The 54,979-nt window shown below is 70.3% G+C and carries 57 protein-coding genes, 2 tRNA genes and 2 pseudogenes (1 of these 61 cut by a window edge); 38 read left to right on the top strand and 23 right to left on the bottom strand.

The window, feature by feature from the left end; genetic code table 11:
* The 11 genes from OIE40_RS13235 to OIE40_RS13185 all read left to right on the top strand — a co-directional run.
* Positions 1-888: the 3' portion of an alpha-ketoacid dehydrogenase subunit beta gene (locus OIE40_RS13235; RefSeq protein ID WP_264702964.1), read on the top strand. Its footprint begins 105 nt before the window's first position; only the last 888 of its 993 coding nucleotides appear in the window; the start codon falls outside the window, past its left edge; the stop codon is at positions 886-888.
* A 3-nt stretch (positions 889-891) separates the two neighbouring features.
* Positions 892-2,205 (top strand): dihydrolipoamide acetyltransferase family protein, encoded by a 1,314-nt coding sequence (locus OIE40_RS13230; protein WP_264702963.1) that lies wholly within the window; start codon positions 892-894, stop codon positions 2,203-2,205.
* A gap of 84 nt (positions 2,206-2,289) precedes the next feature.
* Positions 2,290-2,877, top strand: coding sequence for a PTS glucitol/sorbitol transporter subunit IIC (gene srlA / locus OIE40_RS13225; RefSeq protein ID WP_264702962.1), 588 nt, complete (start codon positions 2,290-2,292; stop codon positions 2,875-2,877).
* The gene (gene srlE / locus OIE40_RS13220; RefSeq protein WP_264702961.1) at positions 2,874-3,884 is read left to right on the top strand and encodes a PTS glucitol/sorbitol transporter subunit IIB; all 1,011 of its coding nucleotides are present in this window, start codon (positions 2,874-2,876) and stop codon (positions 3,882-3,884) included. The genes srlA and srlE overlap by 4 nt, the downstream gene beginning before the upstream one ends.
* Positions 3,885-4,034: 150 nt before the next feature.
* Positions 4,035-4,406: a PTS glucitol/sorbitol transporter subunit IIA gene (locus OIE40_RS13215; protein WP_264702960.1), complete on the top strand. Its 372-nt coding sequence runs from the start codon at positions 4,035-4,037 to the stop codon at positions 4,404-4,406.
* A gap of 3 nt (positions 4,407-4,409) precedes the next feature.
* A complete protein-coding gene (locus OIE40_RS13210) occupies positions 4,410-4,850 on the top strand; it encodes a transcriptional regulator GutM (RefSeq protein WP_264702959.1) in 441 nt (146 codons plus the stop codon).
* Positions 4,847-6,154 (top strand): NAD(P)H-dependent oxidoreductase, encoded by a 1,308-nt coding sequence (locus OIE40_RS13205; protein ID WP_264702958.1) that lies wholly within the window; start codon positions 4,847-4,849, stop codon positions 6,152-6,154. Before OIE40_RS13210 ends, OIE40_RS13205 begins: the two co-directional genes overlap by 4 nt.
* Before the next feature lie 25 nt (positions 6,155-6,179).
* Positions 6,180-7,136 carry a sugar-binding transcriptional regulator gene (locus OIE40_RS13200; protein ID WP_264702957.1) on the top strand — a complete coding sequence of 319 codons (957 nt, stop codon included), beginning with the start codon at positions 6,180-6,182 and terminating at the stop codon, positions 7,134-7,136.
* A 21-nt stretch (positions 7,137-7,157) separates the two neighbouring features.
* Positions 7,158-7,958 carry a 2-C-methyl-D-erythritol 4-phosphate cytidylyltransferase gene (ispD, locus tag OIE40_RS13195; RefSeq protein WP_264702956.1) on the top strand — a complete coding sequence of 267 codons (801 nt, stop codon included), beginning with the start codon at positions 7,158-7,160 and terminating at the stop codon, positions 7,956-7,958.
* A complete protein-coding gene (ispF, locus tag OIE40_RS13190; RefSeq protein ID WP_264702955.1) occupies positions 7,955-8,431 on the top strand; it encodes a 2-C-methyl-D-erythritol 2,4-cyclodiphosphate synthase in 477 nt (158 codons plus the stop codon). Before ispD ends, ispF begins: the two co-directional genes overlap by 4 nt.
* A complete protein-coding gene (locus tag OIE40_RS13185) occupies positions 8,428-9,129 on the top strand; it encodes a GNAT family N-acetyltransferase (protein ID WP_264702954.1) in 702 nt (233 codons plus the stop codon). The genes ispF and OIE40_RS13185 overlap by 4 nt, the downstream gene beginning before the upstream one ends.
* An 18-nt stretch (positions 9,130-9,147) precedes the next feature.
* Here the strand turns inward: OIE40_RS13185 and OIE40_RS13180 are convergent, their stop codons facing one another.
* Positions 9,148-10,299 carry a neutral zinc metallopeptidase gene (locus OIE40_RS13180; protein ID WP_264702953.1) on the bottom strand — a complete coding sequence of 384 codons (1,152 nt, stop codon included), beginning with the start codon at positions 10,297-10,299 and terminating at the stop codon, positions 9,148-9,150.
* A gap of 146 nt (positions 10,300-10,445) precedes the next feature.
* On the opposite strand from OIE40_RS13180, the gene OIE40_RS13175 reads away from it, so the two are divergent.
* A complete protein-coding gene (locus OIE40_RS13175; protein ID WP_264702952.1) occupies positions 10,446-12,143 on the top strand; it encodes a DUF2207 domain-containing protein in 1,698 nt (565 codons plus the stop codon).
* 78 nt (positions 12,144-12,221) lie between these two features.
* Here the strand turns inward: OIE40_RS13175 and OIE40_RS13170 are convergent, their stop codons facing one another.
* The gene (locus OIE40_RS13170) at positions 12,222-13,661 is read right to left on the bottom strand and encodes a glycine hydroxymethyltransferase (RefSeq protein ID WP_264702951.1); all 1,440 of its coding nucleotides are present in this window, start codon (positions 13,659-13,661) and stop codon (positions 12,222-12,224) included.
* Positions 13,662-13,797: 136 nt separating this feature from the next.
* Between OIE40_RS13170 and OIE40_RS13165 the strand changes: the two genes are divergently transcribed.
* The gene (locus OIE40_RS13165) at positions 13,798-14,334 is read left to right on the top strand and encodes an AAA family ATPase (RefSeq protein WP_264702950.1); all 537 of its coding nucleotides are present in this window, start codon (positions 13,798-13,800) and stop codon (positions 14,332-14,334) included.
* 20 nt (positions 14,335-14,354) lie between these two features.
* On the opposite strand, the gene OIE40_RS13160 is transcribed toward OIE40_RS13165, so the two are convergent.
* Entirely contained in the window at positions 14,355-15,113 is a 759-nt protein-coding gene (locus OIE40_RS13160) for a DedA family protein (RefSeq protein WP_264702949.1), read from the bottom strand.
* A gap of 205 nt (positions 15,114-15,318) precedes the next feature.
* On the opposite strand from OIE40_RS13160, the gene OIE40_RS13155 reads away from it, so the two are divergent.
* Positions 15,319-16,413 (top strand): ABC transporter ATP-binding protein, encoded by a 1,095-nt coding sequence (locus OIE40_RS13155; protein ID WP_264702948.1) that lies wholly within the window; start codon positions 15,319-15,321, stop codon positions 16,411-16,413.
* Positions 16,414-16,488: 75 nt separating this feature from the next.
* Here the strand turns inward: OIE40_RS13155 and OIE40_RS13150 are convergent, their stop codons facing one another.
* Positions 16,489-16,950 (bottom strand): MarR family winged helix-turn-helix transcriptional regulator, encoded by a 462-nt coding sequence (locus tag OIE40_RS13150; protein WP_264702947.1) that lies wholly within the window; start codon positions 16,948-16,950, stop codon positions 16,489-16,491.
* A 92-nt stretch (positions 16,951-17,042) separates the two neighbouring features.
* Between OIE40_RS13150 and OIE40_RS13145 the strand changes: the two genes are divergently transcribed.
* The 4 genes from OIE40_RS13145 to rlmB all read left to right on the top strand — a co-directional run bounded on the left by OIE40_RS13145 (position 17,043) and on the right by rlmB (position 21,531).
* Positions 17,043-17,603, top strand: coding sequence for an NAD(P)H-dependent oxidoreductase (locus OIE40_RS13145; RefSeq protein WP_264702946.1), 561 nt, complete (start codon positions 17,043-17,045; stop codon positions 17,601-17,603).
* 54 nt (positions 17,604-17,657) lie between these two features.
* A complete protein-coding gene (locus OIE40_RS13140; RefSeq protein WP_264702945.1) occupies positions 17,658-19,025 on the top strand; it encodes a DUF4032 domain-containing protein in 1,368 nt (455 codons plus the stop codon).
* 89 nt (positions 19,026-19,114) lie between these two features.
* Positions 19,115-20,551 (top strand): cysteine--tRNA ligase, encoded by a 1,437-nt coding sequence (cysS, locus tag OIE40_RS13135; RefSeq protein WP_264702944.1) that lies wholly within the window; start codon positions 19,115-19,117, stop codon positions 20,549-20,551.
* Positions 20,551-21,531: a 23S rRNA (guanosine(2251)-2'-O)-methyltransferase RlmB gene (gene rlmB, locus OIE40_RS13130; protein WP_264702943.1), complete on the top strand. Its 981-nt coding sequence runs from the start codon at positions 20,551-20,553 to the stop codon at positions 21,529-21,531. The genes cysS and rlmB overlap by 1 nt, the downstream gene beginning before the upstream one ends.
* Before the next feature lie 14 nt (positions 21,532-21,545).
* Here rlmB and OIE40_RS13125 read toward each other — a convergent pair whose 3' ends face one another.
* The 4 genes from OIE40_RS13125 to manA all read right to left on the bottom strand — a co-directional run bounded on the left by OIE40_RS13125 (position 21,546) and on the right by manA (position 24,902).
* Complete coding sequence (locus OIE40_RS13125; RefSeq protein WP_264702942.1) at positions 21,546-22,796, bottom strand: S49 family peptidase; 1,251 nt, start codon at positions 22,794-22,796, stop codon at positions 21,546-21,548.
* Positions 22,797-22,869: 73 nt separating this feature from the next.
* Positions 22,870-23,475: a class I SAM-dependent methyltransferase gene (locus tag OIE40_RS13120; protein ID WP_264702941.1), complete on the bottom strand. Its 606-nt coding sequence runs from the start codon at positions 23,473-23,475 to the stop codon at positions 22,870-22,872.
* A gap of 1 nt (position 23,476) precedes the next feature.
* A tRNA-Thr gene (locus OIE40_RS13115) sits at positions 23,477-23,549 on the bottom strand.
* A gap of 162 nt (positions 23,550-23,711) precedes the next feature.
* A complete protein-coding gene (manA, locus tag OIE40_RS13110) occupies positions 23,712-24,902 on the bottom strand; it encodes a mannose-6-phosphate isomerase, class I (RefSeq protein WP_264702940.1) in 1,191 nt (396 codons plus the stop codon).
* A 182-nt stretch (positions 24,903-25,084) separates the two neighbouring features.
* On the opposite strand from manA, the gene OIE40_RS13105 reads away from it, so the two are divergent.
* Positions 25,085-25,369, top strand: a complete 285-nt coding sequence (locus tag OIE40_RS13105; protein WP_264702939.1) for a DUF3263 domain-containing protein — start codon at positions 25,085-25,087, stop codon at positions 25,367-25,369.
* Here OIE40_RS13105 and OIE40_RS13100 read toward each other — a convergent pair.
* Together OIE40_RS13100 and OIE40_RS13095 are read right to left on the bottom strand one after the other, a co-directional pair.
* Positions 25,321-25,839: a hypothetical protein gene (locus OIE40_RS13100; protein ID WP_264702938.1), complete on the bottom strand. Its 519-nt coding sequence runs from the start codon at positions 25,837-25,839 to the stop codon at positions 25,321-25,323. The two genes, OIE40_RS13105 and OIE40_RS13100, sit on opposite strands and share 49 nt — an antisense overlap.
* Positions 25,840-25,858: 19 nt before the next feature.
* The gene (locus OIE40_RS13095) at positions 25,859-27,823 is read right to left on the bottom strand and encodes a DUF2207 domain-containing protein (protein WP_264702937.1); all 1,965 of its coding nucleotides are present in this window, start codon (positions 27,821-27,823) and stop codon (positions 25,859-25,861) included.
* A 223-nt stretch (positions 27,824-28,046) separates the two neighbouring features.
* On the opposite strand from OIE40_RS13095, the gene groL reads away from it, so the two are divergent.
* From groL to OIE40_RS13080, 3 genes are all read left to right on the top strand, one after another.
* A complete protein-coding gene (gene groL / locus OIE40_RS13090; protein ID WP_264702936.1) occupies positions 28,047-29,672 on the top strand; it encodes a chaperonin GroEL in 1,626 nt (541 codons plus the stop codon).
* A 130-nt stretch (positions 29,673-29,802) separates the two neighbouring features.
* Entirely contained in the window at positions 29,803-31,254 is a 1,452-nt protein-coding gene (locus OIE40_RS13085) for an MFS transporter (protein ID WP_264702934.1), read from the top strand.
* Between the two features lie 62 nt (positions 31,255-31,316).
* Positions 31,317-32,018 (top strand): copper homeostasis protein CutC, encoded by a 702-nt coding sequence (locus OIE40_RS13080; RefSeq protein WP_264702932.1) that lies wholly within the window; start codon positions 31,317-31,319, stop codon positions 32,016-32,018.
* Here the strand turns inward: OIE40_RS13080 and OIE40_RS13075 are convergent.
* Genes OIE40_RS13075 through OIE40_RS13060 form a run of 4 tightly spaced genes read right to left on the bottom strand, consistent with a single transcriptional unit; the run spans position 32,015 to position 35,539 of the window.
* Positions 32,015-32,941: a cation diffusion facilitator family transporter gene (locus OIE40_RS13075; RefSeq protein WP_264702931.1), complete on the bottom strand. Its 927-nt coding sequence runs from the start codon at positions 32,939-32,941 to the stop codon at positions 32,015-32,017. The two genes, OIE40_RS13080 and OIE40_RS13075, sit on opposite strands and share 4 nt — an antisense overlap.
* Positions 32,942-32,958: 17 nt before the next feature.
* Positions 32,959-33,573 carry an NUDIX hydrolase gene (locus OIE40_RS13070; protein ID WP_264702929.1) on the bottom strand — a complete coding sequence of 205 codons (615 nt, stop codon included), beginning with the start codon at positions 33,571-33,573 and terminating at the stop codon, positions 32,959-32,961.
* Complete coding sequence (locus OIE40_RS13065; protein WP_264702927.1) at positions 33,573-34,583, bottom strand: DUF4352 domain-containing protein; 1,011 nt, start codon at positions 34,581-34,583, stop codon at positions 33,573-33,575. Before OIE40_RS13065 ends, OIE40_RS13070 begins: the two co-directional genes overlap by 1 nt.
* A gap of 20 nt (positions 34,584-34,603) precedes the next feature.
* On the bottom strand, positions 34,604-35,539 hold the full coding sequence (locus OIE40_RS13060) for a hypothetical protein (RefSeq protein WP_264702925.1): 936 nt from the start codon (positions 35,537-35,539) through the stop codon (positions 34,604-34,606).
* A 107-nt stretch (positions 35,540-35,646) separates the two neighbouring features.
* Here OIE40_RS13060 and OIE40_RS13055 point away from each other — a divergent pair, with 107 nt between their 5' ends.
* The 3 genes from OIE40_RS13055 (at position 35,647) to OIE40_RS13045 (ending at position 38,227) form a co-directional block, all read left to right on the top strand.
* Positions 35,647-36,033, top strand: a complete 387-nt coding sequence (locus tag OIE40_RS13055) for a cold-shock protein (protein ID WP_264702923.1) — start codon at positions 35,647-35,649, stop codon at positions 36,031-36,033.
* A 2-nt stretch (positions 36,034-36,035) separates the two neighbouring features.
* The gene (locus OIE40_RS13050; protein ID WP_264702922.1) at positions 36,036-36,803 is read left to right on the top strand and encodes a DUF3027 domain-containing protein; all 768 of its coding nucleotides are present in this window, start codon (positions 36,036-36,038) and stop codon (positions 36,801-36,803) included.
* Between the two features lie 137 nt (positions 36,804-36,940).
* Positions 36,941-38,227 carry a citrate synthase gene (locus tag OIE40_RS13045; RefSeq protein ID WP_264702920.1) on the top strand — a complete coding sequence of 429 codons (1,287 nt, stop codon included), beginning with the start codon at positions 36,941-36,943 and terminating at the stop codon, positions 38,225-38,227.
* A gap of 213 nt (positions 38,228-38,440) precedes the next feature.
* Here the strand turns inward: OIE40_RS13045 and OIE40_RS13040 are convergent, their stop codons facing one another.
* Positions 38,441-38,695 (bottom strand): DUF2530 domain-containing protein, encoded by a 255-nt coding sequence (locus OIE40_RS13040; protein WP_264702918.1) that lies wholly within the window; start codon positions 38,693-38,695, stop codon positions 38,441-38,443.
* A 44-nt stretch (positions 38,696-38,739) separates the two neighbouring features.
* On the opposite strand from OIE40_RS13040, the gene OIE40_RS13035 reads away from it, so the two are divergent.
* Positions 38,740-40,230, top strand: a complete 1,491-nt coding sequence (locus OIE40_RS13035) for an NCS2 family permease (RefSeq protein WP_264702916.1) — start codon at positions 38,740-38,742, stop codon at positions 40,228-40,230.
* A 7-nt stretch (positions 40,231-40,237) separates the two neighbouring features.
* Here OIE40_RS13035 and OIE40_RS13030 read toward each other — a convergent pair whose 3' ends face one another.
* A complete protein-coding gene (locus OIE40_RS13030) occupies positions 40,238-40,894 on the bottom strand; it encodes a hypothetical protein (RefSeq protein WP_264702914.1) in 657 nt (218 codons plus the stop codon).
* A gap of 223 nt (positions 40,895-41,117) precedes the next feature.
* Between OIE40_RS13030 and OIE40_RS13025 the strand changes: the two genes are divergently transcribed.
* Entirely contained in the window at positions 41,118-41,429 is a 312-nt protein-coding gene (locus tag OIE40_RS13025; RefSeq protein ID WP_264702913.1) for a hypothetical protein, read from the top strand.
* Here OIE40_RS13025 and OIE40_RS13020 read toward each other — a convergent pair.
* The gene (locus OIE40_RS13020; RefSeq protein ID WP_264702911.1) at positions 41,388-42,092 is read right to left on the bottom strand and encodes an acVLRF1 family peptidyl-tRNA hydrolase; all 705 of its coding nucleotides are present in this window, start codon (positions 42,090-42,092) and stop codon (positions 41,388-41,390) included. The two genes, OIE40_RS13025 and OIE40_RS13020, sit on opposite strands and share 42 nt — an antisense overlap.
* Before the next feature lie 78 nt (positions 42,093-42,170).
* On the opposite strand from OIE40_RS13020, the gene OIE40_RS13015 reads away from it, so the two are divergent.
* The 3 genes from OIE40_RS13015 to trxA are packed head-to-tail and all read left to right on the top strand — an operon-like array spanning position 42,171 to position 44,330.
* Positions 42,171-42,872: an iron-dependent transcriptional repressor DtxR gene (locus OIE40_RS13015; protein ID WP_319805235.1), complete on the top strand. Its 702-nt coding sequence runs from the start codon at positions 42,171-42,173 to the stop codon at positions 42,870-42,872.
* Positions 42,872-43,909, top strand: coding sequence for a hypothetical protein (locus tag OIE40_RS13010; RefSeq protein WP_264702909.1), 1,038 nt, complete (start codon positions 42,872-42,874; stop codon positions 43,907-43,909). The genes OIE40_RS13015 and OIE40_RS13010 overlap by 1 nt, the downstream gene beginning before the upstream one ends.
* 46 nt (positions 43,910-43,955) lie before the next feature.
* Positions 43,956-44,330, top strand: coding sequence for a thioredoxin (gene trxA / locus OIE40_RS13005; RefSeq protein WP_264702907.1), 375 nt, complete (start codon positions 43,956-43,958; stop codon positions 44,328-44,330).
* A gap of 106 nt (positions 44,331-44,436) precedes the next feature.
* Here the strand turns inward: trxA and OIE40_RS13000 are convergent.
* Positions 44,437-44,512, bottom strand: a tRNA-Arg gene (locus OIE40_RS13000).
* 421 nt (positions 44,513-44,933) lie between these two features.
* Between OIE40_RS13000 and OIE40_RS12995 the strand changes: the two genes are divergently transcribed.
* Both OIE40_RS12995 and OIE40_RS12990 read left to right on the top strand, forming a co-directional pair.
* Positions 44,934-46,307: a UTP--glucose-1-phosphate uridylyltransferase gene (locus tag OIE40_RS12995; protein ID WP_264702905.1), complete on the top strand. Its 1,374-nt coding sequence runs from the start codon at positions 44,934-44,936 to the stop codon at positions 46,305-46,307.
* Entirely contained in the window at positions 46,304-46,654 is a 351-nt protein-coding gene (locus tag OIE40_RS12990; protein WP_264702903.1) for a hypothetical protein, read from the top strand. The genes OIE40_RS12995 and OIE40_RS12990 overlap by 4 nt, the downstream gene beginning before the upstream one ends.
* A 139-nt stretch (positions 46,655-46,793) precedes the next feature.
* On the opposite strand, the gene mscL is transcribed toward OIE40_RS12990, so the two are convergent.
* The 4 genes from mscL to OIE40_RS12970 form a co-directional block, all read right to left on the bottom strand.
* Complete coding sequence (gene mscL, locus OIE40_RS12985; protein ID WP_264702901.1) at positions 46,794-47,198, bottom strand: large conductance mechanosensitive channel protein MscL; 405 nt, start codon at positions 47,196-47,198, stop codon at positions 46,794-46,796.
* 174 nt (positions 47,199-47,372) lie between these two features.
* Positions 47,373-47,990, bottom strand: a complete 618-nt coding sequence (locus OIE40_RS12980) for an SAF domain-containing protein (protein WP_264702899.1) — start codon at positions 47,988-47,990, stop codon at positions 47,373-47,375.
* Positions 47,991-48,043: 53 nt separating this feature from the next.
* Complete coding sequence (locus OIE40_RS16955) at positions 48,044-48,379, bottom strand: FmdB family zinc ribbon protein (RefSeq protein WP_319805234.1); 336 nt, start codon at positions 48,377-48,379, stop codon at positions 48,044-48,046.
* A 79-nt stretch (positions 48,380-48,458) separates the two neighbouring features.
* Positions 48,459-49,094, bottom strand: a complete 636-nt coding sequence (locus OIE40_RS12970) for a 5-formyltetrahydrofolate cyclo-ligase (protein WP_264702897.1) — start codon at positions 49,092-49,094, stop codon at positions 48,459-48,461.
* Between the two features lie 18 nt (positions 49,095-49,112).
* Between OIE40_RS12970 and OIE40_RS12965 the strand changes: the two genes are divergently transcribed.
* The 6 genes and pseudogenes from OIE40_RS12965 to OIE40_RS12935 all read left to right on the top strand — a co-directional run bounded on the left by OIE40_RS12965 (position 49,113) and on the right by OIE40_RS12935 (position 54,440).
* Positions 49,113-50,405, top strand: a complete 1,293-nt coding sequence (locus OIE40_RS12965) for a molybdopterin molybdotransferase MoeA (RefSeq protein WP_264702895.1) — start codon at positions 49,113-49,115, stop codon at positions 50,403-50,405.
* A complete protein-coding gene (locus OIE40_RS12960; RefSeq protein ID WP_264702894.1) occupies positions 50,402-51,016 on the top strand; it encodes a GNAT family N-acetyltransferase in 615 nt (204 codons plus the stop codon). The genes OIE40_RS12965 and OIE40_RS12960 overlap by 4 nt, the downstream gene beginning before the upstream one ends.
* A gap of 99 nt (positions 51,017-51,115) precedes the next feature.
* Entirely contained in the window at positions 51,116-51,853 is a 738-nt protein-coding gene (locus tag OIE40_RS12955) for a hypothetical protein (RefSeq protein ID WP_264702892.1), read from the top strand.
* 90 nt (positions 51,854-51,943) lie between these two features.
* A pseudogene (locus OIE40_RS16950) lies at positions 51,944-52,520 on the top strand (dihydrofolate reductase family protein).
* Positions 52,521-53,085: 565 nt separating this feature from the next.
* Complete coding sequence (locus OIE40_RS12940) at positions 53,086-54,009, top strand: PIN domain-containing protein (protein WP_264702888.1); 924 nt, start codon at positions 53,086-53,088, stop codon at positions 54,007-54,009.
* A gap of 2 nt (positions 54,010-54,011) precedes the next feature.
* Complete coding sequence (locus OIE40_RS12935; RefSeq protein ID WP_264702886.1) at positions 54,012-54,440, top strand: hypothetical protein; 429 nt, start codon at positions 54,012-54,014, stop codon at positions 54,438-54,440.
* Between the two features lie 394 nt (positions 54,441-54,834).
* On the opposite strand, the pseudogene OIE40_RS12930 reads toward OIE40_RS12935, so the two are convergent.
* Positions 54,835-54,979, bottom strand: a pseudogene (locus tag OIE40_RS12930) (IS256 family transposase); the annotation flags it as partial.

Here is a 54,979-nt window from a genome sequence, read left to right as displayed (position 1 = left end):
GTGTACGGCGGCGCCTTCGGTGTCACCAACGACCTGTACGAGCGGTTCGGCACCGACCGCGTCCGCGACACCACGATCTCGGAGTTGGGCATCGTCGGCATGGGCGTCGGCGCCGCCCTGACCGGGATGAGGCCGATCGTCGAGATCCAGTTCTCCGACTTCCTCTGCCAGGCGATGGACCAGGTGGTCAACCAGGCCGCCAAGCTGCACTTCATGGTCGGGGGGCAGGCCGACGTCCCCCTGGTGATCAGGACGCCGGGCGGCTCCGGAACCGGAGCGGCGGCCCAGCACAGCCAGTCGCTCGAGGCCTGGTTCGCGCACATTCCGGGCCTGAAGGTCGTGATGCCCTCCAACGCCACCGATGCCGGGTCGCTGCTGCTCGCCGCGCTGGAGGATCCGAACCCGGTGCTGGTGCTGGAGCACAAGCTGCTCTACAAGCAGTCGTTCGAGGTGCCCGCCGAGTTCCCCCGGGCCCACCTCGGCGAGGGCCGGATCGAACGCGAGGGGACCGATCTCACGATCGTCGCCACCTCGATCGAGGTGCAGCGCTCGGTGCAGGCCGCCGAGCAGTTGGCCCAGTCGGGCATCTCGGCCGAGGTGATCGACCCGCGCACCATCAAGCCGCTCGACCTGCCGCTGATCCTCGACTCGGTGTCGCGCACCGGCCGGGTGCTGCTGGTGCAGGAGTCGGCGAAGTTCGGCGGGTTCATGGCCGAGGTGTCGGCGTCCATCGCCGAGTCGCCCGCCTTCGGCGACCTGCAGGCGCCGATCAAGCGGCTGTGCGGCCTGGACACCCCCATTCCGTACAGCCCCAAGCTCGAACGGGCCAGCGTGCCGCAGGTCGAGGACATCGTCGCCGCGGCGTCCGCCCTGGTCGGGGAGTGGTGACCCGTGCCCCGCGTCCCGTTGAACATGCCGAAGATGTCGATGACGATGGAGTTCGGCACCGTCGAGGAGTGGCTGGTCGACGTCGGCGGAGCCGTCACCGACGGTGATGCCGTGGTGGTGGTGACCACCGACAAGGTCGACATGGAAGTCGAGTCCACCTGCGACGGCACGCTGGTGGAGATCCTCGCCCAGCCGGGCGCCGAGGTGCCGGTCGGCGAGCCGATCGCCTGGATCGAGACCGAGAAGGACGACCTGCTCGGCGACCTCTTCGCTGCCCCCACCGCAAGGGCCGGCGAGGCCGACTCGGCGGTGCCGTCGGACGCCGTTGCCGACGACGCGATCGCGGCGCCGGAGGGCGAGGACGAGCCGGCCGGTGACGAGGCCGACCGTGGCCGCACCCGCGCCGTCCCGCTCGCCCGCAAGCTGGCCGCCCAGGCCGGGCTGCAACTCTCCGGCGTCGAGCCCGCCGGGCCGAACCGAACCATCCGGGCCAGGGACGTCCGGGCCGCGATCGAGGCCCGCGACCGGCAGCCGGCCCAGCCGGCCAGCCCGCCCTCCGCGCCGTCGCCGGACAGCAAGCCGCCGACGCCGGTGGCCCGGGTCGCGGCCGCCCCGACCGGCGAGGGGGCGACCGGCCGGGCCGGTGGGGACCTGCTCGGCGACGCCAAGTCGCGCCGGCTGCGGGTCGCCACCGCCAAGGTGCTGGAGTCGACCGCGCTGATCCCGCAGTTCACCGTGTGGCGCTCACTCGACCTGAGCCGTCTGGCGGTGGCCCGCAAGGCCTCCCTGGCAGGCGTCAGCTGGAACACCATCCTGCTGCGCGGCTACGCCCTGATGCTGCGCGAGTACCCCTCGCTCAACGGCAGCTGGGCCGGCGACGGCGTCCGCGCCAATCCGCACGTCGGGGTGGCGCTGGCGATCGACACCCCCACCGGGCTGCTGGCGCCGGTGCTGCGTGACCCCCAGGACCTGGGGATCCAGGCGCTCAACGCCGCGATCAAGGAACTCGCTGCCGCCGTCAAGGCTGGCAGGGCCGATCCGAGCACGATGGGCGGCGGGACCGGAACGGTGTCCAATCTCGGCTCGTTCGGGGTGCAGCGGTTCAACGCGCTGCTTACCCCGCCGCAAGCGACGGCGTTGTCGCTGGGCACCGTCGAGGTGCAACCCGCTTTCGACGCCGACGGGTCCATCAGGGCCAAGACGGTGTGTGAGGCGGGCCTGACCGTCGACCACCGGGTGGCCGACGGGGCGGACGCCGCCCGGGCGTTCGCCACCATGCAGGAGATTCTGAACGACCCCTTCTTGCTGCTCGGCTGAGGCCGGGGCGGGAAGGGGACGGCCCGGAGAACGGACTCCGGGCCGCAAATCAATCAACGAAACACGTGAAAGGAGGGGGATCACATGGACGTCATCACCTGGTTCGCCGAACGCTTCATCGGCCTGTTCAAGGCGGCTGCGGAGAGCTTCACCGGCCTGGTCACCGGCATTCTGCCGCTGCTCATCGTGCTGCTGACCGCAATGTATGCGATCACCACATGGATCGGCGAGGAGCGGGTCACCCGCGCCGTGCAGTGGGCCGGCAAGTACCAGATCACCCGGTACACGATCATGCCGATCATCGCCGTGATCATGCTAACCAACCCGATGTGCTACTCGTTCGGCAGGTTCCTGCCCGAGAAGCAGAAGCCCGCGTTCTACGACTCGGCGGTCTCATTCGTGCACCCCGTGACCGCGTTCTTCCCGCACGCCAACGCGGGTGAGATCTTCGTCTGGACCGGCGTCTCTGCCGGTGTGCTGGCGATCAACCCGGGCGCCTACGCCCGGCTGGCGGCGCTGTACTTCATCGTCGGCATCGTGGTCATCCTGATCCGCGGCGTGGTCACCGAGTTCATCACCAAGCTGCTGATCAAGCGCGGCGGTCACCAGGAGCGCTTCGACGAGTTCGACGCGGCCTACGCCGCCGGCCAGATCCAGGGGGCCAAGTCATGACCTATCAGTCCGTTTCGATCCGCAAGGGACGCGGCGGCTGGGGCGAAGGCCTGACCCTCACCCCGACCGACGAGAAGAACATCGTGCTGTCGGTGACCAGCGGTGGCATCCACCCGGTAGCCGCCAAGATCGCCGAACTGTCCGGCGCCGAGGCCGTGGACGGCTTCACCAACCACATCGCCGACGACAAGGTGATGTGCGCGGTGATCAACTGCGGCGGCACCGCCCGGATCGGTGTCTACCCGCGCAAGCGGATCCCCACCGTGGACGTCTACCCGGGCGAGCCCGGTGGCCCGCTGGCGCAGTTCATCACCGAGGACATCTTCGTCTCGGCGGTGACGCCGAACGAGGTGTCGGTGGCGGGCGAGGTCGTGACCCAGGCCCAGCCGCTGTCGTCGCAGGTGGACGCCGCGGACGCCGACCGCGCCAAGTACGAGGCGCAGAAGGCCCAGGCCAAGGAGGCGGCCAAGGACGCCGGCGGCTTCACCAAGCTCGTGGTGAGCTTCGGCGAGGCGATCGGCTACTTCATCAACACCCTGCTCAGCTCCGGCCGACAGGCGATGAAGCTGGTACTGAACACGATCATCCCGTTCATGGCCTACGTGTCGCTGCTGATCGGCATCGTCACCTACACCAAGATCAGCGAGTGGATCGCCAACGGCGTCACGCCACTGGTCAGCAACCCGTTCGGGCTGATCCTGCTCGGTGTGATCACCGCCATCCCAGTGCTGTCGCCCATCCTGGGCCCGGGCGCCGCGATCGCGCAGGTGGTCGGCGTCCTGATGGGCCAGCAGATCGGTGCCGGCGCCCTGCCGGTGCAGTACGCGCTGCCGACCCTGTTCGCCATCAACGGCCAGGTGGGCTGTGACTTCGTCCCGGTCGGCCTGTCGCTGGGCGAGGCCGAGCCCGAGACGGTCTCGGTCGGCGTCCCGGCGGTGCTGTTCAGCCGCCTGATCACCTCCCCGATCGCGGTCCTCCTCGCCTACCTGGCGTCGTTCGCGATCTGACCCAGCGGCTGGGGGTGGCCCCGCACCACCGGGACCACCCCCCGCCAACCCGGCTACCGCTCGCCCGATCATTTGCCGCTCGCTCACCTCGCGAGCGCGAAATAGTTGGGCGAGGGGTGGCGGGCACGACCCCCAAACAAAGGACTACCCATGGCAAGCGAACTGTGGACGGCGACCATCGACCGGGTCGGCGAGTTCACCACCGAACTCTTCGACGGCGGCTGCTACATCCTGTTCGGCGACCCGGTGCCGGACGCGCTGGCCGAGGTCAGCATCGTGCACGGGACAAGGCAGGCGCCCGCCCGGCAGATCAGGGTCGGCGACCTGCTGCTGATGGGCGACATCGAACTGCGGCTGGACGAGGTCGGCGAGCGGGCCAACCTCAACCTGACCGACCTCGGGCACGCCGTGATCTACGTCAACAGCCCCGACCAGCCGCTGCTGCCGGGCGCGATCAAGGCGACCGGCTCCGGCTTCCCGCACCCCACCGCGGGGTCGGCGATCACCTTCAAGGGGGAGTGAACGATGGGCTGGGAGTTCGCAGCCATCCTGGGTGGCGCCCTGGTCGTCTCGCTGATGCTCGGCCTGTGGCAGCAGGGCCGCTACGCCCGCTCGGTCAATGCGATGGTGCGCACGCACCACGGCCAGGGGCGGCTGCTCGTCACCGGGCGCGGGCTGGGCAAGCTGAAGGGCACCATCGTCATGCTCGTCATCGAGGACGCCGCCGACGAGGTGGTGGCCGCCAGCAAGCTGCGCGGATCGACCATTTTCGCCACCGCCAAGGATGCCCCCGAGCTGACCGGACCGGTCGCGACCCTGAAACAGCGGGCCGGCGACAAGCAGACCGGCAAGGCGATCGACATGGCGCTGAGCCAGTTGAAGGCCACCCGTGCACGGGTCGGCGAGAAGAGGATCAACGCCCCACGCAAGGTCGCGTCCGGCGCCACGAGGAAGGTGCAAGCATGAGTTACAGCCAGCGGTTGCTCGAGCGCGAGCAGGCCACCGGACGGCCCGTCCGGGTGGGCGTCGTCGGCGCCGGGCAGATGGGTTCCGGCCTGGTCGCCCAGATCAACCGGGTGCCGGGCCTGGCCATGTCGGCCGTCGCCGACATCGACGTCAGCCGGGCCGAGCGGGCACTGGCCGGTGCCGGTTGTGAGACCGTCACCAGCACCGACGACGCGACGGACGCCGCGGCGGCCATCGAGGCCGGTGAGTCGGTGGCGCTCAGCGACGGGATGCTGCTCACCCGGCTGCCGATCGACGTCATCGTCGAGGTATCCGGCGTCCCGGACGTCGCGGCCGAGATCGCCTACGCCGGGCTGCTGGCCGGCAAGCACACCCTGCTGATGACCGTCGAGGCCGACATCACCGTCGGGCTGCTGCTGGCCGGCATGGGCAACAAGCCAGGCGGCCCGATCTACGCGGTCTGCCGCGGCGACGAGCCGCCGGAGTGCCTCAAGCTGGTCGAGTACGCCCACGACATCGGGCTCGAGGTGGTCGTGGCCGGCAAGGGCAAGAACAACCCGATGCGGCCCACCGACACCCCCACCGACGTCGCCGACGAGGCCAGGGCGAAGGGGATGAACCCCAAGATGCTGTGCTCGTTCACCGACGGCAGCAAGACCCAGCTGGAGATGTGCGCGCTGTCCAACGCCACCGGATATCCGGTGGACGTGCCCGGCATGCACGGCGTCGCGTGCTCGGTCGACGAACTGGCGACGAAACTCGTGCCGACCACGGCAGGGGGCATCATCGAGCGCAACGGGCCGGTCGTCGAATACGTGACGGGCAACGTGGCCCCCGGCGTCTTCGTCATCGCCAAGTCGGTCAACGACGTCGTCACCCACGAACTCGACTACCTCAAGCTCGGCAAGGGTCCGTACTACGCCCTGTACCGGCCCTACCACCTGGCCTCGATCGAGGCGAACCTGTCGATCGGCGAGGCCATCATCGACGGCCGCTCGACCTTCCACCCGATCGGCTGGACGTCGGAGGTCACCGCGGTCGCCAAGTCCGACCTCACCGCAGGCACGAAGCTTGAGGGCATCGGTGGCCACCACGTGCACGGCTTCACCATCGCCGCCTCGGACGCCGCCGCGAAGAGCGCGGTGCCGATCGGCCTGATCGCCGGTTGCACCCTGGTGCGGGACGTCGCCGCCGGCGACACCGTCAGCTACGCCGACATCGAGCTGGACGAGTCACGTCCGATCGTGGCCATGCGCCGGCTGCAGGACGCGATGGTGGCCAACGGTACTCTGGGCCGCGGCTGATCCCGGAGAATCGGAAGGGGCGAGCATGGCCGCCACCCGCTCCCTCGACACCCTGGTCAAGGCGGCCCGTCTGTACTACGAGGACGGGCTGTCCCAGGGCGAGGTGGCACGCGTGCTCGGCCTTTCCGGGGCGACCGTGTCCCGGGTGCTGGCCGCGGCCCGTGACCAGGGCATCGTCGAGGTGCGGATCCACGATCCGCGCTCGCCCGTGCGCCGGGTCGCCGAGCTCGAACAGCGGCTCGTCGACGAGTTCGGGCTGACCGAGGCACGGGTGGGCGCCCCCAACGCCTCCGCGGACGCGCTGCAGTCTGTGGGCCGGTTGGCCGCCGACCTGTTCGGCGAGCGGCTGGGCCAGATGCGCAGGGTGGGGCTGAGCTGGGGCAGCACGCTGGAGGCCTTCGTGGCCGAGGTGCCTGAGCGGGTGGTGCCGCTGCTCAAGGTGCTGCCGCTGGCCGGAGGCAATCCGGGGCTCGACATGGCGGCCGCGGGCGGCACGCTGGTGCAGGCGTTGGCCCGGCGCTGCGGCGTCCAACCGAGCCGGTTCCTGGCGCCCGCCGTGGTCGAGTCGCCGCACACCAAGCAGGCGTTCGTGGCCGAGTCGTCGATCCGGACCGCCCTCGAGCGGGCCGCCGAGGTCGACCACGCCTTCGTCGGGGTCGGGACGCTCGGCGTCCGCTCGTCGGTCACCATTGTCGAGGACATGAAGCTGTCCGAGGCCGAACTGGCCACGTTCCTGGCGCAGAAGCCGGCCGGTGACATCTCCGGGCGATTCTTCGACGACACCGGCGCCGAGGTCGGCCCGCCCACCTCCGACCGGGTGATCGGGCTGTCCCTGGACGACCTGCGCCGGGTCCCGTGCGTGATCGGGCTGGCCGCGGGTCAGGAGAAGGCCCGGGGCTTCCGGGCCGCGCTGCGCACCGGCGTGTTGGACATCGCCGTGCTCGACGTGGCCCTCGCCCAGGCCGTCCTGCAGCGCAACTGAGCGGCGTCTACACTGCCCCTTGTGCCTGAGCCAGTTCCCGCCGTCATCGTCGCCGCCGGACGCGGAGTCCGCTTCGGCGGCCCGGTGCCCAAACCCGTCACGACACTGGCCGGCAAGGCAGTCGTGGCGATGTCGGTGGAGGCCATGGCCGCGGGTGGCTGCAGCCACGCCGTCGTCGTCATCCCTCGCAACGGCGAGCATCACTTCGCGCCGGTGCTGGCGGCCTCGCCGATCCCGGTCACCCTGGTCGAGGGCGACGAGACCCGGCAGGCGTCGGTGCGGCAGGGCCTGAAGGCGCTCCGCGGCGTGGACGGGTTGGACGCCGCCCGCGTCGTGCTGGTGCACGACGCCGTGCGGCCACTGGTACCGGCCACCGTCGTGGCCCGGGTGATCCGCACCATTCGTGAGGGCGCCGTCGCGGTGGCGCCGGCCATCCCCGTCGCCGACTCGATCCGGGAAGAGGCCGACGACGGCCGGCTGAGGATCGTCGACCGGGACCGGTTGCGGGCGGTGCAGACCCCGCAGGGATTCGACCTCGACGTCCTCGAGGCCAGCCACGACTACGCAGCCCAGCAGGGCATCGAATGCACCGACGACATCTCGGTGTGCGAGGCGGCGGGGCATCCGGTGGCGCTGGTGAAGGGTGCCATGACGGCGCTGAAGATCACCTCGGCGACCGATCTCGACCTGGCCCACGCCTTCCTGAAGCTGCGCGCCGGCGTGGGCCGGCACTCCTTCCGCCGGGTGTTGCGGCATCGTCCGTTCGCCTGGTTCGTCAAGCCGGTCGAGTCCACGCCCCCGGTGGTGCGGAGCCCGCTGTGAGAGTGCCGAGGGTCGGCCTCGGCAGTGACGTCCATGCGCTGGCCGACGGCGTGCCGCTGTGGGTGGCCGGGCTGCACTTCCCCGACGAGCCACGCGGGCTGGCCGGGCATTCCGACGGTGACGTGGCCTGTCACGCGATCTGCGACGCGCTGTTGTCGGCCGCCGGTCTGGGCGACCTGGGGGGCACGATCGGCGTCGACCGGCCGGAATGGGCCGGGGCGTCCGGCGTGCGGCTGCTCGTTGAGATCGCCGGATCGGTCCGTTCGGCCGGGTTCGAGATCGGCAACGTCTCGGTGCAGGTCATCGGCAATCGCCCCAGGCTGCTGCCGCGGCGGGCCGAGGCCGAGCGGCTGCTCACCGAGGCGTTGGGGGCGCCGGTGGCGGTGTCCGGCACCAGCACCGACGGTCTCGGGTTGACCGGACGCGGTGAGGGGGTCGCCGCGATCGCCACCGCCCTGGTGTTCCCGGCGTGACCGACCCGGTCGCCCTGTGCGCCCACGGCGAAGCCGCCTGGCAGGGGCTCGCCCATCGCAGTCTGGGCGCCCGGTGGAGCGACGACGGTGTGCTCGCCCACACGGTGGGGCCGGTGCCGCACCGCTACCTGCTGGGCGCTGTGACGCTCACCCCCGACGCCGTACCGGGCCCCGACGTCACCGGCATCGTCTGCGACAGCTACGCCCGGCTGCGGCTGCCCGGGCGCGAACCGGAACCGGCGGGGCATTGGATGATCCGGCCGGCGGGGCCGCCGCCGGCGGTGCCGGACGTGCCCGGACTGGTGATCCGGCCCGCGGTCGACGACGGCGACGTGGCCTGGTTCGAGTACCTGGCCTTCCTGGCCGCCGGCGGCGAGGTGCCGGCCCGCTCGGGCGAGCTGCATCCGGCCGGCAGCCGGCGGATGCCGGGGCTGCGGCTGCTGATCGCCGAACTCGACGGCCTCGGTGCGGGCACGGCCCTGTCGGTGTCGACCCCGCTGGTGAACAACGTCGGAGCTGTCAGCGTGATGCCCGCCCTACGCGGTCGAGGTATCGGCGCGGCACTCACCGCGGCGGCCGTTGCGGTGAACGTGCGGACGCCGGCCACCCTGGCCGCCACGGCGTCCGGTCGGGGTGTGTACCGTCGCCTCGGGTTCGGCGACGTGGGCGACCCGCTGCACCACCACCCGTCCGGCTGAGGCGCGTCCGGCAAGGGCTCAGCGCACCTGGCCGTCGGGCACCGTGAACGTGTTGCAGGTGCTCACCTGCGCACCGCCGGTGAGGCCGGTGCTGAACCAGCGCTGCCGGGTCTGGCCCAGGCCGTGGCCCGAGTCGATGTTCGGTTTGCCGGACAGCTCATCGTCGCCGAGGGCGCCGGCCACCTGGGTCAGCACGGTGAGGTCGTTGCCGCTCAGGCCCGACGAAGGGGCGACGGACTGCACCCACATGCCGGCCAGGCAGTCGGCCTGCAACTCGATCCGGCGCGACCACACGTTGGCCTTCGACTCGGTGCTCTCGCGCTGCTCGAGGGCGTTGCTGGAGATCAGGATTCCGGTGCGGGCCTGGATGGCGTGCCCGAACTCGTGACCGAGGATCATCTCCATCAGGAACCGGCTGTCCTGCAGGTTCTGCGGGAAGATCTTCGGCAGCGGCTTTGCGTAGTAGATCCGCTGGTCGGCTCCGCAGTAGGTGGCGTTGACGCTGTCCAGCTTGCCGCATGCCGTCTGGATGGGCTGGTTGTAGACGGTGGCCGGGGGGCGCGGCATCTCGAAGCCGGCGGCCTCCAGCGGCCCCTGCCACACCTTGACCAGGCAGGCCGTCAGCAACTGCAGGTGCGCGTTCAGTTCGTCCTCACTGGCGTTCAGCGCATCGATCGGCTGCAGGTCGCTGCAGTTGGTCGGAATGGTGATCGACTGGTTGTACACGCTGTTGTTCTTGACCCAGTCCGTGGCCTCCGTGTACGTCTTCGGGGCGGGCAGGTCGGACGGGTCGGTGTCGACCGGCGGCGGCGTCCAGTTGTCGGGGGTCGGGTTCGCCCCGGGGGAGCGGCCGCTGCTCAGGTTCGCGACGATCACGCCGACCAGCAGCAGGCCGCACACGGCGACCAGCATGACCAGGATGCGGCCCAGCGGGCTGCGGCCGCCGCGCTGCGGCGCCGGGGCCGGCGTGAAGCCGCCCGGCTGCTGGTAGCCGTACTGACCGCCCGCCTGATAGCCGGCGGGTTGCTGCTGCGGCTGGGGCCAGGCCTGCTGGCCGAACCCCTGCTGCGGGCGGTTCCACCCCTGCTGGACCTGCTGCGCGGGCCAGCCCTGCTGCTGCCCCCACTGACCGGGGTACGGCGGCTGGCGCGGAGGATACGGCTGCGTCACGCGAACACAATAACGGTCGCGGTGTCGGCAGCCACCCCTCCGGCAAGGAAATTCGCCCCCGGACCCGGCCGCTGGCGGCCCAGTATGCGGTAGTTTCTTCACGCGCCTTGCGCCCCGCCCTGTTGGCCCGACCCGAAGGACCGATCGTGTCGAGACTGTCCACCATCACGGCCCGCCTGCTGGCCGGTCTGCTCGTTGTCACCGCCGTGCTCGGCGGCCCTGCCGCCGTGCGGGCGTTCGCGGCCGAGTGGGTTGCCAGCTACGCGGTGGCCGGCACGGTCAACGCCGACGGCTCGGTGAACATCCAGGCCACCATCACCTTCGACGGCACCCCACCCGAGAGCCTGGTGCAGCGCTTCGCCACCACCAAGCAGGTGATCGGCGACCGCGAGTACGTGTATCAGGTCACCAACGTCACCGCCACCGTCGGCGGTGCCGCCATCGACGCCAAGGTGAGCAACGAGACCGGCTACACCGTGGTCACGCTGCCGACGGCCGGGGTGACGGCCCCGGTGGTGCTGAGCTACACCGTGCTGGGCGCCGCCATCACCGAGCCGACCGGCGAGACCACCGTCAGCTGGCAGGTGTTGCAGGGGCTGAGCCTGCCCGTGCGTGAGTTCACCGCCACCTTCAAGGTGCCGGCCATCATCGAGCTCGTGCAGTGCCAGGCCGGCCCGCCGGTCTCGCCCGGAGCCTGCGTGCTGTGGGGCGGCGGCACCCACGACTACCCCGATCCCACCTTCCAGGACGGTCCGCGCGGCGCCGGCGAGATCGTCGAGACGACGATGCGCTTCCCGGCCGGTGCGGTGACGGCCAACGAGCAGGTCCGCCAGCTCTGGACGCTGGGTCGCGCGTTCTCCACCGAACCGCTGCCGCTGAGCATCGCGCTCGGTCTGCTGGTGCTGGGCGGGCTGGCCTTCTGGGCGCTGCACCGCAAGATCGGCCGGGACGCCGTCGGCGAGTCGGCCGAGCCGACCCTGGTCGCCGACTTCCACCCGGTGGCCGACGGCCAGGCCGAGTTTCGCGTCCGCGACGGCGTCCGGCCCGGGCAGGTCGGCACCCTGGTCGACGAGCGGGTCGACCCGGTCGACGTGACCGCCTCGCTGATCGATCTCGCCGTCCGCGGCCACCTGCTCATCGAGGAGCTGCCCAAGTCCTCGAAGTACGCCGCCGGCGAGTGGACCTTCACCCGCCGCGAGGGCGGCGACCAGTTGCGCCCCTACGAGCAGACCCTGCTGGACGCCGTGGCGCCCGCCGGCGGCGGCGCGGTCGCGTTGTCGGAGCTGCCCGAGGCGGTCGGCAGTGTCATCGGCACCGTGCAGGATCAGCTCTACGACGACGTCGTCGCCCTGGGGTGGTTCGGGCAGCGTCCCGACCAGACCCGCAACACCTGGTTCCGGGGCGGGTTGGCGTTCTTCGTCGTGGCTGTGATCGCAACCATCCTGCTGGCCGCGTTCACCAACTTCGGCCTGGTCGGCCTGGTCCTGATCGCGGTGTCGCTGCTGGTGATCTTCCTCGGCCAGGAGATGCCGGCCCGCTCGGTCAAGGGCGTCGCGCTGCTGAACGGTCTCGGCCTGCTGCGGGCACAGCTGCTGGGCCATCCGACCGACCAGATGCCCAAGGGCCAGGAGCTGCGCGAACTGTCCGAGGTGCTGCCCTACGCCATCGTGCTGGGCGGCTACGAGCGCTGGGTGAAGGCCCTGGTTACTGCCGACGACGACGACGTCGCCGACTCGACCGACCTGGACTGGTACCGCGCGCCGGCCGACTGGCACCTCTCCGACCTGCCGGATTCGCTGGCCCGGCTGATCACCACCATGCAGGGCAGGCTGTTCGCCCGCTGACCGGACCGGACGGAACCGTCCCCGCGGACCAGGTGGTCCGCGGGGACGCTTCTTTACGCTTCGGGTCGATCGAGCCGGCTAGACCTCGAGGCCGGGGTAGAGCGGGTTGGCGTCGAGTAGTTCGGACGCCGCCGCGAGGGTGGCGTCCGCGACCCCGTCGGCGAGGCTGTACTTCGCCTTTCCGGGGGCACCGGAGGCCGTCGCGGCCGCGGTGGTTCCCTGCAGCACGTTCACGATGAGCTCGGCGACCTTGTCGAACTCGTCGGCGCCGAAGCCGCGGGAGGTGAGCGCCGGGGTGCCGATCCGCACGCCGGTGGTGTACCAGGCGCCGTTGGGGTCGTTGGGCACCGAGTTGCGGTTGGTGACGATGCCCGAGTCGAGGAGGGCCGACTCGGCCTGCCGCCCGGTGATCCCGTACGAGCCGGTGTCGATCAGCACCAGGTGGTTGTCGGTGCCGCCGGTGACCAGCGTCGCGCCACGCTTCAGCAGACCCTCGGCGAGCACCTGGGCGTTGTCGGCGACCGCCTGAGCGTAGCCGCGGAACGCGTCGGTGCGGGCCTCGGCGAACGCGACCGCCTTGGCGGCCATGATGTGCGACAGCGGGCCGCCCAGCACCATCGGGCAGCCCCGGTCGACGCTCGGTGCGTACTCGGGGGTGGCCAGCACGAAGCCGCCCCGCGGCCCGCGCAGCGACTTGTGGGTGGTCGAGGCGACCACGTGCGCGTGCGGCACCGGATCTTCTTCGCCGGTGAACACCTTGCCGGCGACCAGGCCGGCGAAGTGCGCCATGTCGACGAACAGCGTCGCGCCCACCTCGTCGGCGATCGCGCGCATCTTCGCGAAGTTCACCCGGCGAGGGTAGGCCGAGTAGCCGGCGACGATGATCAGCGGCTTGAACTCGCGGGCGTCCGCCAGCAGCTTGTCGTAGTCGATCAGCTGGGTCTCGGGGTTGGTGCCGTAGCTGCGCTGGTGGAACATCTTGCCCGAGATGTTGGGCCGGAACCCGTGGGTGAGGTGGCCGCCCACGTCGAGGCTCATGCCCATCACCCGCTGCTCGGCGAACGACCGACGCAGGGTCTCCCAGTCGTCCTCGGCCAACTCGTTGATGTTCTTGGCGCCCAGCCTCTCCAGCGCCGGCGACTCGACCCGGTGGGCCAGGATCGACCAGTACGCGACCAGGTTGGCGTCGATGCCCGAGTGCGGCTGCACGTAGGCGTACTCGGCGCCGAACAGCTCGCGGGCGTGCTCGGCGGCCACCGACTCGACGGTGTCGACGTTCTGGCAGCCGGCGTAGAAGCGGTGGCCGACCGTGCCCTCGGCGTACTTGTCCGACAACCAGGTGCCCATCGTCATCAGCACCGGCAGTGAGGCGTAGTTCTCGCTGGCGATCAGCTTGAGCGACGCCCGCTGGTCGGCCAGTTCGGCGCGGGTCGCGTCGGCGATCCTCGGCTCGACGGTTTCGATGACGGACAGCACGTTGCGGTAGATGTCGGACGCGGTGGCGGCTAGCTCGGACACAGGTTCAGTACTCCCTCGATGGCGACCAGGCAACCTTATCCGTCCGAGGGCGGGCCGGACCGGTGATCCAGTCCGCCTCGAGCCGGGGTCGTCGTCACCGGCTCCGACTGTTCCGACCCGGCTAGGCTGCCGGGTCGTGGACACCGCCGACGCCGTGATCGCGCTCGCGGCCGCCGCCGAGCCGCGGTGCGGTGACTGCCTGGTGGTCGGCGTCGACGGGCCGAGCGGATCGGGCAAGACCACCCTGGCCGACGAACTGGTGCAACGGCTGGGCTGTCCCGTGGTGCACATGGACGACCTGTTCCCCGGCTGGGACGGGCTGGCCGCGGCGTCCGGGTTGTTGTACGAGCACGTGCTGGTGCCGTTGGCCGCCGGTGCCGAGGCCGGCTACCGCCGCTGGGACTGGGAGCGGTCCGCCTGGGGTGGGTCGGTCCGGGTGCCGTGGACGCCGCTGCTGGTCGTCGAGGGTTGCGCCAGCACCGTGCTGCCCGCCGGCGGGCTGGTCGCCGTCCGGGTCTGGGTCGAGGCGGACGCCGAGGTCCGGATGGCGCGCGGCATCGAACGCGACGGCGAGGCGTTCCGGCCGCACTGGCAGCGCTGGGCGGCGCAGGAGGCGGAGCTGTTCGGCGCGGACGGCACCCGGGCGCGGGCCGACCTCGTCGTCCACACCTGACCAGCGGGGGCGGCCGGGGGTCAGAGGGCGGGTCCGGGCACCGGGGGCTGCTTGTCGTTGCCGGTGTGGGCCTTCCACCAGGCCACCGCGATGATGCCCACGATCATCGCGATCGAGACGTACCACAGGTACTGCCCGTAGGTGTTCAGCACCTCGACGGCGGGCTCACCGATCGTCCAGCCCAGGTAGATGTACAGCCCCGAGGTGATGAGCGAGGCGATGAAGCTGACGGTGAGGAACTTGCGCAGGCTGGTGCCGGCCGCCCCCAGTGCCGCGTAGACGACCGCGGCCGGGATCGGGATCGGCAGGTAGGTGAGGAAGATCGCCCAGGTCTCGTACTTCTGAGTGAACGCGATCGCCCGCTGGTTGCGCCGCCGCGCCCGCTCCGAGCGGCCCGACCAGACCTCGATCAGGCCGTGGCCCCACAGCTTGCCGGCCCACCAATAGATCCAGTCGAACTTCATCGCCATCAGGCTGCCCAGCACCAGCACCAGGGGCCACCACGGGTCGCCGACCGAGCCCAGCGCGCCGCTCATCACCAGTCCGGTCCGGTAGCCGAGCGAACCCAGCACGACCGGCGCCAGGCCGAGCATCACCGGGCGGAGCGGCAGCAGGATCAGCCCGTACAGCGACGCGACTCCCATCCAGCTCAGGCAGGCGATGTCGGCGCGGCCCGGCTTCTGCTTCCAGGGCAGCCCGGGTTCCTCCCACCATTCGCGCGCCCGGGCGTCCCCGGTCGGGGCGGGCGTCTGCTGCGGCTCGTCGGCGGGTTGCGTCACGAGCACGGAGCCTACCCGGGCCCTGCGCGGGGAACCGATCGGCAGCATTCGGTCGGGGCCTTCTGTGGACTCCTGTGAATGTGGGGCAATTCTTGGTGGATGCCTTCGTTTCGTGCGACGATATGGCGGGCCGTGGGTTCCCGCGGCCGTGTTTTCCACTACGGATCGTCGGGCACGTACCTGCCCGTGGAAAGGATTAGTTGGCATGGCCACAGTCAGTTTCAAGGACGCGACTCGCGTCTATCCCGGTGCCGATCATCCCGCGGTTGACAAGCTCAACCTCGAGATCGGCGACGGTGAGTTCATGGTCCTGGTCGGCCCCTCGGGTTGTGGCAAGTCCACCTCGCTGCGGATGCTCGCCGGCCTGGAGGAGGTGAACGCGGGCGCGATCTGGATCGGCGACCGCAACGTCACCGACCTGCCGCCCAAGGACCGTGACATCGCGATGGTGTTCCAGAATTACGCGCTGTACCCGCACATGACCGTCGGCGACAACATGGGCTTCGCCCTGAAGATGGCCGGCGTACCGAAGGCCGAGCGTGACACCCGGGTGATGGAGGCCGCGCACCTGCTCGGCCTGGAGAGCTTCCTGGCCCGCAAGCCGAAGGCGCTGTCCGGTGGCCAGCGGCAGCGCGTCGCCATGGGCCGCGCGATCGTCCGCCAGCCGCAGGTGTTCCTGATGGACGAGCCGCTGTCGAACCTGGACGCCAAGCTGCGCGTCTCGACCCGCACCCAGATCGCCGCCCTGCAGACCCGGCTCGGCGTCACCACCGTCTACGTGACCCACGACCAGGTCGAGGCCATGACGATGGGTGACCGCGTCGCGGTCATGAAGGACGGCGTGCTGCAGCAGTGCGACAGCCCGCTCACCCTGTACGACAAGCCGAACAACATCTTCGTCGCGGGCTTCATCGGTTCGCCGGCGATGAACCTGATCAACGGCAAGGTGAACGAGAACGGCGTCGAGGTCGGCGACTGGACCGTTCCGGTGCCCCGTGACGTGCTGGCCAAGGCGTCCGACGAGGACACCCTGACCGTCGGTATCCGCCCCGAGGATCTCGAGCTCGACGATCAGGGCATCGCCGTCGAGGTGGCCGTCGTCGAGGAACTCGGCGCGGACGCGTACACCTACGGCACGCTGGCCGGCCTCAGCGAGGACGAGAAGCTGTCGGCGCCGCAGATCGTGGCCCGGCTGTCCGGGCGGACGCCGCCGCAGCGCGGCACCACCGTCCGGTTCGCCGCCGGTGACAGCCACACCCTGCACGTGTTCAGCAACAAGACCGGCGAGCGGCTCTCCTGAGCGCCGACCGTCCGATCGACCGGTGCCCCGGGCCGCACGGCCCGGGGCACCGGTGCGTTCCGTGCCTGGCGGTCCTCAGCAGCGCGGACGCCGCCGGCCGAGCGCGGCGGTGAGCACCCGGCGCAGCACCTCCACCTCGGTGCCGCCGAAGGTGGCGGCCCAGTCGTCCTCGATCTCGACGAACAGCCGGCGGACCAGGCGCTGGGCGCGTTCGCCCTTCTCAGTCAGGCACAGCAGCCGCGCCCGGGCGTCCGCCGGGTCGGGGTCGACGCGCAGGAAGCCGTTGTGTTCGAGGTGGGCGATCTGCTGGCTGAGCGCCTGTTTGGACACCCCGCCCTCTGCTGCGATCGCGCTGGCCCGACGGGGGCCGTCGCCCAGGTAGCGGAGCACGTTGCGCGAATGCGCCAGCGACAACGCGGGAAACTCGCTGGTCGCGAGCCGGGCGTCGAAGTCGCGGGCGAAGATGGTCTGCGCCTCGGCGAGCAACGCGGGCAGCGGTATCCGAGGGCCGGTGCCGCACGCCTCCACGCTGTCCATTCCCACAGTGTAGACCAAATAGTCAACGACTTGACAATCCACGGGAGCGCTGTGACGATATATGTCAAGCACTTGACTATTTGGGAGAAATCGTGAACGTACTGGTCCTGATCGGAAGTACTCGGAACGGGTCGTTCAACGCCCGTCTCGCCGCTGCCGCCGTCGAGGCGCTGCCGGCCGACGCGCAGGTGAGCCGTTTCGACGTCACCCGGCTGCCGTTCTACGACGCCGACACCGACGCGGCCGGCGAGCTCGGCCCCGACGTCGCGGAGTTCCGCGCCGCCGTTGCGGCCGCCGACGCCGTGCTGATCGCCACCCCGGCCTACAACGGCAGCATGTCCGGCGCCGTCAAGAACGCCATCGACGTCGCCTCCCGTCCACGCGAGGACGCCCCCATCGCCGGCACCCCGGTCGGCGTGCTGTCCACCAGCCTGAACCCGCGCGCCGCGCAGGGGGTCGTCGACCAGGTGGTGCTGTCGCTCACCATCGCCGGCGCGGCGCCGCTGCAGCACAACGTCGCGGTCGGCATCAACGAGGCCTTCGACAGTGACGCGCCCGTCGACACCGCGGTCCATGAGCGCCTCACCGCCCTGGTCGGCGAGTTGGTGCGGATCGTCGCGAACGAGGCGGGCGACCGGGCGTCCGCGGCCTGAGCGAGCGGTGAGCGCCGCGGGCGGTTCGGCGGGCCCGGCTGGCACAATGGCGCAATGCCACGCATCCTGTCGGCCAAGCCCGACTCCCGGCTGATCCCGCTGCCCTGGGAACTGCCGCTGGCCGAGTGGCCGACCGACCACCTGGTTGCCCTGCCGCGGGGCATCTCGCGGCATGTGGTGCGCTTCATCAAGGTGGGCAGCGACGTGTACGCGGCCAAGGAGGTCATCGAGGCCGCGGCCGTGCACGAATACCGGATGCTGCAAGAACTCGCCCACGAGGACACCCCGGCGGTCGAGCCGCTGGCGGTGATCACCAACCGTCGGGCGGAGTCCGGCCAGCCGCTCGACCCGGTGCTGGTCACGAGACATCTCGACTTCTCGCTGCCCTACCGCTCGCTGTTCTCGCAGGGCGTCCGGCCCGACACCGTCAACCGCCTGGTGGACGCCATGGTGGTGCTGCTCGCCCGGCTGCACCTGATCGGTTTCCTGTGGCTGGACGTCTCGCTGTCCAACATCCTGTTCCGCCGGGACGCCGGTGAGTTCGCCGCTTACCTGGTCGACGCCGAGACCGCCGAACTGCACGACTCGCTGACCGACGGCCAGCGCGAGCACGACCTGATGATCGCGACCACCAACCTGTTCGGCGAGTTCAGCGACCTGCAGGCCGGCCAACTGCTGGACGAGTCGCTCGACCCCCTGGCGCTGGTCGAGACCATCACGACCCGCTACCGCGACCTGTGGGCCGAACTGACCGGCGTGGAGGAGTTCCCGGGCACCGAACTGGACCGCATCGAGAGCCGCGTCCGGCGGCTCAACGCACTGGGCTTCGACGTTGCCGAGCTCGACATCTCCACCTCGTCCGACGGTTCGCGGGTGCGCATCCAGCCCAAGGTGGTGGACGCCGGCCACCACACCCGGCGGCTGCTGCGACTGACCGGACTGGACGTCGAGGAGAACCAGGCCCGGCGGTTGCTCAACGACCTGGACACCTACCGGTTCCGCACCAGCCAGCAGAACGTGGACGAGTCGCTGGTCGCCCACCAGTGGCTGACCCAGTGTTTCGAGCCGGTGACGCTGGCTGTCCCGGCGCACCTGCGCGGCAAGCGGGACTCGGCGCAGATCTTCCACGAGGTGCTCGACTACCGCTGGTACGCCTCGCAACGGGAGAACCGCGAGGTGCCGCTTCTCGAGGCGACCCTGGGTTACGTCCGGGACGTGCTCGAGGGGCTTCCCGACGAGGAGATGGACAGCAGACCGCTGGCCGAGGGCGCTCGCCAACTGGCCAATCCGTTCGACCCGTCGCAGGGCTTCGTCGACGACGAGGGCGCCATGCCCGAGGATCCCTGGGAGATCGAGGCGGCCGACATGCCCGAACCGACCGGGGTGCTCGACATCGCGGCGCTGCGTCGCGGCAAGCGCTGAGCGAACCCGCCCGGGCGGGCGGTCACCAGGGGTGCCGGGGGACCGGACGCCGGGTGAAGCCCGTGGTGCGCTCCCGATAGACTCGGCCGGTGAGTGTGCACCTGTACGACAGCCTTCGGCGAGAGATCGTCGAGTTCGAGCCGATCCGACCCGGCGAGGCCTCGATCTACGTCTGTGGGCCGACCGTGCAGGGTGCTCCCCACCTGGGACACCTGCGCAGCAGGGTCAACTTCGACGTGCTGCGCCGCTGGCTGGAGTACAGCGGCCTGACGGTCACCCTGGTCAGCAACGTCACCGACATCGACGACAAGATCCTGGCCAAGGCGGCCGACGCCGGACACGAATGGTGGGCCCACGCCTACCGCTACGAGCAGGCCTTCGGCGCCGCTTTCCGTTCGCTGGGGGTGCCCGCCACCTACGAACCGCGGGCGACCGGGCACGTGCCGGAGATGATCGAGCTGATCGCCGAGCTCATCGAGCGCGGTCACGCGTACCGCGTCGAGGGCACCGCCGACGTCTACTTCGACGTCGCCTCCTGGCCCGCCTACGGCGAACTCACCGGGCAGCGCGCCGACGAGCTGGAGCCCGCCGAGGGTGACGATCCGCGCGGCAAGCACGATCCGCGCGACTTCGCACTGTGGAAGTCGCACAAGGCGTCCGAGCCCGAGACCGCGTCCTGGCCGAGCCCGTGGGGCCGTGGGCGTCCGGGCTGGCACATCGAGTGCTCGGCGATGGCGGGCAAGTACCTCGGCGACACCTTCGACATTCACGGCGGCGGTCTCGACCTGCGCTTCCCGCACCACGAGAACGAACTGGCCCAGTCGCGGGCGGCCGGACGGGGTTTCGCCCGCTACTGGCTGCACAACGCGTGGGTGACGATGGCCGGCGAGAAGATGTCCAAGTCGCTGGGCAACACCGCCGACGTCGCGGCGGCGGTGGCGACCCACGGCGGACGCGCCGTCCGGCTGTGGCTGGCCGGTCCGCACTACCGCTCGGCGATCGAGCTGAGCGAGGACGCGCTGGCCGAGGCCGCCGCACAGCTGGCACGGATCGACTCGTTCCTGGAGCGGTCGGACGCCTCGGCGTCCGCGCCGGCGGGCGAGGGCACGTGGGTCGCCTACGCCAGTGAGGACGACGTGCTGAGCCCCGAGTTCGTCGCCGCGATGGACAATGACCTCGGCACGCCAACGGCGCTGGCGGTGCTGTTCGGACGCGTCCGGGACGGCAATCGCGCGCTGGAGCGTGGGGACGCCGCCGAGGTGACCAGGATCAGGCTGGAGGTGCGGCTGATGCTGGACGTCTTCGGCCTGGAACCGAGCCGGCCCGAGTGGGCCGGCATCGCCGGCTCCGGCGACGACCTGACCCCGGTGGTGGACGGCCTGGTCGGCGCGCTGCTCGAGCAGCGGGCGCAGGCGCGGGCACGCAAGGACTGGCCGGCCGCCGACGCGATCCGTGACACCCTGAAGCAACTGGGCCTGAAGGTGGAGGACACCCCGAACGGCCCCCGCTGGAGCCTGGAGGCCTGATGCCCGGAAACTCGTCCCGCAAGGGAGCCGTCCGCAAACGCGGCAAGGGCATCGGCAGCGGCAACACCGCCGGCTCGGGGGGCCGCGTCCGCCGCGGCCTGGAGGGCAAGGGTCCCACCCCCAAGGCCGAGGACCGGCCCTACCACAAGGCCTATCGCAAGCGCGGACCCAACGAGGCCAACAAGACCACCACGGGCGGCGGCGGCCGCGCGGGTGGCCGCAAGCCCGCGGCGACCCGCTCGACCGACGACTGGGTAATCGGGCGTAACCCGGTGTTGGAGGCGCTGCAGGCCGGGCTGCCGGTGAGGCGCGCCTACGTCGCCGACGGCGTCGAGCGCGACGACCGGCTGCGCGACATCCTCAAGTACGCCGCCGACCACGGCATCGCGCTGCTGGCGGCGACCCGGATCGAGCTGGACCGGCTGACCAACGGCGGCGTCCACCAGGGGGTGGCGCTGCAACTGCCGCCGTATGAGTACCTGCATCCCGACGACCTGCTGGTCGAGGCGCTCGACCGGCCCGAACCGGCGCTGGTGGTGGCGTGCGACTCGATCACCGACCCGCGCAATCTGGGCGCGATCATCCGCTCGGCGGCCGCGTTCGGCGCGGCCGGGGTGATCATTCCCGAGCGGCGCTCGGCCCAGGTCACCGCCGCCGCCTGGAAGACCTCGGCAGGCGCCGCCGCCCGGCTGCCCGTCGCCCGGGCCACCAACCTCAACCGGGTGCTGAAGCAGTACGGCGAGGCGGGCTTCGTGGTCGCCGGGCTGGCCGGCGAGGCGGAGACCGACGTCGCCGGCATCCCGGGCGTGGACGGCCCGGTGCTGCTCGTCGTCGGTTCGGAGGGCGAAGGGCTGTCGCGGCTGGTCCGGGACAACTGCGACGTGCTCGTCTCCATCCCGATCACCTCCGAGGTCGAGTCGCTGAACGCGTCGGTGGCGGCGAGCATCGCCCTCTATGAAGTCACCCGCTGCCGCGGCTGAGCGGTGACCCTGGCTCAGCCGCAGTAGGAGGTCACCGGGCCGTGCCAGACCAGGGGCTGGGGAGCGCCCGCGCAGATCACGCTGGACGCCGGGGTGCCGGCCGGGGCAGTCGCCTGGTAGCCGTAGACGCGGGCTGAGGCTCCCAGCAGCTGCTCCAGCGCCGACGGGGCGGACCGCTGCGCGATGCGGGCGGTCGCCGGGTCGAGTCCCATCACCGTCACGGCGTCGCGGAACCCCTCGTCCGGGCCCAGTTCGGCGTCGATCAGCTTGTGGCTGATCGCCGTCTTCGGGTCGAAGATGAACGCGCCCAGCTCGTCGGTGATGGTGGCGGCGGGGATGCCGCGGTGCTTCGACACCCACTCGACGAACGACCGGTACTCGTTGCTGATGCCCTGGGTGAACACCGTGCGCTCCCGCTCGGTCATCTCCCGGTACGGGTTGCCGAAGTCCTTGCCGGTGCCCTGGGTCAGGTACTCGACGGTGATGCCGCCCGTGGTGGTGACGCCCGACTCGATCACGCTTCCCGAGGTGGCCACGACGTCGCGGTACCGCTCGAACGGTCCGTAGATGACACCGATGCTGCCGACCAGCGAGCCGTGGTCGGCGATGATCCTGTCCGCACCCGCCATCGCGTACATACCGCCGGAGGCGTACATGCCCTGCACGTAGGCGACGACCTTCCTGCCGGTGCGGCTCTGGTAGCGCTCGACGGCGTCCGCAATCGCCCGGGACCCGTTGATGGTGCCGCCCGGGGTGTTCATCAGCAGCACCACGCCGGCGTAGTCGTCGGCGGTCAGGGCGTCGAGGGTGCGGGCCAGTTCATAGCCGTAGGTGGACGCCGTGAGGGCGAACCCGTCGGACCCGTCGGCCTGGATGGCGCCGCTGATCGGGACCGCCAGCACCGTGTGGGCGCGGTCGGCGGTGTCGCTGCCCCAGACCGTCTGCAGGGCGTTGACCCGTGGCCCGGACGCCTGGCCCGCGGCCGCCGCGGCGGCGCCGAAGACCAGCGCCGAGAGCAGCGAACCGATCACCCCGAGCACCAGCAGGACGCCGCCGGCACCCAGGCCGGCGCCGGCGCCGAGGCCGAAACCGCGTCCGAACGCCCCGGCTTGGCGGGGCGGCGAGACGGGCACGAACGCCGCGGGTGGTGCCGCCACCGGAGGCTGCTGGGCGGGCGGGTGCGCCTGCTGCGCGGTGGGCGCCTGCTGGGCTGCGGGCTGCGCCTCGTCGGGCGGCTGGGTGGTCGCTTCAGGCTTGTCGGGCATGGCCGGCTCCTTGGGGTAGGGATGCTCCCGACCCTAGCCGTCAGCTGTGTCACCCCTGCCGGGCGACGCGCGTTCAGCCGGGCAGGCCCAGCACCGCGACCAGGAAGTTCGAGTCCTCGGTGAAGCGGCGCAGGTCCCAGGTCGAGAACGCCTGCTGCAACTCCAGGCCGGACGCCGCCGCGTCGGTGACGAAGTCGCCGAAGTCGTAGCCACGGCCGGCCCCGAAGCCGACGACGGCGCGCCCCTGCGGTGCCAACCGGGCGGCGAACCCCGCCAGGATCGGACGCCGGGTCTCGGGGTGCACGAAGCCCATCACGTTGCCGGCGCACAGGATCGCGTCGAACGACTGGGGCCACGCCTCGGGCAGCTCGAAGCCGGTCAGATCGGCGGCCAGGTAGTGCGGCCCCGGCTCGGCCCGCTCCGCCTCGGCGATCAGGGCGGGGTCGAGGTCGACGCCCACCACCCGGTGCCCGGCGCGGTGCAGGTACCCGCAGTGCCGGCCGGGACCGCACCCGGCGTCCAGCACGGCCGAGTTCCGCCCCACCATGGCATCGATCAGCCGGGCCTCGCCGACCAGGTCGTTGCCCTGGGCGGCGAGCATGGCGAAGCGGTCGATGTAGCGCTGGGAATGTCCGGGGTCGCGGGCGATGATCTGGGCCCACTGGCTGGGGGGATACACGAGCCTCCGACAGGATTCGAACCCGCGACCATCCGCTTACAAGGCGGGCGCTCTACCAACTGAGCTACGGAGGCGTCGGCCGGACGCCCGGCCGGCCACCATTGTGCCGTACCGGCGCCGACCGCGCCGACCGGGATCCCGGTCAAGCCCGGGATGACGGTTCGGTCCGGCGGGCTGGGGATCGGTTCGATCCGGCAAGCCGGGGACAACGGTCCGGTGCGGCGGCGGGGTTGCCGTCAGCGGATGCCCGAGGACGCGCCGTACAACTCGGCGGTGCCCTCGGCGTACACGTCCCGCTCGTCGGCGGCCAGGAAGGCCGCCCGGCCGCGGGGGAGTTCCATCCGCGAGCTGCCGTTGTCGAGCACGCAGAAGCCGTCGATGGCCAGCACGATCCGCGCCGAGCCCCGGCCGGGCACCCGGACACGGCCGGTGGTGCTGTCGACCCGCATCCGCCAGGCCTCGAACTCGCTGCACGGCGTCTCGTACTTGAGTACGCCGGGCCGGGTCTGCCGCGGTAGCAGGATCTCCGGCAGCCACGGGTTGAAGTCGACCACGGTGACCAGTTCGGAGACGTCGATGTGCTTGCTGGTCAGGCCGCCGCGGATGACGTTGTCCGAGTTGGCCATGATCTCGACCCCGGTGCCCCGCAGGTGGGCGTGCATCATGCCGGCCGGCACGAACAGCGCCTCACCCGGGGCGAGTTTGATGCGGTTCATCAGCAACGCGGCCAGAATGCCGGGGTCGCCGGGGAACACGGCGTCGAGCTCGATCGCGGTGCGGGCGAAGTCGCCGAGCTCGCCGTCGTCGTCGCGGTGGTGCATCGCCGCAGAGACCGCCTCGTCGACGAGGTGTCGGCGGCTCTCGCCCAGGCTGAGCACGTCCAGGAACACTTCGGCGAGCGCGGCCGGGCCCTTGCGTTCGGTCAGCGGCCCGATCACCGACTGCAGTTCGCTGGCCACTCCCATCGCGGTGAACAGCTCGGCCGTCTCGAGGGGGTCGCGGAAGCCGGCCAGGCTGTGGAAGGTGTCCAGCGCGATCATGATCTCCGGCTTGGGCCAGCTGTCCTTGTAGGTCCGCTCCGGGGCATCCAGCGGGATGCCGTCGCGGGACTCGCGGGCGAAGCCCTCGATGGCCTGCTCGCGGGACGGGTGCGCCTGGATCGACAGGGCGTGCCGGGCCGACAGCAGCTTCATCAGGTACGGCAACTGCTCGCCGAACGCCTCGCGGCTGCGCTTGCCCAGCACGGTGGGCCCCGACGCGATGTGGTCGACGAGGGTTCCGTCGTCGAGCAGCGAGGGTGACGAGGTGTGTGCCCCCAGCCAGTACTCGGCGACCGGTGCGTCATCGGCGGGCCGTCCGAGAATGGCGGGGATGGCGTCGCGGGTTCCCCAGGCGTACCGCTGCACGGTGCCGCTGAGTCGCTGCATCTATCGTCCTCGTGTCGATCGGGGCTGGGCTGAGCCGCCCTCGTCGGCGGCTGAAAAGGCACCAACACTCTAGCCGACCGCCCCGCTGACCCCTGCTCGGGGCGTTGGTTCCGAATGCCGGCCCCTTCGGTCCGCACGTCGGGCGAATGACAGCCGTGTGATTTCGACCTAGAATCGGCACCATGACCGAGCCCGTCGCCCACCAGACGGCCCAGCTGAGCGAGCGAGGGGCCGCGATCCTCGAATTCGAGAAGCAGTGGTGGTCGTTCTCCGGCACCAAGGAGGCCGAGATCCGCGAGCGGTTCGACGTGTCGGCGCCACGCTACTACCAGCTGCTCAACGAACTCATCGACACCCCCGAGGCGCTCGCCCACGACCCGCTGCTGGTCAAGCGGTTGCGCCGCCAGCGTGCGGCCCGTCAGAAGGAGCGCTCGGCCAAGCGGCTGGGCTTCTCGATCAAGGTCTGAGCGCGGCGCAGCAGCAGGCGGAAGCCGGCGTTGCTGACCGGCGCCTCCAGGTAGCTGCCGCGGGCCAGTCCCGCCCCGCGTTCGAACCAATTGCCGGACGCCACATCGCCCCGCCGCAGCCACGACCAGGCCGAGGCCACGGCGTACAGCGGCAGGAACGGCAGCCCCCCGCAGTAGAACCACTGCCAGGCGTGGGCGTCCTCGTGATCGAGCAGTTCGCCGTTGCCGCGCTGCAGCGACTCGAAGTCGGACGCCGTCAACACCACGTTGCCGACGGTGAACGCGCCGGGCCGGGGGAACCGCAGCCGGTAGCCCTCGGCGAGGATCAGCCCCCTCGGCCCCGGACGCCGGCGCGCGCGCCCCGCCCGGCAGGCCAGCAGGCCCAGCGCGGTGGAGCCGTTCAGCAGGTTGCCGGTGCGCCGCACCCGCAACCACCGCTCGGCCACGGGGCGATGCGATGTGCCTGGCATGAGGGCAGTGTGCCGCGGCTCACCAGCCGCCGCCACCGCCACCGCCCATGCCGCCGCCGGAGGAGCCGCCGCCGGAGGAGCCGGAACTGAACGAACTGGAGCCGCCGCTCCAACTGGAGCCGCCGCCACCCCAGCCGCCGCCGCTGTCGTCGTTGCGCGAGGTGGCCCAGTTGTCGAACGCCTCGCCGATGCCATGCCCGACGCCCGACACCCAACCCTCACCCCAGGCCGGCCGGGAATCCCAGAAGCTGTGCGTGTCGTCACGCCGCGAGTAGTACTGCTGGGAACTGTCGGCCCAGCCCGCGGCCAGGGCGAGCGCCGGAAACTCGGACGGCCGCTCCTTCTGCTCGGGCACGAGGTCGTAGAGGTTGCCGAGGGCCTGCCGCCAGGTGTCCTCGGCCCCGAAGATGATCGCGTACGGCAGCAACGGCTCGTACAGCTTCACCAGGCTGCCGTCGTCGGGTCCGGAGACGCGTGGGGCGTCCACCGCGTTCTGCATCCAGGCGATCCGGTCGGCCTCGGCCATGGTGACGAAGCGGTGCAGCCCCGCGAGCTGGTCGCGCAGCGCCCGGCCCTGGTCGGTCAGCCCGCCCAGGGTCGGGTAGTAGTGCGCGGCGGCCACCAGCAGCATGACGGCGAGCAGCCCGCAGCCCAGGAACGGCCACAGCAGGCCGTTCAGGCCGACGCCGATCTGCAGCCAGCCGAAGCCGATGACCGCCACGTAGCCGACCACGAACAGGCTGGTGCCCAGCCAGCTGGCCTTGCGCAACCCGCTGGACATCAGCAGGTCGTGCCGCATCCGCGACGCCTCGGCGATGTCGTGGGAGGTCACATTGCCGAGGCCGACCGAACGTCCGCCGCCGAACAGCTTCTCGCAGATGTCGTCGACGGCGGCGTCGATGTGCTCGACGTCGGTGAGCTGGACGCGCAGCTCGCGCGCCGCCGTCCGTTCCCCGCGGGAGAGCCGCTCGCGGGGCTGCGGCGCGGTGCCGATCGGTGGCGCATCGCCGGTGATCGTGGCGTGACCGTCCAGCACCAGTTGGGTGAGCTGGGCGGCCGCGCCGCGCTCGGGCAGCCCCAGGAAGTCCGCTGCCAGGATGGGCTGGACGTCGTCGGGCGGCGTGTAGCGGATCTCCGCGTCGTCGCGGTCCAGAAGGCTGCGCAGCCTGCGGTGCCGCACGAACAGGGCCAGCGCCAGGATCAGCGCCGCCCCGATCGGCATCGCCGCCACGCCGATCCAGCCCAGGCTGCCCGACGCCCCGGGAACCGCCTCGGCGACCGTGCCCTGGGCGAAGCCGACGGCGAACGTCAGGTTCTCCCGGGGTCCCAGTGCGACCCCCTGGGTGATGAAGGTGTTGCCGCTGCGACCGATCTCACACCGCTGGGTGGAGCCGGCCGGGCCGTAGTAGCAGGCCGCCTCGTTGAGCAGGCCGCCGGCCAGGTCGTCCGCGACGGTCAACGTGGCCTGCACGCGACCGAACTTCTGCAGCCATCCGGTGCCGTTGACGTCGAGGTAGATCTCCTGCCGGTCACCCTGCTGCACCATCGCGTTGCCGATCGTGTAGCGGATGATGTAGTTCACCTGGCCGTAGACGTAGGTGCTGGCGCTGCCGATCCGCAGCACGATGTCGGAACCGTCGGTGCGTCGGGTGAAGGTGACGCGTTTGCCGCTGGCGTCGGTGACGGTGAAGTCGCTGAGCCGGATGCTCTCGCCGCGGTAGCTGGACGGCAGCCGGCGCTCGATGCCGTGGTTGGTGTAGCGCCGGGGGAAGTTGGCGGTGATCTTCTCGGTGACGTCGATCGCGAGACTGTCACCGTCGCGTCTGGCTTCGTAGTTGGCGACGAAGCTCGGGATGGTGAACTGGTCGGTCGATGAGGCCGGTTCGGTGATGCCGGCGCGGAAGGCGTCGATCATCAGCGGGACGAGCATCAGCAGGAGCCACCCGAGCGGATAGGCGATCCAGCGTGAGGTCTTGGCGAACACGACCACAGGCTAGGTGAGACGCGGTTCGATCCGGCCACCAATCGTTTGCACTCGCCATGGTCGAGTGCTAAACATGGTGTTAGCACTCTCGTCATGAGAGTGCCACCCAAGTCAGATCGGTGAGGCTCACCCGAGCCGTCCGTCGCGGGCATCGACGCTGACTCCCCACATTGACTAACCGTGGGGCCCCGGCCCCACCGAATGCGAAGGATTGCCTGTCCAGATGGCAAAACTGATCGAATTCAACGTTGAGGCGCGCCGCGGCCTCGAGCGGGGCATGAACACCCTCGCCGACGCGGTGAAGGTGACGCTCGGCCCCAAGGGCCGCAACGTCGTGCTGGAGAAGAAGTGGGGCGCCCCCACCATCACCAACGACGGCGTCTCCATCGCCAAGGAGATCGAACTCGAGGACCCCTACGAGAAGATCGGCGCCGAGCTGGTCAAGGAGGTCGCCAAGAAGACCGACGACGTCGCCGGTGACGGCACCACCACGGCCACCGTGCTGGCCCAGGCGATGGTCCGCGAGGGCCTGCGCAACGTCACCGCCGGTGCCAACCCGATGGGCCTGAAGAAGGGCATCGAGAAGGCCGTCTCCGCGATCGTCGAGCAGCTGGCCGCCCAGGCCACCGACGTCGAGACCAAGGAGCAGATCGCGGCCACCGCGTCCATCTCCGCGGCCGACCCGACGGTCGGCGACATCATCGCCGAGGCGATGGACAAGGTCGGCAAGGAGGGCGTGATCACGGTCGAGGAGTCCAACACCTTCGGGCTGGACCTCGAACTGACCGAGGGCATGCGCTTCGACAAGGGCTACATCTCGCCCTACTTCGTCACCGATCCCGAGCGCATGGAGGCCGTCCTGGACGACCCCTACGTGCTGATCGTGAACAGCAAGGTCTCGTCGCTGAAGGACCTGCTGCCGGTGCTCGAGAAGGTCATGCAGTCGGGCAAGCCGCTGCTCGTCATCGCAGAGGACACCGACGGCGAGGCGCTGGCCGGGCTGATCGTGAACAAGATCCGCGGCACCTTCAAGTCCGTCGCCGTCAAGGCCCCGGGCTTCGGCGACCGCCGCAAGGCCATGCTCACCGACATCGCCATCCTCACCGGTGGCCAGGTGATCTCCGAGGAGGTCGGCCTCAAGCTGGACGCCGTCACCCTCGAACTGCTCGGCCGGGCCCGCTCCGTGCTGGTCACCAAGGACGAGACCACGATCATCGAGGGCGCCGGCGACTCCGAGCAGATCGCCGGACGGGTCTCGCAGATCCGCAAGGAGATCGAGAACTCCGACTCCGACTACGACCGCGAGAAGCTGCAGGAGCGGCTGGCCAAGCTGGCCGGCGGCGTTGCGGTGATCAAGGTCGGCGCGGCCACCGAGGTCGAGCTCAAGGAGCGCAAGCACCGCATCGAGGACGCCGTCCGCAACGCGAAGGCGGCCGTCGAGGAGGGCATCGTGTCCGGCGGTGGCGTGGCGCTGCTGCAGGCCGCCAAGACCGTCGACCTCTCCGGCCTGGCCGGTGACGAGGCCGTCGGGGCGCAGATCGTGCTCGGCGCATGCTCGGCTCCGCTGAAGCAGATCGCCTCCAACGCCGGCCTCGAGGGCGGCGTGGTGGCCGAGAAGGTGGGCAATCTGCCCGCCGGCCAGGGCCTCAACGCGGCCACCGGCGAGTACGTCGAGATGCTGTCCAGCGGCATCATCGACCCGGCCAAGGTGACCCGCTCGGCGCTGCAGAACGCGGCCTCGATCGCGGCCCTGTTCCTCACCACCGAGGCCGTCATCGCCGACAAGCCGGAGAAGGCTCCGGCCATGCCGGCCGGTGGCGACGGCGGCATGGGCGGCATGGACTTCTGATCCGGCCGCGCAACCCGCAGCACCCGTAACATCCCGCAGGGGCCGGACGCCACGGCGTCCGGCCCCTGCGGCGTTGCCGGACCCCCGCGGGAATACCGAACCCCCTTCGGGGGCTGGTACAGGGGTGAGCATGGACGAGCAGCGTGACCGGCGCAGTGCGGTGGGCTTCAGGTCGGACCGTGGCAGGGTGCTGATGGCGCTGATGCTGTCCACCGGCCTGATCGCGATCGACGCCACCATTCTGGCCACCGCGGTGCCGTCGGTGGTCGCCGACCTGGGCGAGTTCGAGCAGTTCCCGTGGCTGTTCTCGGTGTATCTGCTGGCCCAGGCGGTCTCGGTGCCGATCTACTCCAAGCTGGCCGACACCGTCGGCCGCAAGCCGATCATCCTGCTCGGCGTCGCCCTGTTCCTGGTTGGGTCGGCACTGGCCGTGCTGGCCTGGAACATGAGCTCGCTGATCGCCTTCCGGGTGATTCAGGGGCTGGGTGCCGGCGCCACCGCCCCGATGGCGATGACCATCGTCGGCGACCTGTACAGCGTCGCCGAGCGGGCGGTGGTGCAGGGCTACATCGCCAGCGTGTGGGCGGTGGCCTCGGTGGTCGGCCCCGCACTCGGCGGGGTGTTCTCGCAGTTCGCGTCGTGGCGGTGGATCTTCGGCGTGAACATCCCGCTGTGCCTGCTGGCCGGCTGGGCGCTGATCCGGTTCTACGCCGAGCGTGTGGAGCGTCGGCGGCACCGCATCGACTACGCCGGTGCGGCCCTGCTCACCCTGGGCCTGACCGCGGTCATCCTGGCGCTGCTCGAGGGCGGCAACGCCTGGGCGTGGGTCTCATGGCAGAGCCTCGTCAGTTTCGCCCTCGGTGTGGTCGCGCTGGCCTGGTTCGCGCTGGTCGAGCGCCGTGCCGCCGAGCCGATCCTCGACCTGGCCATCCTGGCCCGGCCGCTGATCCGCACCACCACGCTGCTGTCGCTGGGGGTCGGGGGGCTGCTGATCGGGGTGACCAGCTTCGTCCCCACCTACCTGGAGAACGCGCTCGGCGTAGTGCCGCTGGTGTCCGGGGCGGCGGTCGCCGCGCTCACCCTGGGCTGGCCGCTGTCGGCGTCCGTCGCCGGACGGCTGTACCTGCGTCGCGGCTACCGCACCACGATCCTGGCCGGCTGCCTGGTCGCGCTGCTGGGCAGTGTCGGCCTGGCGGTGATCGGGCCGTCGCCGAACCCGTGGACGGTGGCCGCCGCCTGCTTCGTGATCGGCTTCGGCCTGGGCTGGGTGGCCGCGCCGTCACTGATCGCCGCGCAGGCGTCCGTGGACTGGAACGAGCGGGGCGTCGTCACCGGGGTGAACGTCTTCGCGAGGTCCGCCGGCAGTGCGGTGGGGGTGGCGGTCTTCGGTGCGATCGCCACCAACGTCATCGCGGCCGGACGCGGCGAACACGACTACACCACCATCGTGGCGGCCTCGACGTGGGTGTTCGTGGCGGTGGCGGTGGTCGCGGCCGGCACCCTGCTGGCCGGCCTGCGGATGCCCCGCGGTGGCGTCGACTCCGAGGCCTACGCCGCCGAGCCCGAACCGTCCCCGGGCTGAGCCCGAGCGCGCCCCAGCGTGTCCGGGGCGCACGGCGAGCGGGTGCGGCCATGATGGGGGCCATGAGCGGGCTGCTCGAAGTGATCGCGTTGCATGCGGCGGACGCCGAGCGCGCGGAGGCGGGCGGCGCCGACCGGGTGGAACTGTGCGGCACCCTCGACGAGGGTGGCCTGTCGCCCGAGCCCGACCTGGTCGCGAAGGTGCGGGCCGCCACCTCGATCCAGCTGCGGGTGATGCTGCGGCTGCGAGCCGGGTTCGGCACCGACGGCGGCGAGGCGGTCCGGTTGAAGGGCCTGATCGGCAGCTATGCGGACGCGGGCGCCGACGGCCTGGTGCTCGGCTTCCTGAACGGGCTCGGCGAGGTGGACGCCCAGGTCGTCGGCGAACTGGTCGCCGACGGCGACTGGCCGTGGACGTTCCACCGTGCGATCGACTCGTGCCTCTACCCCGATCGGGGCTGGGCACTGCTGAAGCGGCTGCCGCGGCTCGACCAGGTGCTCACCGCCGGGTCGCCGCGCGGCCTGGAGTTCGGTCTGGACGACGTGCTCACCCGGGCCAAGGCCGACCCGTGGCAGGCCGGGGTGATCATGGCCGGTGGCGGCCTGCACCCCGACCACGTGCCGTGGCTGGCCCGGGCCGGCGTCCGGGCGTTCCACATCGGTTCGGCGGCGCGGCCGCAGGGCTCGTACAAGGCGTACGTGGACGTCGAGCTGGTCGGTTCCTGGCGCCGGCTGATCGACACCGAGGTCAGGCACGCGTCCTAGTCGTCGCCGTCCCAGTCGTTCCAGTGCTCGGTGGGTTCGACGTGCACCACCGTCACCGTGCCGGGCAGCACCCGTTCGATCTCGGCCTCGACGAGGTCGGCCAGGTCGTGCGAGCGGGCCACCGTCCACTCGCCGGGCACCGTCAGGGTGGCCTGCACGAAGCGCTGGCGGCCGGACTCGCGGGTGCGCAGGTCGATCACGTGCACCCGTGGATCGTGGGTCAACGGCTGCAGGGCGCTCTGGATGAGCGCCACCTCCTCGGGCGGCAGGGTGGCGTCGAGCAGGCCCACCACCGAGCGCCGGACCAGCCCGACCCCGGTGAAGGTGATGTTGACGCCGACGGCGAGGGCGATCAGCGGATCCAGCCAGTAGATGTGGGTGAGGCCCACCACGATGATGCCGAGCAGGACGCCGACCGACGTCCACACGTCCGTCATCAGGTGCTTCCCGTCGGCCTCGAGGGTGATGGACCGGTGGCGGCGTCCGGCCCGGATCAGGATCAGCCCGGTGACCAGGTTGCCGACGGACGCCACCGCGGCCAGAACCACGCCCAGGCTGATGCTGTCCAGCGGGATCGGGTTCAGGAAGCGGTTGATCGCGCTCACGATGATTGCCACCGCGGCCACCACGATCAACGTGCCCTCCACCGCGGCCGACAGGTATTCGGCCTTGCCATGACCGAAGTCGTGGTTGTGGTCGGCGGGTTTGGCCGAGAGCCGCATAGCCCACAGCGCCACGCCGGCGGCCAGCAGGTTGACGGTCGACTCGAGGGCGTCCGACCACAGGCCGACCGAACTCGTCACGACAGCCGCCGTGGCCTTGAGCACGACGGTGACGACCGCGGTGGCCAGCGAGAGCCAGAGGAACCGTTCCAGGAAGCGACCCTCGACGGGGGCGGCAGCGGCGGTCGGGGTGTCGGTCATTGCGCCTTCGGGTCGGGTCAGCCCGCCCAGTTTTGTGGCGAGCCGGACCATTCTAGGGCGAGGCGTTCGCCCAGCTCTCCGGCTTCCACCGTCGACTCCTCGACCACGCCGTCGTCGCGCGGCCAGACGTCGGGGTGATCGGTCAACGCCGGCAGTCCAGCCAGGCCGGCCGGCCACACCTGTTCGCTGCGCTCGTCGAGGCGGTCCAGGGCAAGCCAGTCCCAGGCGGCGATGGTGATCTTCTCCTCGGCGGTGAAGCCGGAGGTGTCCACCGTGAACGGCGTCGGTACCCGCAGCACATAGAACGCTTCGGCCTGGCCGAGCACCTGGTCGGAGTAGCCGTGAATCACGAAGCGCTTCATCACCGGACCGACCAGGTCCTGGGCCGCCACAGCCAGGCCGGTCTCCTCGGCGAGCTCGCGGACGGCGGCCTCCAGCTCGGTTTCGCCCGGATCGGTCCCACCGCCCGGTGTGATCCACCAGTGCAGGCCCGGCACGCCCGGGTCGCTGTCGGAGAACAGCAGCGCCCGTTCGCCGTCGGTGACGACCACCCGCACCGCGCGCCGGCTCCTGGTCGGCCGGGCGTGCGGGTCGACCGCGACGAAGGTACGGGACCGGAACGGCTGCGTCATCAGCCCGGGATGTCGATGGTGGCGACGCTGGAGAAGGTCTCGTCGAGGATGACCAGGGTGACCGGTCCGCGTCCGAGCTCGAAGGCGACCTGGCCGGCGTTGCTCTGGCCGGCCCCGATCGTCTTCATCGCGAGCTGGTTGTCGAGCTGGGCGCCGATGGTCATCATCGTGGCCTCACCGCCGCCGCCGGGCCGGACCATGGTGAGGAACGGGCCGGTGGTGACCGTCCCCGACACTCCCTCGAAGCTCAGGTCGACGACCAGGTAGGACGACCCCTCGCGGGGTGGCAGCAGACCGTTGTCGACCCAGCTGGACCTGGTCACCGTCACGGTCGCCTTGCCGGCGCCGCTGGTGAAGCCGACCTGCTGCTCGATGCCGCCCCCGGTGACGTCGGAACTGTTGGTGGGCTGCGGCTGCTGCGGGGTGCGCACGACACTCGGTTCGCCGGTGGGTGCCCCGGTCGGCGCCGTGCTGGGCGTGGCCTGGACGGTCGGTGTGGCGGACGCCTGGGGAGCGGTCACGGCGGGCAGCAGTTGCCAGGCCAGCAGCCCCAGGATCGCCAGCACGACCACGCCGCCGGCGATCAGCAATCCCCGGCCGCCTCCCCGGCGTCCGCCGCCCGGGGCGGGTGCCAGCGAGGGCGGTCCCCACGGCTGCTGGCTCGGCGGCGCCCACGGGCCGTGGCCCGGTGGCGTCCACTGGTCCTGGCCCGACGGTGCGGAAGGCCCCGGCGGCGCCGCGGAGCCGAACTGCTGGGTGGGCGGGCACTGCGGGGTGGGCCCGTATTGCTGGGTCGGCGGGTACTGCTGGGCCGGCGTTCCGAACTGCTGGGTGGGCGGGTACTGCTGCGCGCCGAATCGCTGGGTCGGTTCGTGGTCGGGCGAGGATTGGCCCTGCTGATCCGGGCGAGTGCCGGGGGACGGGGTCTGCGGTGAGGGCGCCGAACCCTGCGGGCCGTCGAAATCGGGCTGCCCGGGGCCCGGCTGCCCCAGTCCGGAGGATGCGTTCATGGCTTCCTTGCTCAGTCGGCTCAGTAGGGACGCTGCGGGGGTTCGTTGGCGCGGATGCCGGCACCCACCTGGAACAGGATCACGATCGGCAGCACCCAGCACGCCACCTGCGCCCAGCCGGACAGCACCGACCACACGTTGTCGAACTCGAAGTCGGAACCGAGCAGGGACAGCACCGCGATCGCGGCGAGGATGCCGCCCGTCCAGGCGAACAACCGGCGCACCTGCCGCAGGCGGTACTTCACCCGGGCGGCGAGCAGGGACGCCACCGCCAGCATCACGATGGACAGCGGGTTGATCAGCGCCCCGATGATCAGCGGGATGATCACGCCCGGGGTGGCGCCGTTCCACATCTGGGCGATGGTCACCGTCTGGTCGGGGGATTGCCAGTGCTGCTGCGGGGGTGGGGCGAACCAGTCCGGCGTGCCCGGTTGCGGGAACCCGCCGGCGGCCGGGCCGGTCGGCGGCGGAAAGCCGGCAACGCTCGTGGGGGCCGGGTAGCTCGGCGCTGTCGTGGGCGCCGGGAAGCTGGGCGCGGTCGTGGGCGGCGGGAAGGCCGGCCCGGCAGCCGGTGCGGCCGGCGAGCCCGTCCCGGCGGCGGCCGCGGCGCCGACCGGCGCGGAGGTGCTGAGCGGCTGGTCCGGCGTCCACCCCGGTCGCTGCAGGGTGCCCGCGGCGGAGTGTGCCGAGCCCCACGCGGAGCCGGCGGAGACCGCCGAGCCGACCGTGCTGAACTCGGCGCGCGGGTCGCGGGGTTCGACCCCCGAGCGGGGGACCAGCTCGGCCAACGGCTGGACGGGAGCCTGGGGCGGCTGCCAGTCGGGCTGGGCGACCGGCGCGCCCGCGGCAGGGTTGGCCACCACCGGCGGTACCTCCAGCGGTTCCGCCGCAGGGGTTTCGAAGGCGCTCGGTCGGTCCAGGGGCGCGTACTCGGGCCCGTCCGTCCAGTTCGCCATGCGGTCATGATAGTCACCGGGCCGGTTCCGATAGGCTGGGGGATCGCGGAGCTGAGCGCCGTCACATCGGCGTGTCCGCAGCAGGGTTTTCGAAACAGGAGTCAGTCATGCCCACAGGCAAGGTTCGTTACTACGACGCGGAGAAGGGATTCGGCTTCCTCTCCAAGGACGAGGGGGGCGACGACGTCTACGTCCGCTCGTCGGCCCTGCCCGCCGGCGTGACCAGCCTCAAGCGTGGCCAGAAGGTCGAGTTCGGGATCATCGACGGCAAACGTGGTGAGCAGGCGCTGAGCGTCCAGTTGCTGGAGGCCCCGCCGTCGCTGTCGAAGGCGTCCCGCAAGTCACCCGACGCGATGGCCGTGATCGTCGAGGACCTGATCAAGATGCTCGACGGGATCGGCAACGGCTACCGCCGCGGCCGCCACCCCGACCCCAAGGTGGCCGGCAAGGTGGCCGCGGTGCTGCGCGCGGTGGCCGACGAGCTGGAGCTCTGAGCGTGCCCGCCGCCGACGTGCTGGACCGGGCCTGCGCGGACGCCGTCGACCTGGCCAGGACGGCGGCCGTCCACCGTGCCGGCGTGATGGGCGTCGGCGAGCACCTGGGCGTGTTCGCCGAGGACGTCCGGGTGGCCACCCACCTGTTCGCCTGCACCCACCCCGGCTACCCGGGCTGGGCCTGGCAGGTGACGGTGGCGCGTGCCTCGCGGGCCAAGGTGGTGACCGTCGACGAGGTCACCCTGATGCCCGGGGACGGGGCCCTGCTGTCGCCGCGGTGGGTGCCGTGGGCCGAACGGATCGGTGCCGGCGACCTCGCTCCCGGCGTCATCATGCCGACCCCGGACGACGACCCGCGGGTGGAGCCCGGCTTCACCGCCGCCGACCTGCCCCCGGACGCCGACCCGGCCGAGTGGTCGCAGACCAGGGCCGTGGTGGCAGAGCTGGGACTGGGTCGCGAGCGGGTGCTCTCGCCGTACGGCCGTGACGAGGCGGTGGAGCGCTGGATCACCGGGGACGGTGGTCCCGACAACGCGATGACCGCTCAGGCGCCGGCACACTGCGAGACCTGCGCGTACTTCGTGGCGCTGTCCGGCCCGCTCGGCCGGCTGTTCGGTGCCTGCGCCAACCAGTTCTCACCCAGCGACGCGCAGGTGGTGAGTCGCGACCACGGCTGCGGGGGGCACTCCGACACGGTCGAGGCCGGCCACCCCGAGGTGCCGGCCGCCCCGGTGTGGGACACCGTGACCGTCGACACCAGCATCTTCTGAGTCGGACCCCGCCTGCCGTCGGGTGGCGCGAAACCGGCAACGGCGGCGATCCGTGCTGCCCGGGCAGCGGTGGCGGCCGCGTCCGCAACCGATATCGTGTCCCAGCGGCCACACCCTTTAACGACGAAGGAGATCTCATGAGCGGAATTGCCCGCCTCGAACTCGACGGCAAGGTCTATGAACTCGACACCTTCGTCGGCACCGAGGGCGAACGCTCCATCGACATCTCGAAGCTGCGCGACACCACCGGGTACATCACCCTGGACGACGGCTACGGCAACACCGGATCGTGCAGGTCGGCGATCACCTACATCGACGGCGATGCGGGCATCCTGCGGTACCGGGGCATCCCGATCGAGGAACTGGCCGGCCGCTCCTCGTTCGTCGAGACCGCCTGGCTGGTGATCTTCGGCAAGCTCCCGACGGTCGAGGACCGCGATCGGTTCGCCTCGCTGCTCGGCGAGTCGGCGATGATCGACGAGGTGATGCGCAAGCACTTCAACGCGTTCCCGCAGACGGCGCCGCCGATGGCGATCCTGTCGGCGATGATCAACACCCTCAGCGCCCACGATGCCGGGGCCACCCAGATCGACGACGACGAGTCGATGGAGCGCGCCGCCGCCGTGCTGATCTCGAAGGTGCGGACGATCGCCGCGGCGTCCTACAAGGCCTCCATCGGCGAGCCGCTGGTGTACCCCCGCTACGACCTCAAGTACGCGGAGAACTTCCTGCACATGATGTTCTCGGTGCCGTACCGGAACTACGAGCCGAGCCCCGAGGTCGCGGCCGCGCTCAATCTGTTCCTGATGCTGCACGCCGACCACGAGCAGAACTGCTCCACCTCGACGGTGCGGATGGTCGGATCCTCGAAGGCGAACCTGTTCGCGAGCTGCGCCGCCGGCGTTTGCGCCCTGTGGGGGCCCTTGCACGGCGGCGCCAACGTCGCCGCCGTCCAGATGCTGCAGGACATCCAGGAGTCGGGCATTCCGGTGTCCGAGTTCGTCAACAAGGTGAAGAACCGCGACGCCGGGGTGAAGCTGATGGGCTTCGGGCACCGGGTCTACAAGAACTTCGATCCGCGCAGCCGCATCCTGAAGAAGTCCGTCGACGACGTGCTCAATCAACTCGAGAAGAGCGACCCGCTGCTCGACATCGCCCGCGAACTCGAGGACGCCGCACTCAACGACGACTACTTCGTGGAGCGCAAGCTGTACCCGAACGTCGACTTCTATTCCGGCATCCTGCTGCGCGCGATCGGTATCCCGATGGAGATGTTCACGGTGATGTTCGCGATCGGCCGGATGCCCGGCTGGATCGCCAACTGGAAAGAGATCAACGAGAACCCCAAGAGCAGGATCTACCGGCCGCGGCAGATCTACGTGGGTCCCACCGACGTGGAGTGGGAGCCGCGCGAGGAGCGCTGAGCGCGCAAGGCTGTTCGTCATCCCGCGCCGTTCCGTCATCCCGCGCCGTTCCGTCATCCCGGGCTTGACCCGGGATCTCGACCGGTAGGCGCGCCGGGTCGAGCCGGGGGATTCTGAAATGTGGCCCCGCGACGGCCCGCTCACCGCTCGGCCCGGCGGGACCTTTCCGTTCCGGGTCCAGATTTCAGAAGAGCGGGCGAGGACGCTCCGCCGTCAGCGCAACCGGCGGCGGCGCAGCACGAGCAGCACCGCGAGCGCCAGCACACCGATGCCCGTCCCGACCAGCGCGGTGGAGAACCACCACTCCTTGCCGGTGCCGCTCAGGAGCGGCAACTGCCACCAGCAGATCACCGTCCCGATGGCGAACAGCATGGTGCCCAGTCCGACGATCTGGACGCCGTGCGGGTCGAGCGCCTTGACCGGCGCCTGCAACGTCGGCAGGTGATGATCGTGGTCATCTTGGCTCACGGACACCACTGTAGGGTGCGGGCCCGCGCCCATAGATTTCTGCCATGGGCAACTCTTCCCCGAGCGCGCCGCACACGGACTCCGCGGCGCCGTCCGGCCTGGACGGCTACTTCGAGATCAGCAAGCGTGGTTCGACCGTCGGCCGTGAGGTGCGAGGAGGCCTGGTCACCTTCTTCACGATGGCCTACATCATCGTGCTCAATCCGCTGATCATCGGCACCACGCCCGACAAGGCGGGGAACCTGATCACCGGCGTCCCGTTCGCCACCGCGACGGACGCCGACAAGGGGGCCGCGATCGCCGCCGTCGCCGTCGCCACGGCACTGATCGCCGGGCTGACGACGATCCTGATGGGTGCCTACGCCCGGTTCCCGATCGCGCTCGCCACCGGCCTGGGTCTCAATGCGGTGGTCGCGTACACGATCGCGCCGCAGATGACCTGGCCGCAGGCGATGGGCCTGGTGGTCTGGGAGGGCATCCTGATCACCGTCCTGGTGGTCACCGGCTTCCGCCGCGCAATCTTCAACGCCGTGCCGCGGGTGCTGCGGTCGGCCATCTCGGTCGGCATCGGGCTGTTCATCGCCTTCATCGGCCTGGTCGACGCCGGCGTCGTCCGCACCGGCAACCCGATCGTCCAACTGGGCATCTACGGTTCCCTGCAGGGCTGGCCGATCGTGCTGTTCGTGCTGGTGCTGTTCCTGCTGGTGGTGCTGTTCGTCCGCAAGGTCAAGGGCGCCATTCTGATCGCGATCCTGACCGGCACCGTGCTGGCGGTGATCATCGAATCCGCCCTGAAGCTGGGCAGCAAGACCGACGACAACGCGACCGGCTGGATGCTCAACGTGCCCACGCTGGGCGAGTTCAGCGTCCCGAACTTCATGCTGCTCGGCCGGGTGGACCTGTTCGGCGCCTTCGCCGGCGGCCCGGCCGTGGTGCTCGGCCTGCTGCTGCTGGTGTTCTCCCTGCTGCTCAGCGACTTCTTCGACACGATGGGCACGATCGTCGCGGTGGGCGCCGAGGGCGACCTGCTGGGCGATGACGGCAACCCGCCCCGCACCCAGGAGATCCTGCTGGTGGACTCCATCGCCGCGATCGCCGGCGGTGTCGGCTCGGTCTCGTCGAACACCTCCTACATCGAGTCGGCCGCCGGCGTGGGCGAGGGTGCCCGCACCGGCCTGGCGTCCCTGGTCACCGGAGCCGGCTTCCTGCTGAGCATCTTCCTGGCGCCGCTGGTCGACATGGTCCCCTCCGAGGCCGCCGCGCCCGCCCTGGTGTTCGTCGGCTTCCTGATGATGTCGCAGGTGGTGAACGTCGACTGGGAGGACGCCGAACAGGGCATCCCAGCGTTCTTCACGCTGGCGCTGATGCCGTTCACCTATTCGATCACCGCCGGCATCGGCGCGGGCTTCATCAGCTACGCGCTGATCAAGCTGGTGCTGGGCAAGGCCAAGCAGGTGCACTGGTTGATCTACCTCGTGGCCGCGCTGTTCGTCCTGTACTTCGGGCAGGGCGCGATCCTGGCGCTGATGGGCTGAGCCCGGCTCAGCCGGCGCGGTAGATCACGATCAGGTCGGGCACCGGACGCCCACGCGCCGGCGCCGCCTGCGCGTAGTGGTGGAACTGCGCGAGCCAGGCTGCGTACGGCTCGGCGATCGCCCGGTTCTGCGCGGACAGGTGCGGCAGGGCGTTGCGCCACACCGAGGCCGCCTCGAGCGCGACGCGGTGCGGCGTGTAGCCCGTGGACAGTCCACGGTAGGTCTGCAACGGAATGCCCAGTTCGTGATTGACCAGCCGGCCAAGCCCGAACCGGGGATCGACACCCGCCCTGGCCAGGTCGAACTCAAGGTCGTTGAACCGGGTGACGTCGAGTTCGATGCGGTGCCTGCTCCACGACTTCTCCACCAGGTACGCCTCGAGCAGCCGCCAGGCGACGGGTTGCCGTTCGGGGCGGACGTAGCGGCCGGCGAGCAGGTCGGCGACGTCCTCCTCCAGCGGGGTGTCCGGCCGGACGAGCACCGCGCCCGCGGGCTTGCGGAACAACGGCCCGAGCTTGCCGAGCATTCCGGGCGGCCGGGGAGTGGTCTCGGGTGGGAAGGCCTCCGCCACCACCCGGCGAAACTCGGCTGCGACCGCGTCGGAGGCGCAGAACACGTCACGCACCTCGTCAACGCCGATGGCGTGGAGCCGCAACTCGCCCATGTGCACAAGGTACCCCGCGGCGTCCGGAGGGGACATACATTGATCTGGTGAGCCCACGCACCCGTCGCCTGATCGTCTCCGGGGTGCTGGTCTCGCTGGTCCTGATCGCGTTGATCGGCGCGCTGGTCCGGTGAGGACGCCGTCGCGACGACCGTCGGGGTGGCGGTCCCGGCGCAGCGGCGCCGGGGGCTAGGCTGTGCGACGCATCCGCGGAAGGAGTCCGATGTCGGGCCAACTGATCGCCCGCCGAGCCCTGGCCCTTGCAGCCTTCGTCACGGTGGTACTGGGCGGCTTCGCGGCCGCAGCCACGGGCATCGCGGCCACGCCCCTGCCGAGGGCCACCGCTTCGGCGACCGCCGGCGTCACGAAGACGGCCACGACCACGCCGTCCGACACCGACGTCGACCCGGCGGACGAACCGACGGACGACGGCAGCGATCCGACCCCCGATCAGACCGGCACCTGGCTGGCCATCGGTGGTGCGCTGGGCCTGTCAGTGCTGGCGGGGCTCGTCGTCGCCCTCCGCCGGCGTTAGCCACCCGGACGCCGGCGACGACCGGGCCGCTTCGTTGAGGGTGATCGGAACTGCCAGCAGCGCGGGCAGCGCCTCACGCAACACCTGCAGATTGGGGTCGGGCACCGGCAGTATTCGGCGCGGGGAGGCGTCCGCCAGGCTTCGTAAGGCGGCCAGCGAGGAATCGTCGAGCACGGTGCGGATGGCGGCGGCGTCACCACCGAGCAGCAGGGCGTCCAACCGGCCGGACTCCGCAACGAGCAGCTCCGCGACATCGGCGACGGCCCGACCGAAGGCCTTGTCGGCCTGGTTGCCGCGGCGCCGGGCGTAGCGCTGCTGCGACCAGCCGCCCGCCTTCGTCCGGCCCTGCACGTAGTGCCTGCCGACTCGGTGGGCCACCAGGCGCTCGCCCTCGGCGATCCCCACGGCGTGGGCGCGCCGGCGGACCAGCAACACTCCCACCCTGCGCGGCACGCCGACCTGAGCGAGGAGTTCGGCCAACGGGTCGGCGCCTGCGAGCGGACCCCAGGGCGGCTGGAGGTCCGCGACGGCACCGTCCGGGCTGGTGAGCCGCACTGCGCCGTCGACCACGGCGACCACCGGCTCGCCGTGGCGGCGGGCGAAGCCCTGCAGCCACCGCGGCAACCGTCCAGGGGGGATCTGCACGCGGTCCGGTTCGGCCATGACCAGTAGTGTGGCGTACCCCCGCCATCCGGTCCTGTGCGATGGCCTAGGCTGGCACGAGGAACGGAGGCAGCGCACGTGAGCGATCTCATTGACACGACGGAGATGTACCTCCGGACGATCTACGAACTCGGCGAAGAGGGAGTGCCGCCACTGCGGGCCCGGATCGCCGAAAGGCTCAAGCAGAGCGGTCCCACGGTGTCCCAGACGGTGGCCCGGATGGAGCGCGACGGGCTGCTCACCGTCGATACCGACCGGCAGCTGCGACTCAGCCCGGCCGGCCTCAAGCTCGCCACCCGAGTGATGCGCAGGCACCGGCTCGCCGAACGGCTGCTGATCGACGTGATCGGCCTCGACTGGGTGCACGCCCACGAAGAGGCGTGCCGGTGGGAGCACGTCATCTCCACCGATGTCGAGCGCCGCCTGGTGCACCTGCTGCAGCAGCCGGTGGAATCGCCCTACGGCAACCCGATCCCGGCCCTGGCCGAACTGGGTTCCGAGCCCGCGCCCGAGGCCTTCCTCGATGGTGCGGTCCCGCTGTCCCAGCTGCTCAGCGGCGGCGCGTCGGCGACGGTGACGGTGCGCCGGCTCAGCGAGTTCCTGCAGACCGACCAGCAGCTGTTGAGCATGTTCGACGCGACCGGGGTGCATCCCGGTTCGACGTTGAGCGCCAGCATCGAGGGCGGCAATCTGGTGCTGAAATCCCGCCACGGCGAGCCGGGCCGGTTCAACGCCCACGTGGCCGACCACCTGTTCGTGGCCGCCATCGATCACGTCTGATGGTGCACCGGGCCGACGCCCGGCCCCTGCTGGACGGGCACTGGTACGACGCGCTGGCCGCGATCCTCGAGGCCGAGATCGGCGCCGGCCGCACCTCCGAGCGGCGGGAGAGGGCCCGCGACCTCGCGGTGGCCGCCAAGCGGGTGCTCGACCTCGACGCCGAGGACTACTGGCCGATCAGCCGCGACTTCACCGAGCGACAGTGGGCGGAGGAGTTGGGCCGGGCGTGCTTCCCGCTGCAGCCGCGCTCCTCGCACCGTGGCGCTCTGGCGTCCCTGGTGCCGCTGTACCGGTTGATGCTCGAGGTGGTCGACCTGCGGGCCAGGCGGCACGAGCCGCTGCAGGTGGTGGTCACCGCTCACCTGATCGGCGAGTACCTGCCCCAGCTGGCCTGGGAGTCGACCCTGGGGCACGGGGGCGATCCGCTGCTGATGCGTCACAGCGTGGGGGAGCGCTGGGGAACCGACGACCGTAGTTGCCCGCACACCTCGGCGATGCGGGCCACCGCCAAGCGTTCGCTGCATGCGACGGGCGGAGACCAGGCGGGGTTCACCGCCTACCTCGACCGTTTTCACTCCCGGCTCGGTTCGGCGCTGGCGATGTGTGCCATGAACCACGAGACGGTGGCCGCCGGTGAGCGTCCCGATGTCGCCGGCACCTGCCCGCAGCCGTGCGGCTGGGCCGTGGCCGGGACGCTCGCCGAACGCCGCGACTTGGACGCCCGGGTACGCCTCGCGCTGCTGTACCGCGACTCGCCGATCGTGGCGCTGCGGCACCACGCGCCGGTGGGGCACTTCTTCGGCGTCCCGTCGACGTCCGAGATCTCCGAGGCGTGGCTGCGCACCTGGGAGCGGGTGTCGGCACCGTGGCCCGATGGCGGCAACCCGTTGAGCGGTGAACCTCTCGGCGCCCCCGAACGCAGTGAGGCCTTGCCCGGGTTGTCCGACCTGATCAGCGCGGTCGCCGGCCGGACGGTGGGGCCAGGCACCCTGATCAGGGACATCGGCGCCGACCTGGAGGCCACCCTGGCGGAATAGTCGCGTCCGGGGCGGCGTTGTCCCGGTGAACCCGAGAGGATGATGTATGGCTACCCAAGCACTTGACCAGCAGAGCTTCGCCGACGCGATCCAGGACAACGAGACGGTGATCGTCGACTTCTGGGCCGATTGGTGCGGCCCCTGCAAGCGGTTCGCCCCGGTCTTCGACCAGGTGTCCGAGAAGTACCCGGACGTGGTCTTCGGCAAGGTCGACACCGAGGACCAGCGCGCGCTGGCCGGCGGACTGGGCATCCAGTCGATCCCGACGCTGATGGCGTTCCGTGGCGGCTACCTCGTGTACCGGGAGGCGGGCGCGATGGGGGCACCCCAGTTCGAAGAGCTGGTGAAGGCCGTCAAGGATCTCGACATCGAGAAGTTGAAGGAGCAAGCAGCGGCCGCGACTGCGTCCGACGAAGCCTGACGCCCGGCCGTGTCCCCCGCGCGGGTGACAAGGCTGCGTCCACCTGCCTATACTGAGACAGGTCCCTGCCCCATCCCCCCGGGCAGGGACCTTTCTGCTGTCTCGGTGGCGGCCCCAGCAAGATTCGAACTTGCGACACAAGGTTTAGGAAACCTCTGCTCTATCCCCTGAGCTATGGGGCCCGATCGAAGAGCCAGTCCCAGCATAGGGCCACCACTCGCAAGGCGCTTGTGTCGCACGGGGACTTGGACGGCGCGGCCGTCGCCGCGATCAGGTGGAGGCAGTGGTTGAAACGTCTCGTACCTTCAAAAAGGTGACCATTCGGGCGTGCTTTTCCCTGACGTATCGTCTAAACTCGAACCAGAGAGCGACGCCAGCTCGTTGATGTCTCCTGGGGGTGGGTAGACGGCTTTGGCCCTTCGATAGGCGTCGCTCTCGTCATGCCCGCTCATGTCCCGCGCATCGAGCCCTCAGGGCCGGGCCCCGACCGCTTCCGTCGCTTCGACCGCAGTTGCCGCGACTCGATAGACCGGGTCGGAACGATCATCCGTCCAGATTCGGCATCGCCTTCCCTCCGGGCGATTAGTCATTTAGACTAATATCATGACTGAACACGGACTGGCCGCCGCGATCGCCAAGATGAAGGAGGCCGGCGCCAACGAGCCGGCCATCGATGTCTTCTCGCACTACTACCGTCAGGCGAGCGACGGCGTGACCGGGATGATCCCCGAGGACACGATCACCCCCCTGACAGACCCGCCGCAGCTCAGCGCGGTGAGTGTCGACGAGACGGCGGCGCGGGACGCCATCGCCCGGACGGTGATCATCAAGCTCAACGGCGGCCTCGGCACCTCGATGGGCCTGGACCAGGCCAAGACGCTGCTGCCGGTCCGCGAAGGACTCACCTTCCTCGACCTGATCGTGCAGCAGATCATGGCGGCGCGCGAGACCTACGCCGCCCCCCTGCCGCTGCTGTTCATGAACTCCTTCCGCACCCGCGAGGACACCCTCGCCCACCTCGAGCGGTACCCCGACCTGGCGGTCGGCGACCTGCCCGTCGACTTCCTGCAGAACGCCGAGCCGAAGATCCGTCAGGACGACTTCGAGCCGGTCGAGTGGCCGGACGATCCGACGCTGGAGTGGTGCCCGCCCGGTCACGGCGACGTGTACACGGCCCTGGTGGGTTCCGGCGTCCTCGACGCGCTGCTCGCTGCGGGGATGAAGTACGCCAGCATCTCCAACGGTGACAACCTGGGAGCCGCCCCGGACGCCGAGCTGGCCGGCTGGTTCGCCGGCACCGGCGCCCCCTACGCCGCCGAGATCTGCCCCCGCACGATCAACGACCGCAAGGGCGGCCACCTGGCGATCCGCAAGTCCGACGGCCAGCTCATCCTGCGGGACACCGCACAGACGCCCGCCGACGACATGGACTACTTCACCGACGAGCATCGCCACCCGTACTTCCACACCAACAACCTGTGGGTCGACCTGGAACAGCTGAAGGCGGCCCTCGAGGAGCGTGGCGCGGTGCTGGGCCTGCCGCTGATCTACAACGTCAAGACCGTGGATCCCTCGGACTCGTCCTCGCCCAAGGTGATCCAGCTCGAGACCGCGATGGGTGCCGCGATCGAGGTGTTCAACGGTGCGACCGCGATCGCCGTGCCGCGCTCGCGCTTCCAGCCGGTCAAGACCACCAACGAACTGCTGCTGCTGCGCTCGGACGTGTTCGACCTCGGCGCGGACAGCCGGCTCACCCAGACCGTGGAATCGCTGCCGCGGGTCGACCTGGACGCCGACCACTACAAGCTGATCGGCGACTTCGAGCAGCGGGTCAAGGTGGCGCCCTCGCTGAAGGCCGCGACCTCGTTCGTGGTCGAGGGGGACTGGACTTTCGACTCCGAGGTGACGGTGACCGGTGACGTCACCTTCCCCGACCTGGGTCGCCCCGCGGTCGCGGGGGTGGACGACCCGCGGTGATCGACGCCGAGCTGGCCCGGGCCGTGTCGATCGCGCTGACCGGTGGACCGGACGCCGTCGCCGCCGGTGCGGCCGACGTCCGGGCAGGACTTCAGGGTGCGGGGTGGGGCTCTGCCAGGCTCGGCGCGCACGCGGACGCGGTCGTGGCGGCCGGCGGGGTGTGGCCGCACCCGGTGCCCGCCGAGCTGCGATCCGCAGTGGGTAGCGCCCGGCTGTTCGCCGTCCTGCAGGAGGTGCAGGCCGAGCTGGGCCGGTTCGGCCGGACCGCGGCCCCGGCCCCTGCCCACCCGCTCACCGCCGACGAACGCCGACTGCTGGCCGAGGTGCCGCCGCACCACGGCTCCTGACCCAGACCCACGCGCTCGCCCAACTACCGAGGGCTCGCCAACCTTGGCACTCCTCGGTAGTTGGGCGAGCGCGGCGAAGGGGTGGAAACGCAGAGATCCCCGACACCAGGTGGTGCCGGGGATCTGTGCGTGGTGCGTGTTACTGGGTGATCGTCGGACCGGCCTTGGGGGTCCCGTCGTTCTTGGCGAGCAGGTCGCGGATCTCGATCAGCAGCTCCTCGGTGGTGGGAGCGCCCGGCTCCGTCTCGGTGTCGGACTTGGCGGTGAGCGCCTTGAGCTTCTCGTAGGGCACGACGATGCCGAAGTAGACCACGAAGGCCATGATGATGAAGGCCACCAGTGCCGTCAGGAACGGACCGATCGAGCTGAACCCGAACGGCCGCCACTCGTCGAAGTTGGGGGCGCCGCCGAGACGGGCCAGGACCTCGACGACGATCTGGGTGAACGAGGTGGTGACGGCGCTGAACGCACCGCCGATGACGAAGGCGACGGCGATGTCGATCAGGTTGCCGCGCATCAGGAAGTCTCTGAAACCTTTGAGCATGTGATGTGTCCCTTCCCGCACAGCCGCTCCCTCGTGCCGGGAGCGGTGGTGGACCGTGCAGAATCAGAAAACCGTAGCGAACCCGGCTCGGCGGTTGCGGGGCGTCCCCGTTGTGGACGGTCGGGCCGTCGCTGGGCGGCTGCGGCATCATCACGGCCGGGTGGCCACGTGCGGTCAGCGCAGGCTGAACCCCAGCGTCCCCCGGGCGGCGACCGCGGCGACCCGCGCCTGCAGGCCCGGCTCGAGCTCGACCAGCACCACCGGTCCCGCGGACCGGGCCGGGGACAACGGCGAGGAGTCCCCACCCGGATCGAGCACGGCCACCACCCGAACCGCCGATGCGACGACGGCCGCCTCGGCATCGGAGTCGGCGGCCAGCAGGTCGATCCGGTCACCGACCCTGACCAGGGTGGCGGCGCTCGCCGTCAGCGTCACCGGCAGCACCGCCTTGCCCGGCGAGGCCAGGGCGGTGCGGTTGACCACCGAACCGGGCAGCAGCATCGCGCCGGCGGGCAACGGGACGGTGGCCAGGCGTCCGATCGCCTCGGCCGGGTCGCTCAGGTACTCGGCGGGCAGGGCGACCAGCGGCAGGTGGCGCACCTCGACGTCGCCGGCTTGCAGGCTGGTGCCGCCGGTCACCGCGCGCAGCGTGACCAGCACCGGCGCGCTCGGTGGGTCGGCCGGCCGCAGCACGCCCAGCCCAGCCCACACCGCCACGCCGGCCAGCAGGGCGGCCACGAGTCGGCGATGCCGGCGCAGCAGTCGCCGCACGCGGGAAAGCAGAGTCTTCACACCTTCAGTAAATGACCGAGATGCGAAAAGTGTTCAAATCGCCGCTAGGAGGCTCAGGCGGCGGGGGCTCCGGACGAGGCGGACTTGGTCGACGACGACGAGTCCTTCGTGGCGGCCGGCTTGGCGGAATCGCCCGACCCGGTGCTCTCGCCCGCACCCGACTGCTTGGCCGCGCCGGACTCCTTGGCGGCCGTACTCGACGGCTCGCCCTTCGCGCGGCTGTCGGTGGCGTAGAAGCCGGAGCCCTTGAACACGACGCCCACCGCGCTGAACACCTTGCGCAGGGTGCCGCCACAGTTGGGGCACTCGGTCAGCGCGTCGTCGGTGAACTTCTGGACGGCCTCGATCGGCGCGCCACAGTCGACACAGCGGTACTGGTAGGTGGGCATCGATGACTTCCCAACGGCGACGGGCGGGTGAACCGCAGGCATTCTAGCGGCCGTCAGCACAACGGATCGAACCGAGCCGCTATTCCAGGTGCGGCCGGGTCCACAGTGTCCGGGCGTCGGTCACGATCACCGTGACCGGGCGGTCGAACGGTTCGGTCGGCACGGCGTCCAGCACTTCGCTGTCGCGCAGCAGGACGCCGACCACCGCGTCCGGCGCCGCGTGACCGAGCGCCCGGTCGTACCAGCCGCCGCCGGTGCCCAACCGGTCGCCGGTGGGCGACGCCGCCAGCCCGGCGCACCAGATCAGGGAGGCCCCTGCCACGGCGTCCGCCCCGAGTGCGGGGGTGGTCGGTTCGGCGATGCCGGCATGGCCGATGCGCAGCAACTCGGTGCCGGCGTACTCGGCCCAGTCGGGCTCGCGGCGCACGCGGCCGTCGGCGCGGCGCCCGAGCACGGGCAGCAGCACGCGCACGCCGGCCCCGGCCAACGCCTCGATCAGGGCGGAGGTGTCCGGCTCGCCGGGCAGTGACAGATATGCGGCGACGACATCGTGCCCGGCGGCGACCTGCAACGCCCGCGCGGTGCGTGCGGCGACGGCGGCGCTCGGCTCGGCCTCGCGGCGGGCCCGGCGGATCTGGCAGCGCACGGCGTCCTTGGCCGTTCGGACAGTCGTCTGCGACCACCCCGGAGGGTTCGCGGGGTCGGCCGTGGGCATTGTCCTATGGTAAGAGCCATGGCGCTTTTCGGACGGAAGAAGCGGGCTGAGGCCCCGGTCGAGACCATCGACGAGGTTGTGCCCGACGAGCCGGAGACGCCGTCCAAGCCGCTCGGGGTCGAGCAGTACCGTGAGCAGCTGCTGGCCGTGGTCGAACCGCAGCAACCGATCGGCCTGGGGGTGCTGGACGCCTTCGGTCGCCGGTTGTGCGAGGACATCGTCGCCGACATCGACCTGCCCACCTTCACCGGTGCGGCGGTCGAGGGCTACGCCGTGCGGGCCGCCGACGTGGCCGCCGCGTCGGCGTCGCACCCGGTGACGCTGCCCGTGCTGGACACCCTGGATTCGCCGCTGTACCGGGGGGCGCCGCTGCTGGAGGCGTCCACGGTGCGGGTGCGGGTGGGTGCCCCCATCCCCGACGGGGCGGACGCGGTGGTGCCGCTCGAGCAGACCGACGGCGGCGAGCTCGAGGTGCAGATCCGTGCCGCGGTGGCGGCCGGCGAGCACCTGCGGCTGGCCGGCTCGGACATCGCCGACGGCACGCGGCTGCTGGAGAACGGGCGGGTGCTGGACGCGGGCGCGATCGGCCTGCTGGCCGAAGTGGGCCTCGACAAGGTGCTGGTGCGTCAACCGCCACGCGTGGTGGTGCTGACGGTCGGGTCCGACCTCGTGCCGCCCGGCCTGCCGCTGGCCTCGCGCGCCCACCGCTACGACGCCACCACGACGCTCATCGCGGCCGCGGCTCGGGCCGACGGCGCCCGGGTGTTCCCGGCGGGGACGTTCGGCGATGACGCGGCGGTGCTGACCGTCGCATTGACCGACCAGCTGATCCGGGCCGACCTGATCGTGGTGGTCGGCGGGCTGGAGGGTTCGCTGCCCGAGGTGCTCGAGGAATTGGGCACGGCCTCGGTGCAGCGGGTGGCGATCAACCCGGGCGGCCTGCAGGGCTTCGCCACCATCGGCGCTGACAACACCCCGGTGATCGCGCTTCCCGGCGGGGCGTCCTCGGCCTTCGTCGGGTACCACGCGTTCGTCCGGCCGGCCCTGCGCCGGCTGCAGGGCGAGCCCGACATGCTGAGCGAGAGCCGCCTGCTGCCGGCCCGGGTCGCGCTGCACGGCCATGACGAGGCCACCGAGCTGATTCCGGCGACCATCAGCGACCGCGGGGTCGAGCCGACCGGTGTGCCGGGGGCCGACCTGGCCTACGACGTGGCGCGGGCGGACGCCCTGATCGTGCTTCCGCCAGGCACCCATCTGGTGCCGGCGAACTCCGACGTCGAGGTCTGGGTGCTGACGACACCACGCGGGTGAGCGCCGCGCGTTGGCCCCTGGAGTTGACCCGGGGGCCGGTGACGCTGCGGCCGTGGCGGCTGATCGACCGTCGAGCCTGGGACGAACTGCGCCGCCGCAACGCCGGCTGGACGGGGCCCTGGGATTCGACGCGTCCGCCGGACTCCATCGAGGCGCCCTTGACCTACGCGGGCATGGTCCGCCAGTTCAACGCCAAGGCCAGGCAGGGCGCGATGCTGCCGTTCGCCATCGACTACCGCGCCGAGGGGCAGCGCCGCAGCGTGTTGGCCGGCCAGCTGACCATCTCGGGCATCACCCACGGCTCGGCGAGCTGGGCCCAGGCCGGCTACTGGGTCGACCAGCGTTGGGCCGGGCGCGGCATCGTCCCGACCGCGCTGGCGCTGGCGGCGGACCACTGCTTCTTCACCCTGCGGCTGCACCGCCTCGAGGTGGCGATCCGGCCCGAGAACACCCGCAGCCTGCGGGTGGTCGAGAAGCTGGGCTTCCGGCACGAGGGCTCGCGTCCCCGGTACATGCACGTCGACGGCGACTGGCGCGATCACGAGGTGTTCGTGCTGCACGTCGAAGAGATCGGGCCGGGACTGGTCGCGAGGCTGCCTGCCCTGCCGTGAGCACGGATCGTGCCTGATCAGAGGGGAATTGGCTGTGGATCGGGCGATCCTCGGCGGGTCGCGGGGCGTGTCGCGCAGGCGCCCCCGTAGCGTTCCGGTGTGGGTTTGACGGGAGTGATCTTCGGCGTGATCGCCGCTGCGTGGCTGGTCTACCTCGTCCCGTACTTCCTGCGGAGACAGGCCGACCCGGAACTGGACGAGGCCGATCCGGCCGAGCCGTTCTCGGCGACCGTGACCATCGTGCGCCGCGGCTCGGCGCTCGACACCGCCGAAGCGGCGACGGCGATCGTCTCCACCCCGATGACCAGGCGTGCCGCGCTGCGTGAGCTGGTCCAGATCGAGCAGCAGGCCGCCGGCCGGCGTCGCCGCGTGCTGCTGGTACTGGTGCTGGCCTTGCTCGGGGCGAGTGTGCCGGCGGCGCTGGGCGTGCTGCAGTGGTGGCTGCCGATCGTGCCCGCAGGAGTGCTGCTGGCCTTCGTGCTGGTGGCACGGTTCAGCGTCCGGGTGATGCGTCGCGACCTGGACGCCCGGGCGTCCCGGATCCGCGAATGCGGCGACGAGCAGACCGTCGCGATCAAGGTGCTCTCCGAGGCGGCCACGGACGCCGAGGCGTCCGTCGAGCTGAGCGCGCCGATCGCGTCGGCCGGTTCCCTGTGGGAGCCGATCCCGATCACCGCGCCGACGTATGTGAGCAAGCCGCTCGCGCCCCGCACCGTCCGCACCATCGACCTCTCGGCGCCGATGCCGGTCGAGCAGAGCCTGCCGGTGACCGCCGAGGCGTTGCCCACCGACGACGACGGTGAGACCGGCGAGGAGCGCCGCGCGGTCAACGAGTGAGGCCTCGCGGTCAGGTCGCCAGTCGAGCCTGGGTGCTGGTCGAAGCTGTCGAGGGTGCGTCACCATGGGTACCTCTGAAGAGGAGGACCCGTGGGCTCTGTTTTCCTGTATGCCTCGGTGTCGGTCGACGGCTTCATCGCGGATGAGAGCGACCAGCCCGGACCGCTGTTCGACTGGTTGCTGAGCGGCGAAGTGCCGTTGGATACCGACGGCGTTCTGAAGGTGTCGCAGGCCAGCTACGACTACATCCGGCCGTACTGGGACAGCATCGGGGTGACGATCGTCGGCCGCCGGGTCTTCGATCTCACCGCCGGCTGGGACGGGACGCCTCCGGCTGGCATCGACCACGTGGTCGTCGTGACACGTCGGGGCAGGCCCAGGGATTTGGCACCCCGACGCCCCCTTCCACTTCGCCGACGGCGTCGAGGAGGCCGTGGCCACGGCAAAGGCTCTTGCGGGTGACCGCGTGGTCGAGGTCTCCGCCGGCGACGTCGGGGGCCAGGTGCTGGCGGCGGGCCTGGTTGACGAGGTACGCATGGACGTCGTTCCGGTCGTGTTCGGGTCCGGCAGGCGCTTCTTCGGCTCAGTCGACCGACTGCATCTGTTGGAGGGTCCCGAGGAGATCATTCAGGGCAACCGGGTGCTTCACCTGCGGTATCGGGTGTGACGTTGACCAACAACGCCGTCAGCGCGCCGTGTGCGTGGTGGAGCTAGGGGTATTTCGAGCGGGGGCACGCGCCTCGGCCGGCTCAAGACTGCCGCCTTGAAAGGGCAAGTCACGCTCACTTCGCGGGGACTGAGACGGGCTTCTGAGCCTTGCGCTGCTTCACTAGTTGGCCATCTTTGATTTGCGCACGGTAGGGGGTGGCTGGTCGACTCACGTTCCGCACGTGTCCTATCGTCAACTTAGAAGCGTGGCGTGTGATCTCGGCCTGGCTGGGCTGCCTGGGGAGTGGCACGCCGTTCGTACGTCCAACGGGTTGACCGCCGCGGGTCTCCCGTCGGGGCATGAGACCCCTGCCCCGCGGCTGCGAAGCACTGCGATGAAGTGGGAGAGGTGAGGGGGGAGCGTTTCCTGCTGGAAGCACTTGCAGGCGACTGGTTCTTCGGAGAGCACGCAGTTCGTGGCAGGTGGCTCATATAGAATGAAACTCCTGGGTGAAAGTGCATCGCCAGAGTATGTTCGCGAAAGAGGCCTGCCTTTGCAATCGGTGATTCTAAACTCTGACGTTATGTGGGGTGACTACTCCAAGGGGTTGCCAAAGCGTCTGTCTGAATTCTTGCGCACATGTGCACGGGAGGGATATTCGGTCATTCTCCCGGCTACGGCTCTCATGGAGATAAGTCGGGCGCAGAACAAGACAGTTGCCGATAGTAGACAAGCAGTGGCGCAGGCCATAGAAACCCTCAGGACTCATGCCATATCCTGCCCGGAAGTGGACCTGGAGAAACTAGTCAAAGATATTGATGTTCTTGCAATGATGAAAAGTGCTTATTCCAATGTCGTCATTGTCCAAGCGAGTCTGGAGCAGTATCATGAGGCCCTAAGGCGGGCCTGTTTTCATTTATCACCCCAGCTGTCGAATGCCAAGTCCGATGAAATGCGGGATCTCGTCATCTGGATTACGGCGGTGGATCTCGCCAAGGCGGAAGGAGGCGCGCTGCTCGTCAGTCAGGACGTCGTACACTCTGGAAAGCTCGGGGACGAAGAAGCCGCAGGAGTGGGGCTAGTGCGGGCCAAGAACCTCGATGACGCGCTTGGTGTGCTGGGCCTCCACTCGTCCTCAGGCGGTCTGCTCAGCGACCTCTTGGCGCCGTCGTGGGCGGAGTTCAAGAAGCAAGGCCTTCCAGTCGAGGAGCAACCTAGTCTTCGAACAGTTAGACGTGCTGCTTTCGTACAGGGGCATTACGGGGCGCCAGGAGTTGCTACCGCCGAGATTAGTCTCTCAGGTTGCGATGGCCAAGAGATTAGAGCCGACGTTGACTATAGGGCGGAGGGGGAATCGTCGTTAGCAACGGTGACTCTCTCTAGTATCACGTGTGGTGATGGAAAACTGGAGCGGTTAGCGGTCACGATCCCCGCACCCAGAGTAATCACACCTTCGCAAGAACATCAGGATCTCGAAGCGCTGCGAACACTAATTGGAGGAAGCTAGAAATGAATCTCGCCATGGGAAGTCAGACTTTTGTCGGTGTTGAAATACCACTATTATGGGGAACTCGAGCGGTGCTGCAGGACCATGCAGGCAAGCTATCAGTGATCAATCTTGCCGGGGATGTGGCCAGCTTGGAAGTGCTGGCAGATCGACCTGCTCCCGACATTAGCTACGCGCCCACCGCGAATGATGCATTTGTGATCAAAAAGGGCGAGGTTGAACTATACGAATACAATCCGGAGTCTAAGGTTCTAACTTCAGCCAGCCTCAAGCTGCCGTCAGTCCAAGTTGTGGGAGATCGTATCCAGGTGGGGGGCAGCGTCTTCTCGAACAACATGATCGTCGGTGCCGGAGTCGGCATCGTTGTCACGGAGACTGGCATCAGCATGGGGGCGCCGCTGCCGCGAAGCCTTGCCGTGCTTCAGGTCTGACGTTCAAGACGCGTGGCCGTGGTGGAAGTCGAGGAAGTAGACGACTTCGGCGTGTGGTGATCGCAGTTCATGCCTGGGGCGGTGGGGTGCGCGGAGGCGTCAGCCGTAGCGCCGGGTACCCGAAAGCCCCAGACATGAACTGCGGGCGAGCGGAGCGAGCGCTTGACCAAATGGAGCCGACTCGGCAAATCCCGCCCGAAGCAAGTGTCGGCGGCGAGTGCCAATGCACATGAGCGATCGCGACCACGAATCTGTATCTGCACCACCCGGGCACCAGCGCTGATCTGGCCGGATCGTGCGCTTCAACGCTGTGGGGGGCACGTACATGGCTGCCGCGGCTTCGAAGATCGCGTCCGTGCGGGTGGTGGGCTTTCCGGGGTGTTTGCCTCGGTGCCTACTGGTCGCTGCCGGTGATGGCGGCGATGGTCTGATTATCGCTGATGGCGGCGAGGAGGGCCATGGATCCTTCGGAGAGGTAGCGGCGTTCGTCGATGGTCCATTCGTCGTTGGTGTCGGTGAGGATCATGCCGACGAGCCTG

Source organism: Micropruina sonneratiae, assembly GCF_025972045.1.
In the GTDB taxonomy this organism is placed as follows: domain Bacteria; phylum Actinomycetota; class Actinomycetes; order Propionibacteriales; family Propionibacteriaceae; genus Micropruina; species Micropruina sonneratiae.
Note: the sequence above shows the minus strand (reverse complement) of the source record. Positions and strands in the feature narration are given on the sequence as shown.

Excerpts from the sequence above, each read along its gene's own strand:
- OIE40_RS13060 (WP_264702925.1), bottom strand. The coding sequence starts at position 35,539 with ATGGCGAACTGGACGGACGGGCCCGAGTACGCGCCCCTGGACCGACCG.
- srlE (WP_264702961.1), top strand. The coding sequence starts at position 2,874 with ATGACCTATCAGTCCGTTTCGATCCGCAAGGGACGCGGCGGCTGGGGC.
- OIE40_RS13080 (WP_264702932.1), top strand. The coding sequence starts at position 31,317 with ATGAGCGGGCTGCTCGAAGTGATCGCGTTGCATGCGGCGGACGCCGAG.
- OIE40_RS13105 (WP_264702939.1), top strand. The coding sequence starts at position 25,085 with ATGACCGAGCCCGTCGCCCACCAGACGGCCCAGCTGAGCGAGCGAGGG.
- trxA (WP_264702907.1), top strand. The coding sequence starts at position 43,956 with ATGGCTACCCAAGCACTTGACCAGCAGAGCTTCGCCGACGCGATCCAG.
- manA (WP_264702940.1), bottom strand. The coding sequence starts at position 24,902 with ATGCAGCGACTCAGCGGCACCGTGCAGCGGTACGCCTGGGGAACCCGC.
- mscL (WP_264702901.1), bottom strand. The coding sequence starts at position 47,198 with ATGCTCAAAGGTTTCAGAGACTTCCTGATGCGCGGCAACCTGATCGAC.
- OIE40_RS16955 (WP_319805234.1), bottom strand. The coding sequence starts at position 48,379 with ATGCCCACCTACCAGTACCGCTGTGTCGACTGTGGCGCGCCGATCGAG.
- OIE40_RS13205 (WP_264702958.1), top strand. The coding sequence starts at position 4,847 with ATGAGTTACAGCCAGCGGTTGCTCGAGCGCGAGCAGGCCACCGGACGG.
- OIE40_RS13075 (WP_264702931.1), bottom strand. The coding sequence starts at position 32,941 with ATGACCGACACCCCGACCGCCGCTGCCGCCCCCGTCGAGGGTCGCTTC.
- OIE40_RS13055 (WP_264702923.1), top strand. The coding sequence starts at position 35,647 with ATGCCCACAGGCAAGGTTCGTTACTACGACGCGGAGAAGGGATTCGGC.
- rlmB (WP_264702943.1), top strand. The coding sequence starts at position 20,551 with ATGCCCGGAAACTCGTCCCGCAAGGGAGCCGTCCGCAAACGCGGCAAG.
- OIE40_RS13010 (WP_264702909.1), top strand. The coding sequence starts at position 42,872 with ATGGTGCACCGGGCCGACGCCCGGCCCCTGCTGGACGGGCACTGGTAC.
- OIE40_RS13030 (WP_264702914.1), bottom strand. The coding sequence starts at position 40,894 with ATGGGCGAGTTGCGGCTCCACGCCATCGGCGTTGACGAGGTGCGTGAC.
- groL (WP_264702936.1), top strand. The coding sequence starts at position 28,047 with ATGGCAAAACTGATCGAATTCAACGTTGAGGCGCGCCGCGGCCTCGAG.
- srlA (WP_264702962.1), top strand. The coding sequence starts at position 2,290 with ATGGACGTCATCACCTGGTTCGCCGAACGCTTCATCGGCCTGTTCAAG.
- OIE40_RS13085 (WP_264702934.1), top strand. The coding sequence starts at position 29,803 with ATGGACGAGCAGCGTGACCGGCGCAGTGCGGTGGGCTTCAGGTCGGAC.
- OIE40_RS13070 (WP_264702929.1), bottom strand. The coding sequence starts at position 33,573 with ATGACGCAGCCGTTCCGGTCCCGTACCTTCGTCGCGGTCGACCCGCAC.
- OIE40_RS13100 (WP_264702938.1), bottom strand. The coding sequence starts at position 25,839 with ATGCCAGGCACATCGCATCGCCCCGTGGCCGAGCGGTGGTTGCGGGTG.
- OIE40_RS13025 (WP_264702913.1), top strand. The coding sequence starts at position 41,118 with ATGTCGGGCCAACTGATCGCCCGCCGAGCCCTGGCCCTTGCAGCCTTC.
- OIE40_RS12965 (WP_264702895.1), top strand. The coding sequence starts at position 49,113 with ATGGCGCTTTTCGGACGGAAGAAGCGGGCTGAGGCCCCGGTCGAGACC.
- OIE40_RS12935 (WP_264702886.1), top strand. The coding sequence starts at position 54,012 with ATGAATCTCGCCATGGGAAGTCAGACTTTTGTCGGTGTTGAAATACCA.
- OIE40_RS13045 (WP_264702920.1), top strand. The coding sequence starts at position 36,941 with ATGAGCGGAATTGCCCGCCTCGAACTCGACGGCAAGGTCTATGAACTC.
- OIE40_RS13035 (WP_264702916.1), top strand. The coding sequence starts at position 38,740 with ATGGGCAACTCTTCCCCGAGCGCGCCGCACACGGACTCCGCGGCGCCG.
- OIE40_RS13200 (WP_264702957.1), top strand. The coding sequence starts at position 6,180 with ATGGCCGCCACCCGCTCCCTCGACACCCTGGTCAAGGCGGCCCGTCTG.
- OIE40_RS13210 (WP_264702959.1), top strand. The coding sequence starts at position 4,410 with ATGGGCTGGGAGTTCGCAGCCATCCTGGGTGGCGCCCTGGTCGTCTCG.
- OIE40_RS13215 (WP_264702960.1), top strand. The coding sequence starts at position 4,035 with ATGGCAAGCGAACTGTGGACGGCGACCATCGACCGGGTCGGCGAGTTC.
- OIE40_RS12995 (WP_264702905.1), top strand. The coding sequence starts at position 44,934 with ATGACTGAACACGGACTGGCCGCCGCGATCGCCAAGATGAAGGAGGCC.
- OIE40_RS13020 (WP_264702911.1), bottom strand. The coding sequence starts at position 42,092 with ATGGCCGAACCGGACCGCGTGCAGATCCCCCCTGGACGGTTGCCGCGG.
- OIE40_RS12970 (WP_264702897.1), bottom strand. The coding sequence starts at position 49,094 with ATGCCCACGGCCGACCCCGCGAACCCTCCGGGGTGGTCGCAGACGACT.
- OIE40_RS12940 (WP_264702888.1), top strand. The coding sequence starts at position 53,086 with ATGTGGGGTGACTACTCCAAGGGGTTGCCAAAGCGTCTGTCTGAATTC.
- OIE40_RS13065 (WP_264702927.1), bottom strand. The coding sequence starts at position 34,583 with ATGAACGCATCCTCCGGACTGGGGCAGCCGGGCCCCGGGCAGCCCGAT.
- OIE40_RS13140 (WP_264702945.1), top strand. The coding sequence starts at position 17,658 with ATGCCACGCATCCTGTCGGCCAAGCCCGACTCCCGGCTGATCCCGCTG.
- OIE40_RS13125 (WP_264702942.1), bottom strand. The coding sequence starts at position 22,796 with ATGCCCGACAAGCCTGAAGCGACCACCCAGCCGCCCGACGAGGCGCAG.
- OIE40_RS13155 (WP_264702948.1), top strand. The coding sequence starts at position 15,319 with ATGGCCACAGTCAGTTTCAAGGACGCGACTCGCGTCTATCCCGGTGCC.
- OIE40_RS13150 (WP_264702947.1), bottom strand. The coding sequence starts at position 16,950 with ATGGACAGCGTGGAGGCGTGCGGCACCGGCCCTCGGATACCGCTGCCC.